The sequence below is a fragment of the Pseudotabrizicola sediminis genome (genome assembly GCF_004745575.1).
GTDB lineage: Bacteria > Pseudomonadota > Alphaproteobacteria > Rhodobacterales > Rhodobacteraceae > Pseudotabrizicola > Pseudotabrizicola sediminis.
Map to the genome: position 1 here is coordinate 1 of NZ_RPEM01000003.1, position 57,671 is coordinate 57,671.

Genomic DNA, 57,671 nt, shown 5'->3' on the forward strand with positions numbered 1-57,671 from the left:
GTCATGTTCTGGCTATGACGATCAATGAGTCTGGAGCCTAGATAATATGATGGTTAAAGTAATTAGGAGTCTGGATGTCATGACTTTCTTATATAAAGATAAGATCGAAATCCCTGATCTTACGCTCAAGCTGGTTTCGTTTTGCTTCATACAACGCGAGGAGCGGTACGGATTCGACAGCCCCCAACAAAGCCGATTTCCGAGGCGCAAGTTCAATACTCGCATGGGTATAACTCGTCCGCACCAGCACACTTGGTTTGGTCCGCGTCATTGGAGCCTCATGTAAAAATCAGACCCCGCCACCGCGCGACAGAACCCCTCATAGCTCAGGTCAATCCGTGCCTGACGCTGCACCAGATGGCGGTGGCCCTCCTCCACAAGGCCGGGGATCGACAATGCCCGATCCGCCTCGGCTTCATCCGTCACATACAGCGGATAATCTGCCCCCAGATATTCCACCACCGCAGGCAGCGGGTTGATCAGGATGGGCGTGGCGCGGGCGATGCATTCGATCACCACATTGTTCGCCGCCGTGCCATAGAGCAGGCACAGCACCACCGAAGATGACAGCAGCTCGTCGTAGCGGTCGTTGGGAATGAATTCCACCATCTCGACGCCCGGGTCGCGCTGATCGCCAAACACCGCAATCTCGCGGTCCAGAAACGCGCGGGTCCAGTGTTTTGTCAGCATGATCCGCCGGTGGCCGGGAGCCCGCAGCCGGTGGATCGCCTGCAGCCGCCGCAGCCAGTCGCCCACCTGCACCACCGCGGGCGCAGCGCGATAGGCCACCGGATCGAACGGGGTGGCGTCATAGCCGGTCGGGTGCTTGACCGCGAGCGTGGGCAGGCCGGGCAGAAACCGGTTCAGATCCGCCTCCAGATCCTGCGCAAGGGTCACGATCCCCCGGCAGGCAGGCAGCGATTGCCGGAACAGCGTAGAAGAAAGAAATGTCTCGGGCCGGGTTGCAGGCTCGAACCAGTCCGGCGCGTCAAACGGGATATGCAGAATGCCAATCCAGGGCCGGGTCAGGGGCCGGACGTCGGGTGACCGTGCCTCGCCCGTCTCCGTGCCCCAGACAAACTGGCGTTCCAGAAAGGGGATGAACAGCACGCCATCGCCAGCTTCGGTTTCCAGTGGGGTCAGCGCGTTGACCAGCGTGTTGAAATTGTTGCGATGCTGACCATAGTCACGGCCCTTTTGCCCCAGACACAGCCTGCGCGGCGCATCTGGCAGCGGCGCATTCTGCATTGGCGGCACCCCGCCGCGCCTTGCCAGAAACGCGGGCAGATACTCCTCTTCCACCACTTTGTGCAGCCGGTCCAGATCGGTGCCGCGACGGTTGTGCGAGGTCGGATTGACGAAATAGAACCCGAGTGGGGCCGGGTTGAGCCAGCCAGACCCGCCGCCCTGCATCACCTTCAGCCAGAACGCCCAATCGGCATAGGTCCCATAGCGCCCTTCATCGAACCAACCGAACCTGGCATGCAGCGCGCGGCGCCAGACCGGCATGCAATGGGGCATGTTGACCGGCACAAGGCCGGGCGGGGTTTGATCCGTCAGGCTGGCCAGATCATGAAACCCGAACGCCCCTGCCCGGTCGGCATACCATGCGTCCCGGTTGTCAGGCAGGGTTCCGTCATCGGGGAAGGTGGTGAACGGGTTCAGGGCACTGGCTGCCACCAGCACCTCGGGCCGGGTTTCCAGATCGGCCACCAGCGTGGCCACATGGGCGGGGTCACGCAGATCATCAACATTGGCGTTTGACACATAGGGCGTCCGCGCCACCCTGATGCCGCTGTTCCAGCAGGCATAAAGCCCGGGGTCTTTGCGATACCACAACAGGGTGGTGGAAGGCTGGGAAGACAGGTGTGTGTCCAGCAGATCGGCCTCGTGTGCGCTCAGGGTCGAGACCAGGAAGACATGCTCGATCTGGCTGCCATAGCCGTCAAGCCGGCTGCAATTGGCCAGAAATCCGCGCATGAAATCTTCGGCCCGGAACACGGAGGTGATCAACGTGCAGCCAAAGTCCACAGGCGCAGGCCGCGGACCTGGAAGCCCCAGGGTCAGAACCACACCCTCAACCTCGGCCAGAAGGGCCGCGTCGATGCGGTCGATTGCGGCGGTAAAGGCAAGGCTTTTCATGCCATGCTGATCACCTGCCAGAAGCGCGCGACGCAGGGCCATGACCCCATGAAGAGGTCTTTGGACGGACGCCGCCGGAAATTCTGCCAGCAAAGCCAGATTGTCCGCAATGATCGGCCCGGGGTCCGCGTCACACAGGATGACCACCTCATGCCCGTGCCGGTCGGATAGGTGATGCAGGTCGGGAAGGACAGCCTCAAGCTGCCGTTCTGTGCCCGACGGCACGCAAACAAGGATCTTGCCTGCGCTGGTGCTGGCAGGCGCGGGCCGATAGCCTGCAGTCAACCAGCCGGTGCGGACCCAAGGATTGCCAAAGTAGTTCCACGGAGACACTGCATTCAGGCTGACATGGCGCTCCCAAAGATCCTGCACCTGCGTTTCATTGTTCTTTGCCCGATAAAAAGCATCATCCTTGCTCGGCTCATGGTGTTGCAGAACGACATCAAGACAGGGGTTGAACACCTTGAAGCCGGACCCGAGCAGATCATGGGTCAGCAGCATGTCGCAATTCATCTGGCCGGGGGAATAGAACAGCTCGCGCGTCAATCTCAACGGCTGGCAGAACGCCCAGGCATCGGCCGAGATTGTGTTGGGAAGACCGTTGCTGTCATACAGCGTGATCGCCGGCCCCCCGGCGTCGATATCATGGCGGGCCAGCGCGAACACCACCGGCGGGCCATCCCCTGTCATCGCTTCCAGTGTTTCGGTCAACCGCAGCGCCGATCCGCTGTCCGCAAGGCTGATATCGGCATTCAGAACGGCCACCACCCGCGCGCCGTGTGCAAGACAACGGTTGGCCGCAGAGAACAGGTCGGCAAATGTGGGGCGCGCAACGGTGTTTTCGATGTGGATGCGCCCGGCCTCGCCCCCGGCGGCGGCGGCAAACCAATCCGGATTGCCCTCGGTCAGGACCACAATCTGCGCCACCGCAGCCAAGGCCAGATTGGACCGCAGCGCAGCCACGACCGGATCGCGCCGGTCGGAGGGCAGATCGCCGATGGTGGTGACAAGGGTGATCAAACGGTACTCATTTCCTGGTCTTGACGAGGAACCATCGGCGGCTCAGGCGGCGCGCCGGTAGGCATGGGCAACGCTGCGGGCGAGAATGGCCTGCGCCTTTGCCCGTTCGGGGTAGCCGGACGCCGCCAGCCGCCTCAGCAACTGATGCGCGCGCGCCGCATTGCCACCGCGCAGGTGCCCCAGCGCCGCCGTCAGCCACAGATCCGGCTGGCAGGGGTCTTTGGCCAGACTGGCTTCCACCTCTGTCACCCCTTGCGCCTCAGGCAAATGCCAGTCGGCCAGCGGATCCTCGGTCCGCACCGGAGCGGTCAGAAGACCCTCTGGCAACGGCAGGCGCAGGTTGATCAGGCGGGCGAAGATCACATACTGACGGCGCAGGGTGCTATCCTGTTCTACACGCGGGCTGCGCTGCAACTGTGCCAGATCGCCGATGATTTTATCCTGCAGGCTGGCATCCATGCGCAGCGACTCAAGGTAAAGCTGGTACATCTGCTGCAAGGGGGATGGCCCGTTTTGGAGGTGATCTGCGCGGTAACTCTCTTTGCGATATCGTTAATTAATTAACAGACTGTTAACCGTCATTAACCCGTAGCGCCTGAAACGCAGAGCCCTGCGCGCAAGGCCGCAGCCTGCCTCAGACCTGCTCAAACCGCTCGCGCGGCGCTGATCACCTTGCCACAACTCTGCGTTGTCTCTATCGTCCGGCGAAGACATGTTTGGGATTGCCTGACCGATGAAAATATATATCGCCGGACATCGGGGCATGGTCGGGTCTGCCATCCTGCGGCTGTTGCAGGCGCGTGTTGCGGCAGGCGAAGCCCTGACGCTCCTGACCCGCACCCATGCCGAGCTTGACCTCACCAATCAGGCAGAGGTGCAGGCCTTTATGCAGGACGCGCGGCCCGATGTGGTGATCTTGGCGGCGGCAAAGGTGGGTGGCATCCATGCCAACAACAGCTCTCCGGCGGATTTCATTTATAAAAATCTGATGATCGAATGCAATGTGATCCATCAGGCCCATGCCGCAGGGGTCGGGCGTCTGTTGCAGCTTGGCTCGTCCTGCATTTATCCCCGCGCGGTCGCCCAGCCAATGCCGGAAGATGCCCTGCTGACCGGTGTGCTGGAGCCAACGAATGAACCCTATGCCATCGCCAAAATTGCCGGGATCAAACTGTGCGAAAGCTACAACCGCCAGCACGGCACCGATTATCGGTCGGTGATGCCGACCAATCTGTATGGCCCCGGCGACAATTTCCACCCGCAGAACAGCCATGTGCTGCCCGCGCTGATCCGACGGTTTCACACCGCCGCCCGGGCCGGTGAAAAGGTGGTAACAATCTGGGGCTCCGGTCAGCCAAGACGCGAATTCCTGCATGTCGATGACATGGCCGAGGCCAGCCTGTTTGTGCTGGATCTGCCCAAGGATGTCTATGACGCCAACACCCAGCCCATGCTCAGCCACATCAACGTGGGCACCGGAAGGGATATCACCATCCTTGATCTGGCGCGCACCGTCGCTGCCGTCACGGGCTTTGACGGGCAGATCGTGACCGATCCGTCAAAACCCGATGGCACGATGCAAAAGCTGATGGATGTCACCCGGCTGGCCCGCATGGGATGGCAGGCACGGATAGGCCTGCGCGACGGCATCCAAAGCACCTATGACTGGTTTCTGGCAACCGGCCCTGATGCGCTGCGCGCGTCCTGACCCTTTTGCGGCGCGCCCCGCGCCGGGGCACGCTTGATGGCGGCACTCTCGCATCTGTTCATTGATGCCCAGCATGGGTTGTGCAACCGGTTGCGCGCCATGGCCTCTGCCGCCGTGATCGCCAGGGCGACAGGCCGCCAGCTGGTTGTGGTCTGGCGCCCCGATCATCATTGTCAGGCGCGGCTGGCGGACCTGCTCGACTACCCCGGCCCCGTCATCGAAGATGACAGTGCCGACCGTTTCCGCGCTCGTGCCACGCGGGTCTATAATTACATGGAGATCGAGCCGGGATCGGCGTATGGCGCGGCGGTATTGGGGGGCACCGATCCGGGGGGTGATGTCTACATCCGGTCCGCCTATTCCCTGACCAGCCATCTGACCAGCATGGCGCAAGAGCAGCTTTTTCTACGCCGTCTGGTGCCATCGCAACCGGTCTGGGATCTGGTGCAATCTGTGCCGCACCCATCGGATGTGGCCGCGCATATCCGCATGGCCACCGGTCCGGATTTCGAGCATCTGTCCTTTGAATCCTCGGCCAACTGGCCCGCCGAACGGCATCGCGAGCTGACCGAATGGCGCCAGAAAAGCGATGTGTCCCGTTTTGTTGACAGGCTGAGCCGCGCGTTCGATCAGGGGGCCAGGCATGCCTTTGTCGCCGCCGATCTGGCCGCCACCTATTCCGCGCTGTCTGACAGGTTCGGCACCAGGCTGCGCTTTCTTCCGCGCGACAGCTATGACCGCTCGGCGCGGCAGCTGCAGTATGCGCTGGCCGACCTGATGCTGCTGACAACAGCACCCCTGCTGCTGGCCAGCCACTGGAGCTCATTTTCCGATGTGGCGCAGCGGTTGTCGCGCCCCTTCCACCGGGTGGAACGCAGTGGCATCGATTTCTGACGCGTCAGCACGCCACCGATGTGAGGGTTCTTTGCCCAGGCATCGCCACATCTTCAGCGCCAAGGTGAACCAGCCGCAAGTCGCGCAGATCAAACCGGAGGTTTTGCTTGGGCAAGGGAAGGATCAGCGTGTGAAACCCGCCAGTCCAGACCAAAGGGTCGCTGGCCGCAAGGCTGTGCAGCACCACGCAAGCCCGCCCTGCAGGGGACAACGCAATTTCGTCCGCAAGGGTGGTGTCAAACCCCTCGCCCTCCTTGCTGGACCTCACAAAGGGTTGGCACGCAAACGGCACGCTGCTTTGTGCGTCGATCACCAGACCAAAGCTGTCCCCGGCGGCAAAGGCCCCGGTGCCCAAACCGATGTTCAGCGCAAACCAGCGCGGGGTGCCTTGCAGCGCAATCTCTGCCGTCAACAGCTGGCCGGGGGCGGAGTGCACCGTGACCGAAACGTCGGCCTGCGCGCTGTCCCAGGAAAAATAGACGTTGTCGGTGAGGGGAACGCATTCTGTCGCCGCGGTGGCAAGGGTGGCCTGCCGCAGCTGGTGCAGCGTGATGGCGGCGTTTTCGACACAAGGATGGGGCACAAGAAACACTCCTGATCAGGAAAAACAGTCAAACCAGTGGAATCAGCATGCCAGTTTCAACGGCCCTGCACCAGCGGCCCTGTCACCGTCACACTTGCCGCAAAAACCGATGCGTGACGGGGCTACAGATCTTTCATGTTTGCTTTCATTGACATGCAAATGGGATCGGGCAAGAAGTTATGCAGAAACGGCTGGACCGGATGGGTCTTGCGGGACTGGTCGCTGCGACAGGGAGCCTTGGTGCCATGCATCGCACGCCCGGCATCACAAGACAGAACCGGGACGATGATTTTGGCCAGCCGAGCCATTTGTATCAGTAAGAGGTAGCGTCGCGACCATGACACCCAGCATTCATCCGGTTCTTCTGTGCGGCGGCTCGGGCACGCGGCTGTGGCCTTTGTCGCGGCAGTCCTTTCCCAAGCAGTTCTCAAAGCTGACCGGCACCGAGAGCCTGTTTCAGGGTGCCGCACGGCGGTTGCGGGGGGATGGGTTTACGGCCCCCGTTGTGATCACCGGCAATGATTTCCGCTTCATCGTGGTTGAACAGCTGGCCGGGATCGAGACCGCCCCGCAGGCCATCTTGATCGAGCCTGCGGGGCGCAACACCGCCCCCGCTGTTCTGGCCGCCGCCCTGCATCTGCAGGCCCTTGATCCGGATGCCCTGATGCTGGTGGCCCCATCCGATCATGTGGTGCCAGATGATGCGGCCTTCCGCGCGGCAGTGCAGGCCGCCACCGCGCGGGCGCTCGCGGGTGATATCATCACCTTCGGCATCACACCCACCCGGGCCGAAACCGGCTATGGCTATCTGGAGCTGGCCGCCGGGGCTGACGCGCAGGCCGCAATCCCGCAATCTCTGGCGCGCTTTGTCGAAAAGCCGGATGCGGCAACCGCCACCAACATGTTGAACGCTGGCAATTTCCTGTGGAACGCAGGCATTTTCCTGTTTACCGCCGCCACGCTGATCAAGGCATTTCAGGCTCATGCCCCGCAGGTGCTTGGCCCGGTTCAGGCGGCGGTGGAAAACGCCCGGCCCGATCTGGCCTTTACCCGGCTTGATCCTGCGGCCTGGGAAGGTGTGCCCGACATCTCTATCGACTATGCCATCATGGAAAAGGCGGCCAATCTGGCGGTCATGCCGTTTTCCGCTGGCTGGTCGGATCTGGGCGGCTGGGATGCGGTCTGGCAAGAGTCCGGGCCAGATGCCTCGGGCAACGTTTCCTCGGCCAACGCCACGGCAATTGACTGCGAAGATACGCTGTTGCGGTCGGAATCGCCGCGGATCGAACTGGTCGGCATCGGCCTCTCGGACATCATCGCCATCGCCACCACCGATGCGGTTCTGGTCGCGCACAAGTCGCAAAGCCAGCGGGTGAAAGAGGCGGTCGCCATCCTCAAGGCGCGCGGAGCCACGCAGGCCACCACCTTCCCCACCGACCACCGCCCCTGGGGCATGTTCGAAAGTCTGGTCATTGGCTCGCGGTTCCAGGTCAAGCGGATCGTGGTCAACCCCGGGGCAGCGCTGAGCCTGCAATCGCATCACCACAGGTCCGAGCACTGGATCGTGGTGCAGGGCACCGCCCGCGTAACGGTGGACGGCGAGGTCAGATTGCTGACCGAAAACCAGTCAGTCTACATTCCGCTGGGCGCGGTGCACCGCATGGAAAACCCCGGCAAACTGCCGATGGTGCTGATCGAAGTCCAGACCGGCAGCTATCTGGGCGAGGATGACATCATTCGCTATGAGGATGTTTATTCACGCGGTCAGGGCCCAAAAGGCTGACGCTGCAGGGAAACCGGCGGCGCGCAAAGCCGCCACGCCCCCCGGTCGCTGCCCCCTGCCCTAAGCCTTTGCGCGCAGGGCGCGCATAGGGCCTGTCACGCGCCAGGATTTCGACGCGTAAACGCTGTGCAGTTCCTGCTCCAGCCCCTCGGCTCGCGCTTGGGTCGCGGCACCGGCCAGCAGGTCTTGCTGATCCTTCAGCAAGATCGCGGCCAGAACCGCCTCACGCCGGGCTGCCTGCTCTGACGCCCGGTCAAGCTGGTGTTGCAACGCCTGCACCTTGGCGGTCTGCAGGGTCAGATCGGCGATGGTATCAAGCGTGCCAGCGGGCTTGCGGATCGACAGGTCCGCCAGCGTGTCGCGCGACTCATCTGCCGTGCGCCGGTCGGCAATCTGCAGGGCCAGACTCTCGCGCAGCAGGCCCACCTCGGTTTCCAGCAGGACGGCCCTTGCTTCCAGTGCAGCCCCCTCAACTTGCAGTAGGGCGGCGGTCTGCTGTGCCGCGTTCGCCTGTCGATAGGCGTCCAGCGCCGCCTGACAGTCCTCGGCAGAGATCCCGCCGCCTTCATCGCCGCGACGCAGGGCCGCGATTTCATCGGCCAGACGCAGCGCGTCAGGGTCGCGCATCAAGGCCGCCTCGGCGATCACGAGCAGTACGGCATCCGGGGGCGGCGGCGTGTCTGCCGCCACAGCGGTTCTGCCCGCCGGGGCCAGTTGTGACAGCGCCTGCGCCTCACCACGCGCCAACGCGCGCGCGTCCACCAGACGCAACCTGCGGCGCACCCGGCGGGCGGTGCCCAGCATGGGCCCTGCCTCTGCCTTCCAGACGGCAAGCGCATGATCAACACTGCCGGTCGCTGCAAGGTGCCGGGCAATTGCCTCGGCCGGATGCGTCACGGGAAGGATGATGGCAGCCTCGCCCCCGGTGCCGACCGCCGCCTGCAGATCCGCAAAGCGGGCCAAAGCCTGCCCCGGAAACAGCTCCGCGAGTTGTCTGCCGATCTGCGGTGCCAAAGGGTCATCGGGGGCCACCACCAGCAGGGGGCACAGGTCCGGATCGGTGGGGCTTGGCATCGCGGTTCCTTGACTCGTGTGTGCACAACTCTGCGGCGACTGTGCCGGGACCGACAGCAAAAATCAACTGCCGGCCCCGGCTTCCTGTCCCCCCCTGCTGGGTCAGATCCAGCGGCCAATGGCGGTATAGCCCCAGCGGAACTCTTCGGTCAGTGCCAGCGCCGCATAGACCCGCAACGCACCGTTGGTCAGCGCGGTGGTTGTGGGGCTGCCGTTCATCGTCAGCCAACCATCGGCAGAGGCCGCAAAGCCCCCCCGCAGCGTCACGGACGGGGCCGCCACAAAGGCCAGCGGAAAGTTGGGCGCGGTCAGGGTGGTGTTGGTGAACAGCGCACCCCGCGCTGTTGTCACTGCCAGCGCCGGGGCCACGAGATCGCGCCAGCAGATCTGCGTTCCGTCGGCAAAGCGTATGTAATTCCCGTTTGCGTTGCTGCCACGCTCGATGATCGCGCCCGTGGTCAAACCCGCCGTCTGCGCAACCGTGCCGACCACCCGGCCCTGATGCAGCAGTTCAGTCCACAGCACGGGCCCGGTGGCAGCGGTGCGGTGGCCATGCCAGACCCGGATATCTGCCCCAGCGGCCAGCCGCGCCGCGATGATCACGCAGCCGCCGCCAGTGGTCTTGCTGACGATTGCGCTGCCGGAAAAAGCGGCCCCGCTGCCCGGCGCGCCGACCGCTGTTGCTTCCTGATAGGTGTAAATCCCCGGCGCAATATCCTGGCTGAAGTCCGCCAACAGCAGGCTGGCCCCGATGCCGAAATCCCCCACCTTCAGCAAGCGCCCGGGTGTCGCATCACTGGCGCTTTGGGTCACCGCAGTCCCGGTCACCGGCACCAATAGTTGCAGCGCCGTGTCGGTGACCACCGCCCGCGCCGCGCCCCCGGTGCACAACCCGATCTGATGGGCAGCGGGGCGGAACAGCCCGGTGCCGCTGTCGCCGTCAAACCCCAGCGCAGGGTCGCCTGCCGTGCCCCCCGGCAACAGCGCACCGGCGGGAAAACGCAGTTGCCCGGTCGCTGGCACGGTATTCAGCGCCTCGGACCAGACCGCGCCATCGGCGCTGACCTTGATGGCAAAGGCGTCATTTCCCGCCAGCCCCATCTCGGCCCGGCCCGACCAGCCGGTCTGGAACAGCAGGCTCGCCGTGTCGACCGGGGCCGCCTTGTTGATCTTGAGCTGGTGGCCCGATCCGTCATGACTGAACAGCGAGGCCTGCGACGCCACTGCCAGCCGGTTGACCGCATCAAAGGCGGTGCCGATCCCCAGCCCCGGCAACTGGTCCATCGGCAAAGGTGCCCAGACCCCGTTCTGACGCACTTGCAAGGTGGCACTGGCCCGGTCCCATGCCCGCCACCCTTCCTGCACCGGCACAAACAGCCAGCCATTCCCGGCATGGACCGCCAGTTGCCCCGCCCGCCCGGTCCAGACCCCGGTCGGTGCGGTGCCAATGGCCCAGACCTGACCGTTCTGCGCGGTTTCGGGCGGTGTGTTCTGGTTCATTGCCTCGACACACAGCTGGGCGGCGGCATCTATGATCTGCAGCGCCTCATTGTGCGTGACATGCTTTTGCGCCTGTGCCGGAAGGATATAGGGCATGGCAAGATTGGGCGTTGTGTCCGGCATCTCTGCGGGCTCCTGGGTAAGGTCTGTGCAAGACCGTACCGTAGTCGCAAATTGGCTGACGCCGTTTTACCGCTGCGACGGGACCGCTAGGGTTTGGTTAACCAATATCGCGTGTCATTGGCCGGGGTCCATCTTCCCCGGTGGCAAGCCGCATCACTGCCGCATGATCCAGTGACGTGTCACGCAGAACAGCGTCGCGGAACGCCCGCCAGATCAGCCGGCGAAAGGCCGGCCGGTCGGCGGGGGCATAGTGCCGCGCCAGCCGTGGCCAGCCAAAAAGCCACAATGGCAACAGCAGCCAGAACGCAGGCCCGGCGGCCAGCCGGTACAGAAACAGCCGGTTGCGGTGGTAATAATACACCTTCCACACCGGCATCACCATGCCACCCGGCGACAGCGAACTGGTGTCATGCTCGAACCGGATCTGCGGCGCAAACACCAGCCTGCCGCCCCGCCGGGTCAGCGTCATCGTATAGATCGCATCCTCGGCATAGAGAAACAGGCGCGCGTCTGGCCCCCCAGCCCGCGCCAGCGCCTGCCGCGACAGGAACAGCCCCACGAACGAGGCCCCGTCAATCGGCACGATCTTCGCGGCGCTAAACGCGGCGTCGTCCAGATGAAACGCCGCCCTGCCCCCGCCAAGTAAGGTGCGCAAGAACACCGGCAGGTGCCAGAACGGGTTCACCGTGGGCCGGTTCATCCGGCAGATCTGCCCGTCCGGATGGCGCACGGCGGCGGCCACCCCTTCGACACCGGCAAAGGTGCCCCGCTGCAGCATGCTGTGAAACTGCTGCAACGCACCCGGCTGCGGCCGCGCGTCATCATCCATCACCACAATCCAGTCTGGATCATCTTCGGCGCGCACGATTTCAATGCCATGGGCAAAACCGCCTGCACCCCCCCGGTTTTCCGGCAACCGCTCCACCCGCAAACGGCGGTCGGTCTGCGCCGCCAGCCAGCCTGCCGTGCCGTCAGTGCTGCAATTGTCCACTACGACGACCGCGTGCAGCAAGTCGTCCGGGCAGGCCAGCAAAGCGGCGACCGTGCGTTGCAACTGCGCCAGACGGTTAAAGGTCACCACCAGGGCCACGATGTTGACATGTTCCTGCATCCCGGGTCGCCCGATCCCCTTATCCGGCCAACAGCCGGCACCTGATGCGGTATGGGCCAGCGGCAAATCAGGCTCAAGCCCATTTGGCCTTTCGGCGCGGAACGTGAGGCATGATTCGGGGGTTGTCGGAACAGGTGCCACATGCCACCACCAAAGCTGCACATCAGGGAGACTGTCTATTGGATCATGTTCTGGTGACAGGGGGCGCGGGCTATGTCGGCTCGCATGCGTGCAAGGCGCTGGCCGCGGCGGGGTTCATCCCGGTCACCTTTGACAATCTGACGACAGGCTGGCGTGAGGCGGTCAGATACGGCCCGCTGGTCGAGGGCGATCTGCTGGATCGCGTCGCCCTTGATGCCGCCTTTGCGCAATATAAACCAGTCGCGGTGCTGCATTTTGCAGCGCTGTCGCTGGTGGGCGAAAGCATGTCCAATCCGGCCCATTACTGGCGCGTCAATCTGGGCGGCGCGCTCAACCTGGCCGAGGCGGCGGTTGCGGCAGGCTGCCTCAAGTTCATCTTTTCCTCGACCTGCGCCACCTATGGCGATCAGGACGGCGTGGTGCTGCACGAGGGCACCGAGCAGCGTCCGATCAACGCCTACGGTGCATCAAAACGCGCCATCGAAGATGTGCTGGCGAATTTCGACGCTGCATTCGGCCTGCACCACGTGATCTTCCGCTATTTCAACGTCGCAGGTGCCGACCCCGACGGCGAGCTTGGCGAACAACACAGGCCCGAAACCCATCTGATTCCCCTGATGCTGGACGCCATCGCTGGTCGGCGGGACAAACTGGTACTGCATGGCACAGATTATCCGACCGCTGATGGCACCTGCATCCGCGATTATCTGCACGTGACCGATCTGGCCAATGCTCATGTGCTTGGCCTGCAGTGGTTGCTGGCCGGCAAGGGGTCGCGGGCGTTCAACCTTGGCAGCGGCACGGGATTTTCGGTGCGTGATGTCATCCGCCAGGCCGGTCGGGTCACCAACCAGAGCGTGCCCATCACCGAAGGCCCGCGCCGGCCCGGAGATGCCGCCATTCTGGTCTCGGGCAGCGACCGCGCCGAAACTGATCTGGGCTGGACCCGCACCCATTCGACGATGGATCAGATGATCCGCGATGCCTGGCACTGGTCCCGCAAGCCGGGCTACACATCTTGATGCGTCAGGCCAATTCAGTTCCGGTTCAGCAAGTCCTTGTGATAGCGCCGCAACAGCAACAGCCCGAAGCAAAGCGGCAGCAGCGACCACAGCAGCACGTACAGGACTGACACATATTCCGGCCGGTAAGTCGGGTAAAACCCCGCCCGCGTCAGACCCGAAATGTGCATCCATGGCAGATAATACAGCACCTCCTGCGCTGCCGCAGGCACACCTTCATAAATGAAGAACACCCCCGACACGATGAACAACGGACGGCTCAGGATCGACCAGGCGATATCCCAGACCTCGATCCGGGCCCCAAGGTAGCAATTCATCGTCCCCAACCCCAGACCCAGCAGCGCCGACAGCCCCATCGCCAGGGCAATAGTGGGCAGGTCCAGGATTGTCGTGGTATCCGAAACCGCCAGAATCCCCCAGAAGATGATGATGGTCACCAGAACCCCGGTCAGCGCGTTCAGGATGAACCGCGCCAACAGCGCATCCATCCAGGTCACCGCCGGATACATCAACAGGGGCCTGGAAAACGACAGCGAGCGGGCAGTGGTGTTGGCGACCGACTGATACAGCGAAAACGGCATGTAGCCGGTGGCATAGAACAGCAGAAAGTCCGACCCCAAGGGCGGCCCGCTGAACATCAGCCCGAATCCTACCGCCATCACGATGATGGCCCCCACCGGCTCCAGCAAAGCCCAGGAATACCCGCCGGGGGACCGGCCATAGCGGGTCGACATCTCTCGCAGCATCAGGGCCGATACGGTGCGGAATGTGGCCCAGGACCGCCTTGGCCTTGGGCGATCCATGGGCAAAAATGGTGGCTCTGCCCGCTGCGCTGTGCTGACCTCTGCCAAGGTAAATGATCCTTGTCTGATGAAACCGCCTTCAGATATGCTGGATACGTGTAACGAGTGCAAATTATTCAGGACGGCCCGCCTTGACCGAACCGGCAAAACCGCAAGACGCATCCGGCGATGCGCTTCGAACCACGGTCCCGGCGCCGCCGCCAAGACCAATGGCTGTTGTTCCCCCGGCCCCCGCAGTGCCCAAACCCACCCCCGCGGCGCCTGCACCAGGCGTTCAGATGCGGTCTGTCGCCGGCCCCGCCACGTTGAAACGGCGGCACTACGGGCTGATGCTGTCCTTCCTGGCCATGGTCATCCTGCCGGTCGTGCTCAGCGCGATGTATCTGTTCGCGCTGGCCAATGATCAATATGCCTCGCGTGCCGGGTTCACGATCCGACAAGAAGACGGCAACAGCGCCAGCGCCATCTTGGGCGGGTTGTCTTTTCTGACCGGGGGATCGCAAGGCGTGAATGCCGGGGTGTTGCACGAATTCATGCAAAGCCAGACCATGATGGAAAAGGTCGATGCCCGTGTCGATCTGCGCGGGCATTATGCGCAGGGCTGGCCCTCTGACCCGGTCTATTCGATCTGGCCCGATGCCACGACGGAAGAACTTTTCCGCTTCTGGAAGCGGGTGCTGCGCCTGTCCTACGATTCCTCCTCGGGTCTGATCGACCTGACGGTGCAGGCGCTTGACCCGGATACTGCGCAAAAGATTGCAATGGTCATCCTTGAGGAAAGCCAGACCATGATCAACCAGCTGAACGACACCGCCCGGCGCGATGCGCTGGTCAATGCGGACCGGGAACTGGCGGATGCGGTCGAAGGCCTGCGCGTGGCGCGCGGCGCGTTGACGGTGTTCCGCGCCGAAACCCGGATCGTCGATCCGATTGCCGACATTCAGGGACGGCTTGGCGTGGTGTCCAACCTGCAACAGCAGCTTGCGCAGGCGCTGGTCGAGCTTGACCTGCTGGACCCGTCCACCCGCGTGGACGATCCGCGCCGCGCACAGCTTGACCGCCGGATCACCGTGATCCGTGACCGGATTGATCAGGAACGCAACTTCTTTGGCACCAGCACCGGCGTCGCGTCAGACAGCTCCTATCCAGAAATGATTGCGCAATTCGAAGGGCTTAGTGTTGATGTTGAATTTGCGCAGCGCAATTACACTGCCGCGCTTGCAGCCCGGCAGGCGGCGATTTCGAATGCAAATCGCCAGTCGTTGTATTTGGCCGCCTACATTCCGCCCACCAAGGCACAGGATGCCGAATTTCCGCGCCGGTTCATCCTGCTGTCGATGATTCTGGGCTTCCTGCTGATGGCATGGGCCACCGCCGCGCTGATCTATTACAGCCTGCGGGACAGAGGCTGATGTTGCAGTCTGATCAACGGCGATGATGGTATTTGAAAGCCTGTCAAAAGGCTTCTGGGTCAAGGGAGAATGGCATCAGGTGCTGGACGACCTGAACCTTGTGCTGCCGACCGGCAAATCGCTGGCGCTGCTGGGCCGCAACGGGGCGGGCAAGTCGACATTGCTCAAAATCATCGCGGGCACGATGCCACCGACGACTGGCCGTGTGCTGGTGCAAGGCAGCGTGTCCTGGCCGGTTGGGTTTGCGGGCAGCTTTCACCGCGATCTGACCGGGGCGCAAAACACCAAGTTCCTTGCCCGCGTCTACGGTGTCGATACCGAAACGCTGACCAGCTTTGTCGAAGACTTTGCCGAGCTTGGCAAACACTTCCACATGCCGATGAGCACCTATTCCTCGGGCATGTATTCGCGCCTTGCCTTTGGCGTCTCGATGGGCATCGCTTTTGATACCTATCTGGTGGACGAGGTTACGGCCGTGGGCGATGCCCGCTTCCGCGAGAAAAGTGCAGCGGTCTTTGCCGAACGCATGAAAACCTCCAGCGCTGTGCTGGTCAGCCACAACACCTCGGATATCCTCAAGTTCTGCGATGCGGCCATCCTGCTGGACAATGGCAAGCTCAGCTATTTCGACGATGTCAAAGCCGCCCTCGCCGCCCATGCCGCGCTGATGAAGTGACCTGCAGGCACGGGCCCGCGCCGCACATCAGATGATGACGATGGACTGGTCCAGCCCACCCAGATCGACCACGCCAACCAGGGAAATCATCGTGTTTGCGGTCTCAAAGTTCAGCACCACAAATCCATCGCCGTCCAGCCGGCCAAACGTCATCTCAACCTGTTGTGCCGTCAGCACGCCGAACTGCCCCTGCCACAGCCAGACAGACAGGTGCAGCAGGTCACCGTCGCTGGCCAGAAAGTCGGTGATCCGCGTCGTACCGTTGTTGGTGTAGAACACGAACACATCGGCACCGGTGCCCCCGGTCACCACATCGTCGCCGCCCCCCGGGGCAATGGTGTCATTGCCGTCGCCACCATAAACCGTGTCATTGCCCTGACCAGCCCAGATCAGATCATCGCCCGCCTCGCCAAAAATCAGATCATCGGCCATGGCCCCAAAGACAGTATCATGGCCGTCACCGCCATAAATCGTGTCATTCCCGGCTCCACCGGCCAGTTCATCCGCGCCGCTGCCACCATACAAAAGGTCGCGTCCCGCCCCGCCCCACAGCGTATCATCGCCAGCGTCCCCAAAAAGCTGGTCATTGCCACCCGCCCCGCCCATGGTGTCATTCCCGTCGCCGCCGCTCAGCGTGTCATTGCCGGGGCCGCCCCAGACCTCATCGTTTCCCGGCCCCGCATCCACATAGTCATTCCCGCGCGACGCCCAGATGATGTCATCGCCCGCGCCGCCAAAGATGGTGTCATGTCCGGCATTCCCGATGATGAAATCCGCGCCCTCGTGGCCCCGGATCAGGTTATCGGCGTCATTGCCGTGGATGGTGTCAGCTCCCTGCCCGCCATGGGCCTCTTCGATCACCGTGCCCAACGCGACCAGAACGGTGCCCCGCGCGCCGTACACATCCGACACCCCGCCCTGCCGCATGTCGATCAGTTACGTGGCATTGGTCGCGCTGAAATCCATCCGGTCCCAGCCGCCGTCATCGACGATGGTAAAGCCGAACGTCTCGGCTGGGTCCATCCACCATGGCCGGGCCAGACCGTCAAACATCACCGCCATCGCGGTGCCAAGCCGCCCCGGAAGGGTGGAATGCGCGCCCCAGACCGTGTCGCCGGCAAACACGGCCGGCAAGGCCGGGTAAAGGTAGGCAAGGGCCGCAAGATCCGCCACCATTGGCGTGATCGGCTGAAAAGGGGTCGCCTCGACAAAGCCGTTCGCAGCAACATCAAAATACGACATGATCGTCATCTGCGTGCTGTCGTTGCGATAGTGATTGTCGACCCCATAGCTGGCGCTGCCGTTGTAAAAGCCGCCATGGCCCAGACCCAGCGCATGGCCGATTTCATGCAGATAGGTCTGATAGCCATAGCTGCCAAAGGTGGTCCCGTAGGCGTCAAGCCAGCCAGTGCTGACCGTCACCGTGGCGCTTCCGTAGGTTCCGTCAGGATAGATCGCGTTTGGTCCGGCAAAGGCGTAACGACCGTCGCCATAATCCGGATCATGATCGTCGAACAGAATCGTCGCCCTCGCCGAGCCGGTCTCGACAAAGACCACTCCTGTGGTGGCAGACCATGTGTCCAGCGCCATCCGCGCGACATCCTGCCCCTGCGCGGTCAGGGCGGTCAGGTTGACGGTGACCGGCAGGCCAGTCCTGACCCCTTCAAGCGTCAGTGCCGATCTGGCAGCACCCCAGCCGGAATCTGTCAGTTGGCTGGCGATCTGTTCAATGGTGAACACATCCGTTGCCGTGCGCAGCGTGTACTGCCCTTGCGCCCCGCCGGACCCGCCGACATCCAGAAAATAAGTGCCGCTGACCGATGGTGTGAACCGCACCATCGACGTGGTGTTGTCAGCCCCCACATCATCGTTGAACGCGACCCAAGTACCGCTGCCATCACGCAGCGCAAGGTGCGGGTCGCTCAGCCCCGCGCCCCCGCCGGTGCCGTAGGCCGTAAAGACATAGGTTTGCCCGGCGCTCAGCTCGACCGCGACCCAATCCCTGTCGCCCGCGGTCAGACTGCCGGTGAATGTGTCGCCCACCGCAATTCGCGCCGGTGTTGCCGCCGATCCGGGAACATCCCCAAGTTCCACCGCAGCGCGGCGGATGGCCATGCCGGCATCCCGCAGGACCGGCCCCAGAAAGCTGTCTTTCGCCATCAGATATCCGGCCCGTTGTCATGCCCCCTGCAAAAAGCCAAGTAGACTGCAAAGGTGGCCAATGTCCTAACGAGGCCAATCGGGCCGCGTCATTTCAGGCTGGCTTGCAGGACGGGGACGGTCATGCCCGCCGGACGTGTCAAAAACCCACCGGCAACTTCATCAAGCTTTCCAAAATTGCAGTGCAACCGCCCGGATTTGGCCGGATTTGCGCCATGCATGCTGCGCGCCGCAAGTGGACGCTGCCCGACGGGTGTTACGGGTCGGGGGTGGCGCATGCTGCGCATGGTGGACCGCTTTTCAAGCGGGAACGCGTCGGTTGATCTTGGGATCACCGAACTTTCCGTCGTCGACGGACCAGAGGGGCTGCGACTGTTTGCCTATTCCGGGGCCAACGGTGGCCTGTCCACCTATGGCATCGGGACAGACGGCCACCTGACCCCTGTAACGATCAAAACGATGACGACCGGGCACGGGCTTCTGGCGGAAACCGACATGACGGTCGCCCATCTCGGCACATCGACTGCCATTCTGCTTGGCCTTGCCACAGGCGGCGAACTTGTCGGGTGGGTCGCCAACCTGTCGGGGGGCATCGGGCGCCCCTTGGCGCTGACCCTCCCCGACGGGTTCACCGGGCGCATGGTGATTGCAGACCAGCCGGACAGCGCCGCCCCGCTTTATGTTCTGGCACCCGACAGCGGTCGCATCGCGGTCTATGATCCCGGCACCGCCGTGATGACCGAACTGTCGGTCACCGGGGCCATTCCCACCGGCACCCACGGTCTGGTGCAGATCACCGGTCCCGGCCAGCCACTGCTGCTGGCGATCGATGCCGCGCGCAACAGCCTGACGGCCCTGCGTCATGACACGGCCACCAACAGCCTGACCCCCACCGCATCGCTTGCCGCCAGCGACGGGCTGGCCGTGGCGGCCCTGTCCGATCTGGATGTCGTCACCCTGGCAGGCCAGACCTTCGTGATCGCGGCAGCCGCAGGCACCTCCAGCCTCACCGTCATCCGCGTGTCGGATCAGGGGCAGTTGACCATCACCGATCACCTGCTCGATTCCCGCGACACCCGCTTTGCCGCAGTAAGCGCAGTGGACACGGTTACGGTCAACGGACAGGTCTTTGTCGCCACCGGCGGCGGGGATGATGGCGTCACGCTGTTCAGGTTGCTGCCGGACGGCACGCTGCAAACCCTCGCAACGCTGGAAAACAGCCTTGCGGGCGGGCTGGCGAATGTCACAGCGGTCAAGATCATCCACAGCGGCGAGCGGCTGTTCATCGTTGTCGGGGGCGAGACGGAAACCGGGCTGGCGGTGCTGGAATGGCCACTTGGGGCCATCGGTGCCGTGATCACCGGGGCGGGCATTGGGGCAACGCTGACCGGCACCGGCGGGGCAGACATCATTACCAGCGGCGCGCCAGATCAGGTCTTGTCAGGCGGCAGCGGTGATGATGTGCTGATCGCCGACACCTCCGGCACCCGCCTGACGGGGGGCGCAGGCCGCGATGCCTTCGTGCTGCGAGAAACAGCAACCCTGACCACGATCACCGATTTCCAACGGGGTGCCGACACGCTTGACCTGACCGGATGGCCCATGCTGCGCGATACGGGGCAGCTGACCATCACACTGCGCAGCGATGGCATCACCCTGTCATTCAATTGCCGGACGGTCACGGTTCACGCCTCAGACAGCCACCCGCTGACCCTGGCCGAGGTGTTTCCTGCCGGGCTCGGACCGGCGCGCATTCCGGTGGCCACCCTGACCGCCAGTTCCGACGGCGGCTCGGCCCACGGGGAAGGCGACGGGGCCCTCAGCCCCGCTGACCCGGATGAACCGGGCGACACTGGGGGCGACGCCAGCATCCCTCCCCCCACACCCCTGCCCGCCACCCGTCTCATCGGCAGCAGCACCATTGACCCCGCCACCGGGCCGACCGAAATCACCCGTCTGCCGGACTGGGCCACCGATCCCGGCTGGCAAAACCTGTCCACAACCCCCCTGACCCAAACCGGCACCTCTGGCGATGACACCTTGATCGGGGCCTCAGGCGCCGATTCGCTGAACGGCGGCGCGGGCAATGATCTGATCTATACCGGCTTCGGCAACGATACCGTCTTCGGTCTGGCAGGCGACGACTTCATCTTCGCCGCCGGGGGCAACAACGAACTTTGGGGCGGGCTCGGCAATGACGTGATCCGCGCCCGCGACGGCGATGACCTGATCGGCGGTGGGGCCGGGCATGACCTGCTGGATGGCGGCAACGGCCAGAACACCATCTGGGGCGGGTCGGGAAATGACACGATTTTCGGCGGCGACCACTCTGACACCATCGGCGGTGGCCCCGGCAATGACCTGATCTTTGGCTATGACGGCGATGACGATCTGTTCGGCGCCTCGAATCATGACACCATCCACGGCGGGGCCGGCAATGACACCATCTGGGGCGGTCCGGGCAATGATGTGATCTCCGGGGGGCCGGGCGATGACCTGATCGCCGCCGGGGCGGGCACCGATCATGTCTGGGGCAATGAGGGCGCAGATACCTTCCTGTTCTACCGCTATTACAACGACACCTTTGTCCATGATTTCAGCCTGGCCGAAGGTGACCAGATCCAGCTGACGCAATGGATGTTTCGCGGCACTTTCCCTTCGGGCGACCACATCGCACAGCAGTATGGACGTGTGACCGCCGATGGCATTGTGCTGGATTTCGGCGTGTCCGACACGATCATCCACCTGCTTGGGGTGTATGATCTGCAGGCACTGGCAGACCATATCACGGTGATCTGACCCCGCCGTCGCAACCGACCCTGCCCGGGCAGCGCTGCCCCCCATTTCGGCGTGCGCATGTTTTTGATGGAACTCCGGCGCGATTTTGTGTTGGCTGCACGCATGACACACCTGCCCGCGCCACGTCGCCCTTGCGGCTTCGCATTGCCCTCTCTTCGCGACGGCAACCGCCCGTGAGCCTGCAAGACCCCCCCCGGATCAGCGTCATCGTGCCGGCCTACAACGTGGGCCCCTATATCGGTGCCGCGATTGCCTCGCTCCGCTGCCAGACCTTTCCCGGTTTCGAGGCGCTGGTGATCGACGACGGCTCTGCCGACGACACCCGCCAGCAGGCGCTGGCCGCCATCGGCGGCGACGGGCGGTTCCGGCTGATCCATCAGGAAAACCGGGGCCTGTCCGGCGCGCGCAACGCAGGGCTTGATCTTGCCCGCGCCCCGGTCATCGCCTTTCTGGACGGGGACGACCGCTTTGCCCCCACCTTCCTGCAGCGCCTGCACGACACCTTGCACAGCACCGGCGCTGACTGGGTGGCCTGCGGCCTGGCCTTCTGCACGCCCGATGGCGTCCGGCATCCGCATTCCGCCATCCACGGCCAACCAGAGCCACGCACCAGCGCGCAGGCTGTGCCCTTTGCGCTGGACGATTGGGCGCAGGTGATCTGCCATTTTCCCTCTGCATGGAACAAGCTTTACCGGCGTGCCTTCATCGGCGATCTGCGCTTCGACGAGGGCACCTGGTATGAGGATCATACCTTCTTTCACCGCCTCGCCGCAAAAAGCAGGGTGCTGCACCATCTCTCTGATCCGCTGTACCTCTACACGCTTGACCGCGACGGGCAGATCACCCGCGCCGACAGCGACCGCGTGTTTGACCAGATTCCGGTGCTGGAAACCTCTGCTGCCATTTTCCACGGCGCTGACAAATCCGGCGCAGACACCGGGCTGGCCCGCCTTGCCACCCGGCTGTTCTGCGAACGACTGGAGGTGATCCGCTCCCCCCAGCGCGCCGCGCGGTTCCGGCAGGCCGCAGCCGGGTTCCTTGCCCGCCATCGGCTTGCCCCCGAATGGACATGGGACCGGCACCTCGATGCGCTGCAAGCCTGCAGCCTGTCAGGCCATCCCCCGGTGACGATCCGCCATGATGCGGCAGATGGGGAGGACATCACCCCTGATCTTCTGCCCGATCCTACTACACCATTGGCCCCGTTCTTCCAGCTTTCCGCTACCGATCACCCCATCGGTCCGCACGGGCTGGTGATCGACCTGCCCGGGTTTGGGCAGGTCGACCCTACCGCCCTTGCCGACATCGCCGGGCAGCTGCTGCATAGCGATCTGGCGGCGGTTCTGATCACGCAGCCTTCGACGCCGCAGCCCCATGCCAACCCGCTGTCGCAGCCCCGCATCCTGTCGCCCGACACGGCGCTTGACCTGACCCCGGACCGGCATGCCCTTCTGGTCAAAGCCGCCTTTGCCTGCCAGCCCGTCAGTCCCGTCCCGCAGCTGCGCCTTGCGGAACAGGCCCTGCGGCTGTGCGCGGCGCAGGCCCCGGTTGCCTGCGCGCAAATTGCGGTCGCCGCGCCCCGGCCCATCACACCGCCGCGCCTGCCCACAACCCTGCCCACAACCCTCAACGCGCTTGACCGCTGGTGCGCAGCCGTTGCCCCGCTTTTGCCACCGGGGGGTGCGCGGCGTCTGTTCCTGCGCCACGCCACCCTCTGGCTGGCGCAAAACCAGCCGCGCGGCACGCTGCACCGCCTGCGCCTTGCCCTGACGCGGCTGCGCATCTGGCGGATCGGGAAAGCGCGTGGCTGGATCGGCGCGCCGGGCACCATCGACGCCGATACTCTGCCGGTGCTGCAGCAAATCTTCCGCTTGCCCCCCGCCGGGTGATTGCATCACCCTGACCGCCGCCGCATAACCGATCTGAACCCGGCACCGCAAAAGGGCCCCCGATGATCCCGTTCCGCACAGCAAATGGTGCCACCTTCCGCTGCCAGATCGACCCGGACTGGACCTCCTATGCCAACCTGAACTTCTACACGGCAGAACAGGGGCAGATCCCCTTCCATCTGTCCTTGCGCCTTGCCGACAGCCTTGCCGTGATCAACCAAAAGGATGCCAGGGGCTGGCACCGCGAAGACCACATCGCCCTGACCTTTCCCCCACGCCGCTTTCCCGTAACACTGTCCTTTGACGCCCATGCCGTGACCGTAGATGTTGACGGGGTGCAGCTTGGCCGCTTTCCCCGCCTGCCCCGGTTTGACCGGACCGCGCGCTTTCTGCTCCGGCGCGGCTACCCCCGGCTGCGCCAGATCACCCTGTGCACCGCCGAAGGCGCTGTGCCCTGGGAAACCGTTGAGACCCGCGACCATACGTTTGACCGGCTGTGGAACGATGTGCGCCCCGGTGCCGGTCTGGTGCTGACCGACCGGATGGAACTGGCAGAACGGCTGCCACGCGGGCAGACCGATCCGCGCCATGCCGTGATCCTGCCCGGATCAGCCGCGCCGGTCGCCCTGCGCCCTGCCACGCAGGCCCCGTCATCGGTGCCCAACACCTTCGCCCTGCCCGAAGGCGTCGCCGCCGTGCTGGTGCCGGGCCGGATCTGGCTGACCACCGGCCCCGATGCCGCCGCCGAACTGCCTGTGATCGACCTGCTGACCGGCCACGCCCGCCCGCCCCTGCGCATCGACCGCACCGCCCTTGCCCAGCGGCTGCTGCGCCAGACCCGCAGCGGCGGTATCGCCAACGATGACATCGCCGCGTTGCAGGCGATCGAGCATGTCTGCCATTCCGGCATCTGGCCAACGCTGGACCCGCAGGTTCACTCCACCCTTGTTGCGGCGGCGGCCCGGCTTGGGCTGTCGGGCTTTCTGACCAAAGCCATCGGCACTACGCCCCCCGCAATGGTACCGCAAACGGCACCCTCTGCATCACCGCTTGCGGGCCTGACAGCCGATCTGTCGCGCCTGCTGGCCACCTCGCCCGACCGTGCTGCCCTTGCCGACTGGTTGGCTACCGCCCTGCCGCCGCATGCGGCGACTGAGGCCGAAGACCTCGCCCTGACCCTCTGTCCCAGCTTTTGCGAACATGACGCCTTTGACCTGCTGCACGCGGCCCTGTCCGCGCGCGGCCTGCCCCCGGTCCGGCCCAGCGATGATGTGGGCTATGTCTCGCTCCGCCTGCCGTTTCAGCTGCTGGATGGCGATTATGATCAGGTCATCAGCCGGCTGTACCTTCTGGCCAGCCGCGATGGCGGCTGGCTGGCGAGTGCGGCTGTGGGATGGATCGCACGCACCATAGCCTCCCCCGGCTCCCTGCCCATCCCTGAACGCCAGCGTCTGGCCATCATCAATGCCTTCTGCACCCTGCTGACCGCACAGGCAAAAGACCCCTGGGGCCGCACGCCCTGCCACGGGTTGATGGACGGCCTGCTTGCCCTGCTGCGCCAATTGGCCCGCCTGCCACCCGATCTGCGCGGTACGCTGGAACAGACAGCGCTCACCGCCTATGGCCTGTCGCCCCGGTTCTGGTCGCGGCTTCCCTCCGCCGTAGATCATGCCACGCTGTCGGCCTTCGCCCCCGGCCTGCTCACCGCCGGGAGAGCTTTTGTCCGCCTGACCGATCCGGCTGACGCCGCAGCAGCCCTGTCGGCGCTGCATACCCTGAAGGCTGAGGGCGTCGCCGCCGCCGCGCTGTGCCTGCATCCTGCAGCTGGGCTGCGCCAGACCGCGCCATGGCACCCGGACCTGCTGCTGCGCGATCTGTTCCGGCCCGGTGCGACCGATGACCCGGATTTCGATGTCCGCTCTGCCATTGCCCGCAGCCAACCCACCATTGGCCGCGCCCCCCGCCCGGCCCCGTTCGAGGCTCTGGAACGCAAGCTCGGCCAGACCGCCTTTGACCTGATCACCCATTGGCACACCACAGCCCCGCCCCAGCGTCTGGCGCGGCTGGACGCCGTGCTCACCGATGCTCTTGCCTTGTCGGGCAGCGCCGCCGGGCATGTGGGGCTGGCGGTCAGCCTTGGCCTGATCCGCGCCCTGCGCGATGATCAGGCGGCCGTCAGCCTTGGGCTGGCCGGGCTGCGCCAGATGGTGACCGCGGCGCAGGTCACGCCCGATGCGCTGGCCTCTGCCGCTGCGACACCGGCCCTGCAAGCGGTGCGGGCCGACCCGCATCTGGGCCCGCTTGTGCACGCAGCGCTCGGCCTTTCGGCTCCGCCGCCGGTGCAGAGCCCCCATGCCTCCCCGCCCACGGGTGCTGCGAGTGCCCTGTTCAACACCGTCGTCGTGGTCATGTCCTGCCACCCCAACTTTGCCACCCGCATTGCCGCACTGCGCCGGGGCTGGCTGGCCGACCTCACGCGGCTTGGCATTCCTTATATCGTCGTGGTCGGCGGTTCCACGGACCCGCAGCCAGCCGCAGACGTCATCTGCCTCAACGCCCCCGATGATTACGAAGGCCTGCCGCAGAAATCCCTCGCTGCCATCGCCCATGTCCACCAACACTTCCCCGGCCGCCGGATGCTGAAGGTCGATGACGACTGCTTTCTGGATGTCGATGAGTATTTCTTCAGCCTGTCCAGCCTGAAAGCCGATTACTACGGCCGCCCGCTGGCCCGCGCGCGCGGCCAGATGGACCGCAGCTGGCATATGGGCAAATCATCCTCGCTGCGCGGCCGGCACGATCTGGACAAATCGCCCGAGCCGTCAACCTATGCCGATGGCGGATCGGGCTATCTGCTCAGCCCCGCAGCCATCAACGCGCTGCTGACCCGTGCCGCCACCGCCGAAGGCCAGCGGCTGATCGACGCTTCGTTCATGGAAGACAAGCTGGTCGGCGATCTGCTGGCCCTGTCCGGCATCCGCGTCACCGGCGACGATTACCGCGTCCATGTGCTGCGCCGCGCGCGCGCCGGTGGCCTGCTGGTGCCGAAATGGGAGAACACCTGCCTGCCCTTCGCCGGGTCTGGCGTCAAACTCGCGCATCTGGACGGGCATGACCTGCAGAATCTGGCCGTCCGCACCGCAAAAACCCGCCGCCCCGCGACGGAAAAGATCTGGCCTACGCTGATCCCGGCGCGGCTTGGCGCGCAATCCCACGCGCTGGACCTGATCTCGCCCCCGGCGCGGTTTGACCGTGCCCGCAAGGCCCCGTTGGCCGTGGTGGCCTGCCTGCGCAATGAAATCGCGATGCTGCCGCATTTTCTGGCCCATTACCGCGCGCTTGGCGTTGACAGCTTTCTGATCGCCGACAACGGGTCCGATGATGGCACGCTGGAACACCTTGCCGTACAACCCGATGTGGCGCTGTTCACCGTCGATTCCGACTATAGTCAGTCGCATTACGGCGTGCTCTGGCAACAGGCGCTGCTGGCCCAACGCACGGGCCTCTGGTCCGTCGTGGCGGATGCCGACGAGCTGATGACATGGACCGCCGATGCCACCGGCGATCTGCACGGCCTGCTGTCCGGCCCAGACTTCACCGACCATGATGCCGCCCGCGTCTTCATGCTCGACATGTATCCGCAAGGCCCGCTGTCGGGCACCGACTTCACCGATCAGCCCCCCTTCACCGCCGCCCCTTTCATCGATCGTGACCCGTTCCTGACCACCGCGCTGGGGCGTGGCCCGTTTTCCGACGCGCACACCTTTACTTCCGCCACCCGCCACCGCCTGCTGCCCGGCTCGCGCCCCGAACTGTTTGTCGCGCAGAAAATCGCCCTGCTGCGCTATCAGCCGTGGATGCGCCTGTCAGACGGGCTGCACTACGTCGCCGAAACCCGGCTTTCCCCCCGCGCGCTGCTGTTTGGCCATTTCAAATACACCGCCGCCTTCCGCGCAAAAGCGGTGGCCGAGGTGGCGCGGGGCCAGCATTTCAACAATGCCGAGGAATACCGCAAGTACCTGACCCTGATCTCCGAGGGGCGCGAGACGATCTACGATCCCACCCTCTCGGTCCGCTGGACCGACAGCCCCTTTGTGCAGTCGGTGCTTTCCACCGGCAAACCGCCCGCGCCCTGACCCCGATACAGCGCCAGCAGCCTGTCGAGATGCGGCCCCATCGTCTCTGGCACCATCGCATTCTGCCAATAGTCCTGCGGCCCCACCACGCCTGACAGGATCGCCCCGATCCGATCCGCAAACGCCGCCACATCGCCCGCGCGGAACACGAACTCCGGGCTGTTGCCCAATTCCTGCGCACCGCCCATGTCGCTGCACAGCAAGGGAATGCGCCGCGCGTGCATCTCGATTGCCACCTGTGGCAGGTTGTCCTCCCACATCACCGGCAACAGGCCGAGGCCAACATCGGCCAGCAGCCGGTCCAGATCGGCATGACCATAGCCATCCTGATGCTGAAACCCCCCCAGCCTGGGGGCCAGTGCCGCCAGCCGCGCCATCACATCCGCCTCGCCGCGCCGCGCGGCCACCACCAGATGCAGGCGGTTCAGCACTCCATCCGGCAGCGCCTCCAGCGCATTGAGCAGAAAGTAAAACCCCTTGTCACGGCGCATATAGCCGAAATAGGCCAGCTTCACCGTGCCATCGGGCCGCAGGATCGGCCCGCGCGCGGGCGCGCTGGCAAAGCCCTGCGCCTCGACCGTGCCGATATAGCTGGTGACGGCCTTGTCAGGTAAAATGCCCTGCCGCAGCGCAATCTGGCGCACCCGGTCTGACACACACAGCACCAGATCGCACTGCGCGTTGATCTGGCGCACCATGGCCGCCCGCCGCTGCACAAAGCCCGGCCCCGCACCGGCCCCGGCCGCTGGGTCCACAGCCCGCCGCTGCCGCGCCCCCTGCAACCGCCCCAGCCGCCGGCCCAGACCGAAGATCACCCGGAAGGTCTGCCGGAAAAACCAGCTGTCAGGCGATACGCCCGCCACCTTCAACCGGTAGGCAAGCCCATGCCCGGCCCGGATCTGCCCCGCGTTCCAGCGGTGCGGCAGGCAGGTGACACAGCGCGCGCCCGATTGGTCATCGGTGCAATGGCGCGCTTCGTCCTGCCAGAAGTTCACCTGCGGGCAGAACGGATAATAGTTGTGCAAGGACAACACCAGCCTTGTGGCCGGAAACCTTTCCTTCAGGCGCAACACATCTGCAGGGACGCCTTCCAGATTGTTGAAATGCACCACATCATAGGGGCCGGTCCGCGCCAGAAAGTCGAAAAACACCGCCTCGGTTGCCGGATGGCTGATCTGCGCCGCTTGCCCGAAAGACGCATGCCCCGGGGCCAATGTGCCGGAATTGACCAGATCATACCGCCGCGCATCGCGCGGACCATGCCGCATCCGCTCCCATCGGGGGCGCGGGCGCAGCGGATCATAAGATGTGCCGCAGGCGATGAAACTGGCCTCCACCCCCGGTACCGTCGCGAGCGCCAGCATCAGGTTGCGCTGATAGAGCGACACACCGCCGCCCCTGCCTTCCGGGTCCAGATAATCGACCCAATTCACATACAGGATTTTCATTCAGACCAGTTCATCCTCCAACCAGTTGGCGCGGCCAAGGTATCGCATATAGGATTCAATCGGGTCTGGCGTGGCAAACCGGTCAAGCACCCGGTTGCTGCCCTGCTTGATCAGCGGGGATTTCATGCCCGAGTCATGTTGCAGCCCCAAAAACGCGCAGATCCGCGCATTGAACTCGGGTCTGAACAGCTCGCAATACTCCAGCGTCAGGCTCGGATTGGGCAGGCTGCCAAGCCATTGGGCAAACAGAAAGTCCATCGTTGCATATTCATGCCACTGATGGCTGATCTCCTCCGGGCTCGCAACGATCTTCCGCGCCATGTCGCGTGATCGCCGGGTCTGTGCCCAATTTTTGGTCTGCATCGCTTTCAGATAGGACGCGACCTGCGCCAGCCGGTTTTCGCGGTGAATATAGATGATCCGGGTCTGCGCCAGATCCGGCAACTGGCTCAGCACCCTTATGTTGTGCCCCAGCATCAGCTTGAACCCGATCTGCTGCCACGGCTCTGCCTCATGCCGCTCAAAGAACTGCCGCATGAAATAGCGCGGCCCCCAGTCGCGCTTGTAGCGCAGGTCGGGGTCATAGTCCGGCTCTCCAGTTTCGATCACGCTGTAGGGGTTGAACAACTCGCCTGAACAGGTCACGTCGCGGTGCGAATTCAGCAGGGTCATCAGATAGGTGGTGCCACTGCGCGGCAGGCCCAGGATGATGAACCGCCGGTGCTGCGCCTGATCTGCCTCGCTCATCCTGCCCCTGCCCGATTGTGCGCGCCTGCCGCACGCGGTTTCCCCCAAGTTTCACCATCGCGCCGCACAGGGCAAGGGGGGCTGCAGCACAACACCGCAGGTTGTGCCAAATCGTCCCGCCGTCTAGACAGGAACCAAAGCAACGCGGGGGCAACGTATGGCCAGTCTGATTGTCGGGGCCGGGTTTTCCGGCGCAGTGATCGCGCGGGAACTGGCCGAGGCGGGCCTGCCCAGCACCGTGATCGACAGCCGCGACCACATCGCCGGAAACTGCCATACCGAACGCTGCGCCGAGACCGGCGTCATGGTCCACCGTTATGGCCCGCATATCTTTCACACCGATGATGCCGAGGTGTGGGATTATGTCACCAGCCGCGCAACCTTCATGCCCTACCGCAATCAGGTAAAATCCACGGCGCGCGGCGCGGTCTATTCGATGCCGATCAACCTGCACACCATCAACCAGTTCTTCGGCCGGACGATGCGCCCGGGCGAGGCGCAGGCCTTCATCGCCAGCCGCGCGACGCCCCCCGCCACCACCCCCGCCGCCAATTTCGAGGAACAGGCGCTGCAGATGGTAGGCCCCGAGATCTACGAGGCCTTCTTCAAAGGCTACACCGAAAAGCAATGGGGCCTGTCGCCCCGCGCGTTGCCTGCATCGATCCTGAAACGCCTGCCGATGCGGTTCAACTACGATGACAACTATTTCAGCCACCGCTTTCAGGGCATTCCGGAGCAGGGCTACACCGATCTGGTCGCCCGCCTGCTGGATCATCCAGCGATCACCACCCAGCTGAACACGCCCTATGACCCCGGCATGGCGGCCGGTGCCGACCACATCTTCTGGTCCGGTGCGCTGGACGGCTATTTCGGGTTCTGCCTTGGGCGGCTGGGCTACCGCACGCTGGACTTTGAGCGCTTCACCGACACCGGCGACCATCAGGGGTGTGCCGTGATGAACTACCCCGATCCGGATGTGCCCTATACCCGGATCACCGAGCACAAGCATTTCGCCCCATGGGAAAGCCATGAGCGCACCGTGTGCTACCGCGAATACGCCCGCGCCGCCGGGCCGGGTGACATCCCCTATTACCCGATCCGGCTCAGCGCCGAGCAGACCCTGCTGGCCGAATACGAAGCCCTTGCCCGCGCCGAGCCCAACGTCACCTTTGTCGGCCGGCTTGGCACCTATCGCTATCTTGAGATGGATGTCACCATCCGCGAAGCCCTGAACACCGCCCGCGCCTTTCTGGCGGGCCGCGCCCGATAGTCTACCGCCCGCACGCCCCAAAGGTGAAGCCAAAGCGCGGAGCCTGTGCGCAACGGGTCCGCCTAGAGCACCTCGGGCATCACGACGCGCCGTCGCTGCCGCGCTTCGGCCCAGGTGATATAGCTGACCGATCCCACAATCACCGCACCCCCCAGCAGCACGAAGACATCCACCGCCTCGCCAAAGGCGACCCAGCCCAGCAGCGCGGCCCAGATCAGTTGCAGGAAGACCACCGGCTGCGACACGGCGATCGGGGCGGCGGCAAAGGCACGGCTCATGCAATAATGCCCACCCGTCGCGCAAGCCGCCACCACCGCCAACCACGCGATCTGTTCTGCGCTGACCGGCACCCAGACCCAAGCCGCGAGCGGAGCAAGCGCCAGTGTCACCACCAAGGACAGCATGGCCACGATCTGCCCGGCACTGGCGATCCCCGACAGCCGCTTGGCAAACAGGTAGGATCCGGCGAAAAACACCGCCGCGAAGATCTGGGCGATATGGCCATCCGTCACCTCGCGCAGGCCGGGCCTCAGCACGATCAGCGCCCCGGTCAGGGCCACGCCAATTGCCAGCACGCGCCGCAGCGACAGACGCTCGCCAAAGAACACCACCGTGCCCAAGGTCAGCAGCACCGGGTTCAGGTAGCCGATCGCCGTCACCTCGGCCACCGGGATGCGCGCCATGGCATAAAACCAGCACACCACCGCCGCCACATGCACCACGCCCCGGCCCAGATGCAGTCGCAGGTGCAGGCCCGGCATCCCGCTGCGCAGCACCCCGATCAGCGCTGGCAGCAGAAACACCACCCCCCAGGCAAAGCGCAGGAAAGCGGATTGCACCGCAGGCAGTTCGGTTCCCAAATAGCGTACGATCCCGGTCACCCCCACGAAACACAGGCCAGAGGCAAACATCCACAGGATGGCCTGCACGGGGTTGGTCTGATCGGGGGCTGTGGCATTCATGGCGGCACCCTGTGGCGCGCTGCGGCCAAGGACAAGCGGGTTATTGTAACCGTAACATCTGCGCGGCCGCCGCCCGCATCGCCAGCGTCAGTGGTCTGATCGCCGCCGCCGTCAGCCGGGCAAACTGCCAGTGCAGCGCCACGTCCAGCGCCGCCCCCGGCACCAGTTCCACCAGCCGCCCTGCCGCCAGATGCGGGGCGACCAGCGGTTCGGGGTTCAGCCCCCAGCCAAGGCCATGCAGGCAGGCGTCGACAAAACCCTGCGTCGACGCGATCCGGTGACTGGGAAACCCCGACCGCAGCCCCAGCCCGCGCGCCGCCACCCATTGCGCCTGCAACTGGTCCTTGTCGGAAAACGTCAGGGCCGGGGCGCGGGCCAGCGTCTGCGCCGTCACCCCTTCGGCAAACCAGCGCGCCACATAGCCGGGGCTGGCGGTCGCGACATAGCGCAACGCACCCAGCGGCAGCGTGTCACAACCCTGCAGTGGCCCGGCATGCGACGTGACCGCCGCCACCACCTCACCGCGCCGCAGCCAGTCCTGGCTGAAGTCCTGATCATCAATCACCAGATCGAACAGCACATCGGGCACCTGCACCAGCGCCGGCATCACCCAGGTGGCCAGAGAATCGGCATTCACCGCAATGCGCAGGGTCACCGCACCGGTCTGCACGCCCGGCAGATCTGCTGCCGCCTGACGTTCCAACAACACCACCTCGTCGAAATGGCGGATCAAGCGCAGCCCTGCCGCGGTCGCCACGCTGGGGCTGCTGCGCCGGATCAGCAGAACCCCGGCGCGGTCCTCCAGCGCCTTTATCCGCTGCGACACCGCCGGTTGCGTGATGCCCAGATCGGCGGCAGCAAGGTCGAACGACCCGCGCCGGTGCACAGCCGTCAGCGCCGCCAGTTGCAAGGGATCAAAGATCAGCACAGCTTATCCAGCATCAGAAAGATGAACTGGATTGATCACCGCAGGCCACGCTAAGTCAAGCGGCACGCATTACCCGAAAGGCCCCCATCGCATGACCGCCGCCCTTGCCGGATTTCTGACGGCCCTGTCGCTGATTGCCGCCATCGGCGCGCAGAACGCCTTTGTGCTGCGGCAGGGGCTGCGACGCGAACATGTGTTGCCCGTGGTGCTGGCCTGTGCGCTGTCGGATGCGCTGTTGATCGCCGCCGGGGTGGCGGGGTTCGGCACGATTGCAGCGCTTGTGCCATGGATCACCACCGCCATGCTCTACGCCGGGGCCGCGTTTCTGATGGTTTATGGCGCGTTGCGCTTCAAGGCGGCGCTGCGCGGCGGCGAGGCGCTGCGCCCGGCAGCGGGCACGGGCGCGACACTGGGGCGCACCGTCGGCACGGTGCTGGTGCTGACATGGGCGAACCCGCATGTGTATCTGGATACGGTTGTTCTGCTGGGCGCGATTTCTGCCCAATACGCGCCACAGCATTGGACCTTTGGTGCCGGGGCCATCGCGGGCAGCTTTGCCTTCTTCACTGCGCTGGGCTTTGGTGCGCGCCTGCTGGCCCCGCTGTTTGCCAACCCAAAGGCATGGGTCTGGCTGGAGGTGATCATTGGCGTCGTCATGTGGCTGATTGCCGTCGCGCTGATCACGGGGGCCTGACGGGCCTGGGGCAAAATGCGAAACGGGGGCAGCTTGCGCCACCCCCGTTCCAAATGTCTGACCGATGGATCAGACCTGATAAATCAGGCCAGAGCCAGGTTGGTCGCCGATTCGCGACCGTTGCGGTCACGTTCCAGATCGAAGGTCACAGCCTGACCGTCGTTCAGGGCACGGATACCAGCGCGTTCCAGCGCGGTGATGTGCACGAACACGTCTTTCTGGCCGCCTTCTGGCGCGATAAAGCCGAAACCTTTGGTTGCGTTAAACCATTTCACGGTGCCATTGGCCATCGTGAGATCTCCTGTAGTGTCTGCCATCCACAGCATGCGATGGCCCGGCCGAGACTCGTCTAGATCGTGTGACTGTGGGCCGAAGCAGACAGAAGACCGAAAGAGAAGATACTTTGCCTTTCTAAAATGTGCCAATTCCCCTCAAATTGCAAGAGGCGGCATAAAAGAAAGGCGGAAACGCGCTGCACAACAGTCTGGCCCGGTCAACAGTAACGCCAGATGCTGGCAATGAAATCGGCCCCGAAGCGCCGCTTGCACGCCTCATAGACCTCATCATAAAACGCACGAACCGATTGCAGCGCGCCTTCGTCCAGATCGCCGTCGCGGGGCGACCAGTTGACCCGCCGGTCAAAATTGGGATGCGCGCGGTCGATGCCCAGAAAAGCGCAAGCGCGGCCGAGTTCATCCAGTGTCAGAAAGGTCTCGTAGAAGCCGTAGAAAATCTCTTCCGGTTGAAACACAGCTTCCAGCGCCGCCATCGTCCGGTCATAGCGGGTGTACATCTGGCACCAGTCGCTTTTGGCCGCAGTGTCAAACCGCTCATGCGCCGGGTGGCCGACGGTATTTCCCGCCTCTGCCGCATTGCGGTCGGCCATGCGCAACATTGAAAAACAGCGCTCGATCGGGTCGCGCATCAAAAACACCACGCGCGGCGCGTAACCTTCGGCAAGCATGCGTGCGCGGATGTCCTGAAAGTTCTCTGCCGTCAGCCCCGAATACTCCGGCGTGATATCCCCCAGCAGTCGCGCCTGCGGATGGTCCGCCCGCAGCCGGCGATACGACGCCCAATAACGGTCGATGTCATGGTTCATCGCCAGATTGTCCATCAGCGACAAGAGCTCGGCGGGGTCAGCGGCGGCCTCGCCCTTGTGAAACCCCCGGACGGATGCCGCCAGATGATCGCGCAACCGCTCCATCTTCACCACCTCGGACAGGCGAAAGCGGTCGGGCTGGTAGACCGACTGGAACACCGACTGTTCCTTGATCGGCCCCATCGCGCATTGCGGATGATCGCGCAGATAGCGATAAAGCCAGGTGGTCGCCGCCTTCTGCGCGCCGACGCCCAGCAGAAAGACCGGCCTTGGGGGGATGATCGGCTTTTTGAAAAACGAAAGACGCATCGACCACCTTTTACACATCACCCTGCCGCCATCCGGGCAGGCAAAGCCCGGTTACAGCTGCGCCGCCACATCCTCGGGGATGTCAAAGTTATGCGTCACCGTCTGCACATCGTCATCTTCTTCCAGCAGATCAATCAGCCGCATCAGCTTTTGCGCGGTGTCCAGATCCACCTCGGTCAGGCTTTGCGGCTTCCAGATCAGCTTGGACTCGGTCGATTCCCCCAGAGATTTCTCCAGCGCGTCCGACACTTCGTTCAGCGCTTCGACCGAGCAATAGATCCAGTGGCCATCCTCGTCAGAGTCGACATCATCGGCTCCGGCTTCCAGTGCCGCCATCATCACTGTATCGGCGTCGCCCACCGACGCCTGATAGGAAATCTCGCCCACCCGGTCAAAGCTGTGCGCCACCGACCCCGTGGTGCCCAGATTGCCGCCGGCCTTGCTGAAATACGACCGCACGTTGCTGGCGGTGCGGTTCACGTTGTCGGTCATCGTCTCGACGATGATCGCAATGCCGTTGACGCCGTAGCCTTCATAGCGGATTTCCGTGTAATCCGCGCCATCGCCCATCTGCGATTTCTTGATCGCGCGGTCGATCACATCCTTTGGCATCGACACCGATTTCGCGGCCTTGACGGCCAGCCGCAAGCGCGGGTTCATCTCGGGGTCAGGCATGCCCATCTTGGCGGCAACGGTGATTTCCTTTGCCAGCTTGGAAAACATCTTGGAGCGCAGCTTGTCCTGCTTGCCCTTGCGATGCTGGATGTTCGCCCATTTCGAATGGCCTGCCATGACCCGTACTCCTGCCCGTCTGATCGGTGATGGGTTCCCTTACACCAGCGCCCCAGCCGCCTGCAACCCTCAGGCCAGCGCGTCCTGCACCTGCGCAAAGGCCCGCGCCATCAGCTCTTGCGCCGCCTGCCGCGTGCCCGCCTCGGCATAGACCCGAAATTCCGGCGCATTGCCCGATGGGCGCAGATGCACGACGCCGCCGCCCTCCAATGTGGCGCGCAGCCCGTCAGTGCGGTCCACCGCCATGACCTGACCCAAAGGCGCAAGAAACGCCGCCAGCTCCCCCGCCCCCAGCCGCGCCAGCAGCGCAGCCGAGGCCTCAGGGGCAATCCCCTCCAGCCGGTCGGTCACGGTAAAGCGGGCGGGTTCCATCGCCACGCGCGCGGCCAGCGAGCCGGCGCGCTTGGCCTCGATCAACGCGGCCACAATGGGCAGCAGGCTGTCGCGTGTCATCAGGCGGGGCAGCGGCCCCGCTGGCCCCGCCGCGTCAAAGCCAAGAAGAAAGCCACCATTTGGCTCATAGCCCACCACGCGGCCCCCGGCCTCTTCCATCGCGGCGATAACAAAGGGCGAGCCGATGCGCGTGCGCACCACCCGCCCGAACCGGCCCGACAGATCGACGCCCGTGTTGGCCGATACCGTGGTCACGACCACATCGGCCCCGATCAGCGCCGCCGTGATCTGGCCCAGCACATCGCCCGGCACGATCTGGCCCGTGGCATCCGCCACCAAGGGCCGGTCGCCATCGCCATCGGTTGACACGATGGCATCCAACCCCTCGGCCCATTCCACGAAATGCGCCCGAACCGCATCGGGCACGGCCTCGGTATCCACCGGAATGAAAACGTCCGACTGGCCCAGCACCGCCACCCGTGCGCCCAGCGCCTCCAGACAGGCGACCAGCCCATCGCGGCTGACCGCAGAATGGGCCCAGACGCCGACCTTCATGCCGTCCAGACAGGGCCCGAACGCGCCGCGATACCGCGCCGCCCAGTCGCCGCTGATCTCGAACGAACTGCGGCGCGGGGCGGTCAGGTCAGCCGACGCGCGGCCAAGACCCGCAAGGATCGCCGCCTCCTCGGCCTTGGTGATCTCGCCGCCCGGCACGTAGTACTTCAGCCCGTTGCGATCCGCCGGAATGTGGCTGCCGGTCACCATCACCGCCGCCGCCCCCGCCGCCATCGACGCCATCGCCAGCGCAGGTGTCGGCACAGCGCCACAATCGGTCACCGCAACGCCGTCGGCCCGCGCCGCCGCGATCACCACCTCGGCCAGGTGCGGCGAGCTGTCGCGCAGATCGCGCCCCACCCACAGCCCGGTGCCAACAGGGCACGCCGCCAAAAAGCTGCGGGTGTAGTCGGCCACCAGATCGGGCGTCAGCTCTGTCACCAGCCCGCGCAACCCGCTTGTGCCAAACTTTGGTGCCATCGCGTCAGTCCCCCATCTCCACCGGCGGGGGGGATGAAAACACCCGGTCAATGCCCGCCGGATCGGTGATCACCACTTCGGCGAGCGGGGCCACAGCCCCCTCGGCCCCCAGCGCCGTTGTCAACTCGGTCCAGATCTGGCGCAGGATATTGGGATTATCGATCACCCGCACCGCATAGCCGTACCCCGGCCCGCAAGTGTCCATCCGGCCCACCGGCACCTGCGCCCACGCCGCCCGGCACACCGTGCCATCCGACAGGGTCAGCGTCAGCACATCCGCAGACAGCCGCGCCGCTTGCGGCACCGGCGTGCCGGGCATCGCAGACACGCAACCCGCAAGGGCAAGGCACAGCAGAAATTTACGCATAGGGTTTCCCTTCAGAACGGAAAGAACAACGGGATCAGGGCAGAGATTGCCACCATCATCACCAGATTAAGCGGCACACCGATCCGGAGAAAATCACTGAACCTATAGCCGCCCGGACCATAAACCAGCGTGTTGGTCTGATACCCGATCGGCGTGGCAAAGGACGCAGAGGCCCCGAACATCACTGCCACCACAAAGGGCCGCGGATCAACCCCGATCTGCGCTGCAAGGCCGATCACAATCGGCGTCAAGATCACCGCCACCGCATTGTTCGACACAATTTCCGTCAGGACCGAGGTCAGCGCATAGACCACAAAGATCAACATGAACGGCGGCAAGCCTTGCATGAACGGGGCCACCGCATCGACAATCAGCTGCACCGCGCCGGAATGCTCCAGCCCCGCGCCCACCGCCAGCATGGCAAAGATCAGGGCCATCAGCCGGCCATCGACAAAGCTGAACGCCTCATCCGCATCAATGCAGCGGGTAACCAGCACCACACCCACACCGATCATCGCCAGCACCAGAATGGGTGCCACGTTCAGCGCCGACAACCCGACCACCGCCGCCAGCACCAAGACCACAATCGGGGCCTTGGTGCGCCGGTAAGCCCGGTCTGACGGTTCCGAGATATTGACCACATCCATATCCGCCGCCAGCCGCTGAATATCGGCGGGCGCGCCTTCCAGCAGCAGCGTATCGCCGACCTGCACCACCAGATCATCCAGCTGCCGCCCGATGTTCTGGTTCTTGCGATGCACCGCCAGCGGATAGACCCCATAGCGCCGCCGCAAGCGCAGGCTGCCCAAAGACCGCCCCACCATCGCGCAGCCCGGAGTGATCAGCACCTCAACGGTCGAGGTCTGGACCGAGGACAGCTTGTCCACCATCCGCAGCTCTTTCGACTCCTGCAGGGCCAGCACTTCTGACATCGGGGTGCGCAGCACCACCCGGTCACCGACCTCCAGCTCCACCTCGGCCAGTTGACGGCGCAAGGACGCGTCGCCGCGCAGCACATCGACCACCCGCATGTTGTCGCGCTTGAACAGGCCAACCGCGTCCACCTTCTGCCCGATGATCGGGCTGTCTTCCGGCACCGCCACCTCGGTGAAAAACTTCATCCGGCTGCGGTCAGTCAGCATCATCGCCATGCTGTCGCGGTCCGGCAGCAGCCGCTTGGTGAACAGCGCCAGATAGGTCAGCCCCACCAACGATGCCGCAATGCCCAAGGGCGTGATCTCGAAAATCCCGAACGGCTCCAGCCCCCGCTCGCGCGCGACACCATCCACCACGATATTGGTCGAGGTGCCAATCAGCGTGATCGTCCCCCCCATGATCGCCAGATAAGACAGCGGAATCATAAGCTTGGATGGCGACAGCGCCAGCTGCCGCGCGATCTGCATGAACACCGGAATCATCACCACCACAATCGGCGTGTTGTTCATGAACGCCGACATGCCGATCACGCCCAGCGCGATCACCACCAGCGCGGTTTTCGGATGCGTCTTCACATAGCGCAGCGCATATTGCGTGGCGGTGTCCAACGCGCCCGTGCGCACCAGCCCGCCCGCAATGATGAACATCGCCGCAATCGTCCAGGGCGCCGCGTTCGACAGGGCGCGGGCGGCTTCCGCCTGCGGCAGAATGCCCAACGCCAGCATCAGGCAGGCCCCGCCAATCCCTGTCACCTCGACCGGATAGGTCTCACGCACGAACAGCACCAGCATGCCCGCCAGAATCGCCAGCGCCACAATGGCCTGCATCGTCTGATCCATCTCGATGCCCAGCATCATTCCCCCTGTGCGTGCGGCGTAGCCCTTGGCCGTACCAATGCCACGCCCGACAGCATCACCACAAGCGCCGCCCATGCCAAAGGCGGCAACCGTTCCCCCAGCAGCAGCATCGCCCAGACAACCCCTGCCCCGGTGACCAGATACGAGCATTGTGCCGTAAAAACCGCCCCCGCGCGCGCGGCCAGCCAGACATAGCCCGCATAACACAGCGCATGCACAAAGCTGGACCCGATCAGCCCCCATTCCGCCACGCCCCAAACGCCGCGCGGATCAATCCACTGACCCGTCGCCAGCGTCACCGGCAGGCACAGGATCATTCCGACCAAAGACGCCATGAACATCGCCTGCACCGCATCCATGCCGCCAGTGCCGGTGCGGGCGACATAATTCGCCTCCATCGCGTAGAACAGCGGGCCCACCAGCGCCAGCGGCAGGAACACCAGCAGATGCCCCGGCAACCCCGCCCCCGGTGCCGCAATCATCGCCACCCCGATCAACCCCAACCCCAGCCCGGCAATCCGCCGCAGCGAAACCCGGTCCATCCCAAGCGCCAGCGCAATCGGAAATGACAGTATCGGCACCGCTGAAATCAAAATCGACATGATCCCCGACGGCAGATGCTGAATGCTGGTGTAAAACGTCGCATTCGGCACCAGTGTGCCCAGCACCGCCACCACCAGCGCAAAAATCAGCGCCTGCCGGGAAAAGACCAGCCCCTTGCCCCGCGCCAAAGACAGTGCCCCCAGCACAACCGTGCAGATCACCAGCTGCCAGAAAATCAGCCCGAACGGCTGATACCCGGTGCTGGTCGCCAGTTTCCCCAATGGCTGCGTCAGCCCCCAGCCAAGGCCCAACGCCATCAGCACAAGGGCAAACAGCCGGTGCTCGCTCAAGGCAGCGCCTGTTCCAGCCGCCCGCCCAGACGGATCATCCGCACCTTGAGTGCCTTGCCGGTGCGGTCATCGGTCTCCACGTAAACCCCCGACAGCGTGGCAGGCCCGCCCGCAGGCTCGAACCGCGCCTTGGGCATGCCGGTGATAAAGCGCCGCAGCGGCTCCAGTTTCTCCATCCCGATCACCGAGTTGTAGTCGCCACACATTCCGGCATCGGTCAGGTACCCGGTGCCCCCGGTCAGGATCTGCGCATCCCCCGTCGGCACATGAGTATGGGTGCCGACGACAAGGCTTGCCTGCCCGTCACACCAATGCCCCATCGCCATCTTCTCGGATGTGGCCTCGGCATGCACATCGACAATGGCCGCCTGCACCAGCCCGCCCATGGGGTGCGATTTCAGCACCTGCTCAATCGCGGAAAACGGGTCGTCGAACGGGCGCTTCATGAACACCTGCCCCAGCACCTGCGCCACCAGAACCTTGCGTCCTTGCGTCGCGGTAAACACCCGCCAGCCCTTGCCCGGTGCCACCTTGCTGAAATTAATCGGCCGGATGATCCGCGGTTCCTGCTCGATGAAACTCAGCATGTCCTTCTGGTCAAAGGCATGGTCGCCCAGCGTCAGGCAATCCGCCCCCGCGCCCAGCAAGATCTTGGCATGGTCCGGCGTCAGACCCGCGCCGGATGACGCATTCTCGCCGTTCACCACGACGAAATCGAGGTTCCAGTCCGCCCGCAGCCCCGGCAACCGCTCGGCAATCGCCGCGCGCCCAGTCCGCCCCATCACATCGCCAAGGAAAAGCATTCGCATGCCCCTCGGGTTAAGCCCCGCCGCTGCGCCCTTCAAGCAAAATCGCAGCGGCCCCTGCGCCCGGTTGACGCGGCACCCCATGCGGCTAGTTTGCAGGCATGAACACCCTCCCCCCAGCGCTGTCAGACTGGTTCACCGCAAAGGGCTGGACCCTGCACCCGCATCAGTGGGACATGCTGGCCCGAGCAGGCGACCCCGCCACCCTGCTGATCGCCCCCACAGGCGGGGGCAAGACCCTGGCGGGTTTCCTGCCCACCCTTGCCGAACTGACCGACAGCCCCACCAAAGGCCTGCATACCCTCTACATCTCGCCGCTCAAGGCGCTCGCCGCCGACATCCGCCGCAATCTGCGCACCCCCATCGAGGGGGCAGGCCTGCCCATAAGGGTCGAAGACCGCACCGGCGACACCACCTATACCCAGCGCCGCCGCCAGCGCGCCGATCCGCCGCATATCCTGCTGACCACGCCGGAATCGCTGGCGCTTCTGCTGTCTTACGAAGATGCCCCGCGCATTTTCGCCGGGCTGCAACGGGTGATCCTCGATGAGCTGCACGCGCTGGCCGAATCCAAACGCGGCGACCAGATGACGCTGCTGCTCGCCCGCCTGCAAAGCCTGTCGCCCGGTCTGCGCCGCGTCGGCCTGTCTGCCACGGTCGAAGACCCGCCGGCCCTTGCCCGCTTTCTCGCCCCCGATACCGGCATCTTGCTGGCAGACCCCGGCCCGGCCCCCGACATTCAGATGCTGGAAACCGACACCGCCCCGCCATGGGCAGGGGGTGGCGGGCGCTATGCCATGGCCGCCATTCTGGACCAGGTGAAACAGCACCGCACCACCCTGATCTTTCACAACACCCGCGCGCAGGCCGAACTGTTCTTCCGCGACCTGTGGCTGGCCAATACCGAAGACCTGCCCATCGGCATCCACCACGGCAGCCTGTCGCGCGAACAGCGCGAGCGGGTGGAAGGTGCCATGGTCGCAGGCGCCCTGCGCGCCATCGTCTGCACCGGATCGCTCGACCTTGGCATCGATTGGGGCGATGTCGATCTGGTGATCCAGGTGGGCGCCCCCAAAAACGTCAAACGCCTTGTCCAGCGCATCGGCCGCGCCAACCACCGCTACAACGCGCCGTCCAAGGCACTGCTGCTGCCCGCCAACCGCTTCGAGGTGGTGGAGTGCAAGGCAGCCCTCGATGCGGTGCGCGACGGCACGCTGGATGGCGAGCCGCGCGGCCCCGGCCCCCGCGATGTGCTGTGCCAGCACATCCTGCTGACCGCCTGCTCCGGGCCGTTCGACGCCGATGCGCTCTACGCCGAGACCCTCACCGCAGGCCCCTACCGCGCCCTCACCCGTGAGGGTTTCGACGCCACCCTCGATTTCGTCGCCACCGGCGGATACGCCTTGCGCGCCTATGACCGCTGGCAGCGCCTGAAACTCACAGGCGGACAGTGGCACCTGCGCGACCCGCGCGCGGCGGCGGTGATCCGCCAGAACCTTGGCACCATCATCGACACAGAAACCCTGAAGGTCCGGCTGAAAAACCGCTCTGGCGGCACGCCCTTGGGCGAGGTGGAAGAAGCCTTCGCCGCCACCCTCACCCCCGGCGACACCTTCCTGATCGGCGGGCAGGTCGTGCGCTATGAAGGCCTGCGGGAAATGACGGTCGAGGTGACGAACCAACCGGGCCGCGACCCAAAGGTTGCTGTGTTCAATGGCACAAAATTCGCCACATCCACCCTGCTGACCCAGCGGATTCTTGACATATTCCAACAACCGCGCTGGCCCGACCTGCCTGCCCACACCGCCGAATGGCTGTCCCTTCAGCGCGAGGTATCGCGCCTGCCCGATGCCGAGACCCTGCTCTGCGAAAGCTTCCCGCATGACGGGCGCGAACATCTGGTAGTCTACGGCTTTGCCGGCCGCAACGCCCAGCAAACCCTTGGCCTTCTGCTGACCAAAGCAATGGAAGAAGCGGGCCTTGCCCCCTTGGGCTTTGTCGCCACCGATTACGCCACCCTGATCTGGGGCATCGACGCCGTGCAGGATGCAAGGCCCCTGTTCGACCTGCACGCCCTGCAAGAGGGGCTGGAGACATGGCTCGCCGGCAATGCGGTCATGAAACGCACCTTCCGCGCCAGCGCCATCATCGCCGGCCTGATCGAACGCAGCCATCAGGGCCGCCGCAAATCGGGGCGGCAGGCGACGTTTTCGTCGGACATCCTCTATGACACCTTGCGCAAATACGACCCCGACCACCTTCTGTTGCAGATCACCCGCGAAGAGGCGATGCGCGGCCTGATCGACTTTTCCCGCATCGAAGACCTGTTGACCCGCGTCGCGGGCCGGATCGAAACCCGCCGCCTGCCCCGGCTGTCACCCTTGTCTGCACCCTTGTTTCTGGAACCCGGCCGCATCCCGGTGCAGGGCACAGGCCGCGAACGACTGGCCGAAGACGCAGCAAGACGGCTGATGGAGGCGGCGGGGTTGGCGTAATGGGTTGCATTGATCCTGTCGCCGGGGCACTCGAAGGCCATGAGCTATCCCTTTCGCCTCGCCGCTGAACCCCTGATCGCCCGCCCCTCGGGCGCGCTGTTCTGGCCGGACCGGCAGCTGCTCTGCGTGTCGGACCTGCATCTTGGAAAATCGGGGCGCATGGCACGGCGTGCGGGCGCGCTGTTGCCGCCCTATGAGACGCGCGAAACGCTGCTGCGGCTGGAAGCCGAGATCGAGGCCACCGGGGCGCGCACGGTGATCTGTCTGGGCGACAGTTTCGATGACAGCGCCGCCCTTGACGGGCTGGACGCGGATGACCGGCTCTGGCTCACCCGACTGATCGCCGGGCGCGACTGGATCTGGATTGCGGGCAACCATGACGCTGGCCCCTTGGACATCGCAGGCAGCCACCGGGCCGAGGTGCATCTGGGTGCGCTCACCTTCCGCCACATCGCTGAACCCGGCGCGCAGGCCGAGGTGTCTGGCCACTACCACCCCAAGGCGCGGCTGGCGGGCAAGGTCTGGCGCTGCTTTCTGGCCGACAGCACCCGGCTGATCCTGCCTGCCTTTGGCACCTACACCGGCGGACTGTGGACCCATGATCCGGCGCTAATCGGCCTGATGCAGCCCGGCGCGCTGGCGGTGCTGTGCGGCGGCACGGTGGCCCGCGCGATTCCGATGCCGCGCAAAGCCTAAACGGTCAGCCCCTCCGGCTCTGGCAGACCATGCGCGCGGCAGCAGGCGGTCAGCGTATTGGCCAGCAGGCAGGCTATGGTCATCGGCCCCACACCACCCGGCACCGGCGTGATCGCCCCCGCCACCTTTGACGCACTGGCGAAATCGACATCGCCCACCAGCCGGGCCTTGCCGTCACGCGCCACCCGGTTGATCCCCACGTCAATCACCGTCGCCCCAGGCTTCACCATATCGCCGGTGATCATCTCGGCCCGCCCCACCGCCGCCACAAGGATATCCGCCCCCCGGCACACCGCCGCCAGATCACGCGTGCGGCTGTGCGCAATCGTCACCGTGCAGCTGTCACCCAACAGCAACTGCGCCATCGGCTTGCCCACGATGTTGGACCTACCCACCACCACCGCACTCATCCCGGCCAATGACCCGTGATGCGCGCGCAGCATCATCAGGCAGCCCAAAGGCGTGCAGGGCACCATCGCCTTCTGCCCGGTGCCGAGGAGTCCCACGTTCGAGATGTGAAACCCGTCCACATCCTTGGCCGGATCAATGCTGTTGATGATCAGGTCTGCATTCAGATGCCCCGGCAGCGGCAGCTGCACCAGAATGCCATGCACCGCCCGGTCCGCATTCAACTGCCCGATCAGCGCCAGCAGATCCACCTCGGACGTGTCCGCCGCCAGCTTGTGCTCATAGCTGGCCATCCCGGCCTCCAGCGTCTGCACGCCCTTGTTGCGCACATAGACCTCGGATGCCGGGTCTTGCCCCACCAGCACCACGGCCAGCCCCGGTTGCACCCCATGTTCCTCGCGCAGCCGCGCCACATGGGCCGCCACGCGGGCGCGCACGCCCGCCGCAAACGCCTTGCCGTCGATCACCACCGCCGTCATGTCAGTCTTCCTTCCGCATCGAATCCGGGCCAAGCCGGTTTTCCTCGCGCGCAATCGACCAGTCGATCAGACGCCGCCACAGCTTTTCCACCAGATCGGGGGGCAGACCATAGGCCACCGCATGGCGGCGCACATTGGCCACCACCTCCTCGACGCGAGACCCGATCCGCGCCGGCAGATCCACCTCAGCCTTGATCTCGGCGGCGCGGTCGATATAGCCCGCGCGCTCGGCCAGCAGCCGGACCAGATCATCGTCCAGCCGGTCAATCTCGGCCCGGATATGGACCATGGTTTCACAGTCGGCAGGTGTGCGCATCGCAAGGTATCCTGTTCAGATCAGCCAGATGGCCTCGACATAAAGCGCGGCCTCGCAAAGGGCAACGCGGGGTTTTGCCTCAACCCCCATCAGAACAACCCTTCCACATCGCCATCCGCATTCAGCCGGATCACCTCGGCACTCGGGCTGCGCGGCAGGCCGGGCATCGTCATGATCTCGCCGCAGATCGCAACCACAAACCCCGCCCCCGCCGACAACCGCACCTCGCGCAGCGGGATGCTGTGCCCGACCGGAGCCCCCCGCACCGTGGGATCGGTGGTAAAGCTGTACTGGGTCTTGGCAATGCAGACCGGCAGATGCCCGTGGCCCGCATCCTCCCACGCCTTCAGCTGATCGCGCACCCCCGCATCCGCCACCACGCCCTCGGCATGATATATCCGGCGGGCCACGGTTTCGATCTTGTCGAACAGCCCCATCGCATCGGGATACAAGGGCGCGAAATCGGCCACACCGCTTTCGGCCAGCGCCACCACCTTGCGCGCCAGTTCCTCGATCCCCGCCGAACCTTCGGCCCAGTGCTTGCACAGCACCGCCTCGGCCCCCAGCCCGGCCACATAATCCTTCACCGCCTGCACCTCGGCAGGCGTATCGCTGGTGAAATGGTTGATCGCCACCACCACCGGCACGCCAAAGCTCTGCACATTGCCGATATGGCGGCCAAGGTTCGGGCACCCTGCCCGCACCGCCGCGACATTCTCGGCCCCAAGATCCGCCTTGGCCACCCCGCCGTTCATCTTCATCGCCCGCACCGTGGCCACAATCACCGCCGCCGCCGGGCGCAGCCCCGCCTTGCGGCACTTGATGTCAAAGAACTTCTCGGCCCCAAGGTCCGCCCCGAACCCGGCCTCGGTCACCACATACTCGCCCAGCTTCAGCGCCGTGGTGGTGGCGATCACCGAATTGCAGCCATGTGCTATGTTGGCAAACGGCCCGCCATGCACAAAGGCCGGAGTATTCTCCAGCGTCTGCACAAGGTTGGGTTGCATCGCATCTTTCAACAGCACCGTCATCGCGCCATCGGCCTTGATATCGCGGCACGTCACCGGCACCTTCGCGCGGGTATACGCCACCACGATATCGCCCAGCCTCCGCTCCAGATCGGCCAGATCGCGGGCCAGACACAAGATCGCCATCACCTCGGAGGCCACAGTGATGTCAAACCCGGTCTGGCGCGGAAAGCCATTGGACACGCCACCAAGGCTGGTGACCACATCGCGCAGGGCGCGGTCGTTCATGTCCATCACCCGGCGCCAGACAATCCGGCGCTGGTCGATATCCAGCGTGTTGCCCCAGTAGATGTGGTTGTCGATCATCGCGGCCAGCAGATTGTGGGCAGATGTGATCGCGTGGAAATCGCCGGTGAAGTGCAGGTTCATCTCTTCCATCGGCACCACCTGCGCCATCCCGCCACCCGCAGCGCCGCCCTTCATCCCGAAGTTCGGCCCAAGGCTCGCCTCGCGGATGCACACCACCGCCCGCTTGCCGATCCGGTTCAGCCCATCGCCAAGGCCCACAGTCGTCGTGGTCTTGCCCTCGCCTGCCGGGGTCGGGTTGATCGCCGTGACCAGAATCAGCTTGCCATCGGGGCGCCCCTGCACCGACGCAATGAACCCCTGCCCGACCTTGGCCTTGTCATGGCCATAGGGCAGCAGATCGGCCTCGGGTATGCCCAGCTTTGCCCCGATTGCCTGTATCGGCAGTTTCTTCGCCGCGCGGGCGATCTCGATGTCGGAACCCAAGGCCATGTCTCTCTCCCAAAGGCAAGGATGCGCCTTTTCGCGGCGCTTGGCCCAGTGTTAGCCGCCCAAACGCTCAAGACACAGGCATTTCCGACCTTACACCCGCAAAAATCGGCGCAGACAGACCTCGGCGCATCACGCGCGCCGCGCCTCTTTCAGATGCGCCCAGACCGGCTGATCGGGAATGTGCAGCGTGATCGCCTCACCCAACGTGAACACACCCTCCCGCTCCACCCAGGCCGTCACCCCGCGCCGGCCCTTGGCCGCCGCCTTGAACTTTGCCCCAAACCCGGGATGCACCGCGTTGATCGGCTTGCCGGGCAGCACGCAGGGGCGGTTTTCCATATCCACCACCAGCGTCGCCCCCTCCGCCCCCTGCAGCCGCGATGCAGGCGGCAGATGGGTGAAGTCCGGCAACCCCGCGATCACCATCGTCGCCCCCACCAGCGCGGGGTCCAGCACGTCGATCCCCATGCGCTCGGCAATCTCGGCCAGATCCTCGGCCCCCAGCAGGGAAAACTGCCGCGTGTTACGGATCACCGTATCACGCGGATATTGCGCCTTGACCCGGCTGCACGCGGGCCGCGTCAACCCGCCATGCGCCTCGCCCACCGGGCCGTCAAACAGCGCCTGCACCTGCGTGGCAGGCTCCGCCTCCAACTGCCGGTCACGGTCGGGCACCACGCCCAGCCAGGTGATCCGGCCCACAAATCCGGTTGGTTTCAAAGCTGGCATCGCAGATCCTCACGCATGTTCGACAAAGAAAAACCCCCGGAGCCTTTGCAGGTTCCGGGGGTCAGATCAAATCACGCCGCTCTCAAACCGAAGGCTCCGGCTCCAGCCCGCCAGTTGCCTTCGGCTTCAGCTTCGGAATCGACGGGATGGATGCCAACCCGCCGCCCGAGGCCGGTTTGTCGGCATCATCATCGCCGCCCAGCTTTTCGCCCGCGACAACTTTCTTGATCTCGTCACCGGTCAGCGTCTCATATTCCAGCAGACCCTGCGCCAGCCGCTCGAACTGGGTGTTCTGTTCCAGCAGGATACGGCGCGCGGTTTCATAGCCTTCGTCGATCAGGCGTTTCACTTCCTGCTCGATCAGCCGCTTGGTCTCGGCCGAGACCGAGAAGCCGCCGGTGTTGCCGGAATAGCCTTCAGCCGCTTCGGCATAATCGACGTTGCCGACCACATCCGACATGCCCCAGCGCAGCACCATCGCGCGGGCGAGGGCCGATGCCTGCTGAATGTCACCCGAAGGCCCGTTCGACACCGAATCCTCACCCCATTTGATGATCTCGGCAGCTTTCCCGGCCATGGTCATCGCGATGCGCTGTTCGCACTGGTCGCGGTGCCAATTCAGACGGTCCATTTCCGGCAGGCTCATCACCATGCCAAGCGCACCGCCACGCGGGATGATCGTGGCTTTGTAAACCGGGTCACATTTCGGCAGAGCCATGCCCACAACGGCGTGGCCAGCCTCGTGGTACGCGGTCATTTCCTTCTGGTCCTGCGTCAGCACCATCGACCGGCGCTCCGCCCCCATCATCACCTTGTCTTTGGCATTCTCGAAATCATCCATCGCGACAAAACGACGTCCGATCCGCGCAGCCATCAGCGCCGCCTCGTTGACAAGGTTCATCAGATCGGCCCCTGAAAAACCCGGCGTGCCACGTGCGATGGTGCGCAGGTCAACATCTGGCCCCAGCGGAGTTTTGCGCGCATGCACGCCCAAAATCTTCTCGCGCCCCTTGATGTCGGGGTTGGGCACGTGGATTTGGCGGTCGAACCGGCCCGGACGCAGCAGCGCGGGGTCCAGCACATCCTTGCGGTTGGTGGCGGCGACGATGATCACACCCTCGTTCGCCTCGAACCCGTCCATCTCGACCAGAAGCTGGTTCAAGGTCTGTTCGCGTTCATCGTTTCCACCGCCCATGCCCACGCCACGGGCACGGCCCACGGCATCGATCTCGTCGATGAACACGATGCAGGGCGCGTTCTTTTTCGCCTGTTCGAACATGTCGCGCACGCGGCTTGCACCCACACCCACGAACATCTCCACGAAGTCAGAGCCAGAGATGGTAAAGAACGGCACCCCCGCCTCACCCGCAATCGCGCGGGCCAGCAGGGTTTTACCTGTACCGGGCGGGCCAACCAGCAGCGCACCCTTGGGGATCTTGCCGCCCAGACGGCTGAATTTCTGCGGGTTGCGCAGGAATTCCACGATCTCCTCAAGCTCTTCCTTGGCCTCATCAATCCCGGCCACGTCGTCGAACGTCACCCGGCCGTGCTTTTCGGTCAGCAGCTTGGCGCGCGATTTGCCAAAGCCCATCGCCCCGCCTTTGCCACCGCCCTGCATCCGGTTCATGAAGAAGATCCAGACGCCGATCAGCAACAGGAACGGCAGGAAGGTCATCAGGATCGAGACAAAGCCCGACTGCTGCTGTGCCTCGGCCCGCACCTCCACACCTGCGGCCACCAGCCGGTCGGTCACATCGGTGCCCTGCGGCACGATAGCACCGTAGGTGTTGCCGTCGCTGCCACGCACCTGCAGCCGTTCGCCGTCGATCACCACACTGGAAACCTGACCGGCATCGACGCGCTGCACAAATTCCGAATAGGAAATCTGGCGCGCAGATGTGGCGGTCTGGTTGCCGCCAAAAAGATTGAACAGCGCAAGGATCAGAAAGAACAGAACGACCCAGAACGCGATATTTCGTGCATTGCCCACGAAGTTTCTCCCCACATGTCCACCGCCCGGAACGGGGCGGCGGTCTTGCTCACTAAGATAGACAGAACCGCGCGGGGTTCAATGCGATAACAGGAATAAGCCGAAACCTGCCGTGAATGTCGCACAATAGTCTTCATCGGGTGCTAAGACGGGTGCCGCAATCAGCCGCGCATCGTGCCACACCCCCGGCGTGACCAGCGCCGCCGCCCGCGCAATACCCGCTGCGCGCCAGTCCGGCAGCTGCGCCAAGCCCTCGGCCCCCACCGCCCGCACCTGCCCCGGCCCCGGCCCCGTCACCCGCCAACGCCTGTCCCAAACCGCACCCAAAGCCACCTCTGGCCCAAGGCTACGCGGCTCGCGCAGCAGCAGCGCACCGCCCGCGCGCGGCACCAGCCGACAGCCCCACAGCGTCGCCGCCCGCCCCTCGCGCAGCGCCTGCACCATCCGCGCCAGCGCATCGGCGCGCGGCGGGTACGTCGCCCCCGACAGCCACAGCAATGCGCCCTGCATCAGCCGCCGCGCCACCTCATCGGGCAGTGCTGCAAAGCCCGCGCGGTCAATCTGCAGCGCCCCTGCCCGCTCTACCACCACCGACGCCGCCGCCTGTGCCACCAGCCCGCGCACATCCGCCTGCACCGCCGCCAGATTGCGCGCAACCAAGGCCAACCCCTCGGCGGTGATTCCCACCTCGCCCAGCCCCGCCAATGCCCGGCGCATCTTCACCCGGTCAAAGCCCTCGTCGTCGTTGCTGGGATCATCGACAAACCACAGCCCCCGGCTTTGCACAAACCCGCGCAACGCCGCCCGCGTCACCCCCAGAAAGGGCCGATGAAACCACACGCCCCCCTGCTGCCACCGGGGCCGCATGCCCGACAACCCGTCCAGACCCGCCGCCCGCGCCAGCCCCAAGAGCAGCGTTTCCGCCTGATCATCCGCCGTATGCGCCACCAGCACCGCCCCGATGCCCCGCGCCTGCGCCCACTCGGCCAGCAACCCATAGCGCGCGCGCCGCGCCGCATCCATCAGGTTGCCCGCCACCACGCCATGCTGCCAGTGCAGCACCTCATGCGGCAGACCCAGCCCGGCACAAACCTGCCCCACCTGCGCCGCCTCGCCTGCCGAGGCCGCCCGCAAGCCATGGTCCACCGTCGCCACACACAGCGGCCGTCCCTCAGCGACCGCCGCCACCAAGTGCAGCATCGCCATCGAATCGCCGCCGCCCGACACAGCCAGCCCGACACAGCCCTGCCCCGGAATCGACGAAAGCGCCCGACGGGCGCTTTCGATCAGGTCAAGGTCGGGCAAAACAGGATCGCCCAAAGGCCGGTCCGGCGCGCTCACTGGCACTGAAACCCTTGCATCGCCACCTGCGCCTGCGTCGCCGCCATGCTGCCGGGATAGCGCGTGCCCACCTCGGCCAGCGTGACGCAAGCCTCGGGCGTCTGCCCCAGCACCCCCAACTGCTCGCCCAGCTTCAGCAGGCTGTCGGCGGCAAATGGCCCGTCCGGGTTCACCGAAAACGACTCCAGATACGCCCGCGCCGCATTCGAGGTTTCCCCCAGTTGCACCAGCGCCTCGCCCCGGCTGAATTGCGCCTCCTGGCTTAACGGCGAGCCAGGATAGGATTGGGCAAAGGTCGCAAAGAGGTCCGCGGCGGTGCGAAAGTCACCTTGACCGAGCACCGCCCGGGCCCGGTCAAAATCCGCCTGCTCGCCAATCGCCAGCTCTGCCCCGCCCGAAAACGGTGCCGAAGGTTCCTCAATCACCACCGCATTGGGCGCTTGCGCAGGGGCCGCAGCCCCGCCGCCCGCAGCAGCCGTATCACCACCCAACAGCGGCGTGGTGCCAACCGTGGCGATGTCACAGCCCGGTGTCACTTCGCACAGCCGGAATTCCAGATCGCCGATCCGGTTCGTGCCATCGCTGACCACCCGGTTCAGCCGCAGCTCGATCTCTTCGGCCCGCGCGGTCAGCCGTGACAGCTCGGACTCGATGGTGTCCATCCGCTGCAACGCCGACCCACCGGCCAGCGCCCCGCCAGACGCGCCGGTCTGCACCAACTCCGTCTTAAGCTGGGTGAACTCCGCCGAAAGCGAGCCAAGCTCGGCCCGTATATCAGCCAGCGTCTGGGTATTGGCCTGCGCGAACGCAGGCCCCCCCATCACCACCAGCGCCGTCAAGGCAGCACGCAGCATCCGCTTACGCCCCCGCGCCTACCGACAGAACCGTCACCGACCGGCGGTTCTGCGAATAGCAGGCCTCGCTCGAACACACCTCAATGGGGCGCTCCTTGCCATAAGGCACTGTTCTCATCCGATTCGCCGGAACACCTTGAGAAATCAAAAGTTGATGAACAGATGCTGCCCGGCGCGCACTGAGCCCGATGTTGTATTCCTTGGTGCCCTGCTCATCTGCATGGCCTTCAACAATTACAGCGTATGACGGGTTTGCCATCAACCACTGTGCCTGCCCCACTACAATCTGACGCGCCTCAGGTGTCAGCGTGTGCTGGTCCACCGGGAACAGAACCCGGTCACCGACGCGCTGGTTGAAATAGGCGACAGAGGCCGGGTTGTTCGGATCACCCAGACCCGTGGTGTCGACAAAACCGCCACCCGCGCCACCGGCACCGCCTGCGCCCCCACCGGCACCACCGGCACCGAAACGGTCGGGGTTGTTACAGGCTGCCAGCCCAAAGGCAGCGACAAGGAGAAGGGCCTTGGGAAGAAGCGTCATCATCAGTTTCCTTTTGTTCTCTGGCGCGATTGGCCAGCATACTATCAGATGTGCCGCGCCCTGTGAATCGGGCGCGGCGGAATGGGTCAGGGCAACAGCGGCGACCATGCAGGGTCAGATGCGGCCCCATCGGTCGAAATCTGGCGCAGGTTGCGGCCCGAGATATCCACCGAATACAGCGCAGCCTCGCCGCCCGCACCGCTGGTTTCGCGGGTGAACATGATCACCCGGCCATTGGGGGCCCAGGTCGGACCTTCATCCAGGAAGGACGCAGTCAGCAAACGCTCCTCACTGCCGTCGGTGCGCATCACGCCGATGTGGAACCGGCCCTGATGCTGCTTGGTAAAGGCGATCATATCGCCGCGCGGGCTCCAGACCGGGGTGCCATAGCGCCCCTGCCCGCCCGACACGCGCCGCCCCTCGCCGCCACTGGCGGGCATGATATACAGCTGCTGCGTGCCCGAACGGTCGCTTTCAAACACGATCTGGCTGCCATCGGGCGAAAAGCTGGGGGCCGTTTCAATCGACGGCGCATTGGTCAGCTGCTGCAACCCGCCCGACCCGATGTCGAGCATGTAGAGGTCCGAGTTCCCGCCACGTTCCAGCGAAAACACCACCCGCCCGCCATCGGGCGAAAAGCGCGGGGCGAATGTCATGGTGCCGTCCTGTTCGGCAAGGCTTTGCGTGCGCAACGACCCCACATCCATCAGCGTGATGCGCGGAAAGCCCGAGGCATAGCTGGTATAAAGAATGCGGTCGCCGGTGGGCGAAAAGCGCGGGGCCAGCACGATGGAACTGCTGTCGGTCAGATACTGCACATTCGCGCCATCGTAATCCATCACCGCCAGCCGCTTCAGCCGCTGGTTCTTCGGCCCGCTCTCGCTTACGAACACCACGCGGGTGTCGAAATACCCGCCTTCGCCGGTGATGCGGCTATAGGCGGCATCGGCCACCTTATGCGCCATCCGCCGCCAGGTCTGGGTGGTGCCGGCAAACTGCAACCCCTCGCCCAGTTGCTGGCCGGAAAACACGTCGAACAGCCGGAACTTCACCACGATCCGGTCGCCCGACACCGTCACCGCCCCGGTGATCACCGCCTGCGCGTTGATCGCCTTCCAGTCCTCATAACCGATCGAGCTGTCAAAGCTGCTGACCCGCGCGATATGCGCCTCGCGCGGGATCTCGCGGAACAGCCCGGTGCCCTGCAAGTCACTGGCGATCACCCGGGCGATGTTGCGCGCGTATTCGCCCGCCCCGCCCTCATCGACGAAATCAGGCACCGCAAAGGGCAGCGGTTCGATCACGCCTTCGGTGATCTCGATGCGCAACGGCCCCGACTGCGCCTGCGCGGGGGTCTGGGCCCCGAACAGCGCCAGCAGGGCAATTGCCACGGCGGATATTGAAAAGCGGTTCACTGTCATCATGGCCTCGGGTTGTCCTCGGTCTGTCGCGGGCAGCATAACGCAGCCATCGCCGGGGAAAGGGGGAAAAGGAACCGCAAAGGCTCCGTTTCGGCGTGTTTTGGCGCAAACGTGATCATCGCATCCGCATTCCATCAGGGTTGAACACCAGTTCCATCTCGCGCCACTGGTCATATTTCTCGGGCGGCAACGGGAAACCGCGCGCGCCACAGCGGATGATCGCCCGCCGCGCCGCCTCGAACGCACCGCGCGCGCCCGCATCGGTACCGCCGCTCGCGTCGATCAGCCGGATCGAGCCTGCGTCCGGCACCCCGTCCTGCCCCACCGAAACGAACACCACCACCGTGGTGTTGAGCGCATCCGACGACAGGCTGCCGACGTTCCAGCACTGCTGCACCGCCACCCGCATGGCATCGCGCTCGCCGCCGGTCATCGGCGGGCCCTGCGGCGCGTTGGTGGCCCCGGTCGGCGCCGGGGTTTCCGCCGCCATCGCTTCGGCCAAAGCCGCCGCCACAGCATCTGCATCGGTGTCGGTCGCGGGGGCCGGTGTCGGTTCTGGCGCCGGGTCCGGCGTAGCCGCCGCCGCCGTCTCTGTCGGCGGGGCCTCGCTGCGCACCGGGCGGCCGCGCGGGCGCGGGCTGCTGGGCGGCGCACCAGAGGCTATGATCTCCTCATCCCGGTTGGCCTCGGTCTCCAGCACGGTGCCCGCCTCTTCGGGGGCGGCCTCCGGCTCTTCCGGCTCCACGATTTCCGGGGCCTCCACCGGGTCCGGCGTCACCGCTTCGACCGGGGCTTCCGCCACCTCCACCACAGGGTCGGGCGCGTCCACCGGCACCGGGGCCACACGCGGCGCGGGCTTTGGCCGCGGGCTGGCGGTCGGCGGCAAGGGCACTTCGGGAATGGGGTCAGGGTTCACCGGCAGGGGCAAGGCATCGGCCACACCGTTGTTTTCCGGCAATGGCTCGGGCTCCGGCACCGGCGCGGGGGCCGCCTCCGGCTCGGGCAGATCTGCCACCACCGGCGGCGGCGGTTGCACCGGCGCAGGCGTGTCTGCTGGCGCAGGTTCGGGCGCGTCCTCTGCCACTGGTTCGGGCGCAGGCGCGGGTGTCGAAGGCACCGCCGCCACCATCGCGTCAAACTCCGCCGAAGATATCAGCGACACCTCCGCCACCTCGACCGGCGGCGCATCCTTGCGCTGAAACAGCCAATCCCCCAGAATCACCCAGAGGATCAAAGCCGCATGGCCCGCGCCGGAAATGAGGGTGCCCGTCTGCATACCGCCTGCGTGTTCCCAATCGGCCTTAGTTGCCGGTGCCGTTCATCGCAGGCCCGTCCGTATCGGTCACCAGACCGATGGAATTGAACCCGCCCGCATTCAGCGCGCCCATGACCTCCGCCACCCGCTGATAGGGGATCGCCCCATCGGCGCGCAAAAACACCTTGTTCGTCGTCCGCTCTGCCGCAATTGCCGTCAGCCGCAGGATCAGCTCGTTCACCGGCACATCGGTGGTCTGAATCAGCGTCCGCCCGTCCGCCGTCAGCGTAATGGTCAGCGGCTCTTCCTGTTCGGTCGGCAAGGCACTCGCGGCTGACCGGGGCAGTTCCACCGGAACCCCCACCGTCAGCATCGGCGCCGCCACCATGAAGATGATCAAAAGCACCAGCATCACATCGACAAACGGCGTGATGTTGATCTCGTTCATCGCCGCCGATTTGCCGCGACGCCGCCGCCCCGTCCCGCCGCCCGACCTTTGCTGAACCCCGCCCCCCATGGCTCAGGCGTCCAGCTGGCGCGACAGGATGGTCGCGAATTCATCGGCAAAGCTCTCATAGCCGCCAAGAATGCGCTCACTGTCGGAATTCAGCTTGTTGTAGAATACCACCGCCGGAATGGCCGCGACCAGACCGATACCGGTGGCCAGCAGCGCCTCGGCAATGCCGGGGGCCACGACGGCAAGGTTGGTGTTCTGGCTGATGGCAATCTGCTCAAAGGCGTGCTTGATGCCCCAGACCGTGCCGAACAGCCCGATGAAGGGCGCCGTCGCCCCGGTGGTCGCCAGAAACGACAACCCGTTGTTCAGCCGCTCACTCTCGCGCGCGATGGCCACATTCATCGCCCGGTCGATCCGCGCCTGCGCGCCCGCAATCAGGGCGCCATCCTGCCGATGGCTGCGCCGCCATTCCAGCATGCCGGCGGCGAAAATCTTTTCGCTCGCGCCCTCGGGCGTCGGCCCGATCTTCTCGAACAGCTCGTCCAGCGGCTCGCCCGACCAGAAAGCGCGGTCAAACACCTCGGCCTCGCGCCGCGCCAGACGGTACAGGATGTGCCGCTGCACAATCGTCGCCCATGACCAGAAGGACATGACCATCAGCATGATCATGACGACCTTCACCGTCAGCGTCGCGCGTGCAAAAAGGGCGATCAAAGAGAAATCAATCTCCTGCGCCATCGCAAGGGTTTCCGTTTCCATTACGCCTGCTCTTGTTATCGGGGCCTTGGTGACCGCCTGTTGCCCTGATTCTATCCGGATTTGAAGCGGATTGCCAACACAACTGCGTCACATGGCAGCGGAGCGCTGAAACCTGCTGTAACAGGCTGGGGAGAGGGTGAAGGTCCGACTCTGGCCGCCATCAAGCCAATGCGCGAACCGGGCGTCTTGCGGTCACACTGCGCCAGCGCTCCGCGCCCGCCCCCCCTCCAGCAAACCCCTCACCCCCTCTGGTATCCGAACCGGGCCCATTGCCGCGCCCACGCACACCAGCACCACCCGCGCCGCAAACAGCCGCTCTTCCCCGCGCCAGACCACCTGATCCAGCACGATCCGCGCGCCGCCCAGTTCCACCAGCCCGGTTTCCACCACCAGCACATCATCGAACACCGCCGGCCGCAGGTAATCCGCCTCCACCCGCCGCACGGCAAAGACAATCCCCTGCTCGGCCCGCAGCCGCGCCTGATCCACGCCAAGCGCGCGCACCCATTCGCTGCGCCCCCGTTCGATGAACCGCAGATAATTGGCGTAATAGACGATGCCCGCCAGATCGGTATCCTCATAATAGACCCGAAGCTCAAACCGATGCGCCACACCCGTCCCCTTTTTCACACGCCACGGAACCTCTCGCCCCGCGCTGCGTTCCCCAGCCAACTAACCGGAGTCCCCTATGCACCGCGCCGCCCTTATTCTTGCCCTGACCCTCGCCACCCCCGCAACCGCCGAAGAGGTTGGCCGCGTCGGCGTCGACTGGGTCGGCAATGACATCATCATCGAAAGCGTGGCCGACCCCAAGGTGCAAGGCGTCACCTGCCACATTGCCTATTTCGACCGGTCCTTGATCGACCGGCTGTCGAACGGCAACTGGTTCGAAGACCCGTCCTATTCCGCGGTCGACTGCGTGCAGACCGGCCCGATCACTGTGGGCAACATCAGTCAGGGCCGCAAAGGCGAGACGGTGTTTTCGCAGCGTCAGTCGCTGATCCTGAAATCCGTGCGCGTCACCCGCATCCATGACACCGCCAACAACGCGCTGATCTATCTGGCCCATGCCAATGAACTGACCCAAGGCTCGGGCAAGATGTCGATCTCGGTCATCCCCCTCGCCGCGCCCTAACCACTGATCCGCGCCGCCAGCCGCAACGCGTGGCTGGCGTCCCGCCCCACCACCGGCAGCACCGGGTGATAGGCCGCGCGGATCACCGCCGCCACTTCGGGGCGCAGCACCGCCCGGCCCTCCACCTGCCCCAGCGGCGACGCCCCCGCAAATGCACCCTCACTCCATGTCAGCATCATCTGCGCCGCCTGCGACAGTGCCAGCGTCTCGGCGGGCAGGTCCGACAGATGGCCGTCCATCCGAACCAGCACGAAACAGGCCTTGATCGCGTCGCCCGGCTCAAAACGGAACACCCGGTACTGGTTGGCCCCCGCCGCCTCCAACCGGTCCAGCAGCGGCATCAACCCGGGAATCAGCTGGTCAAGCTTGGGCACCCCGCGCAGCTCATCCCAGTCGCGCACGAAAAACAGCATCAGGTTGGCACCCAGTTCGGTGTCGGTCTCGGCCATGCTGTGGCCCGCCAGCGCCACAACGGCCTCGACCGCACCCTTGATCACCCCAAGGGTCGCATCCT

General features: G+C 64.9%; 49 protein-coding genes (1 of these 49 running past the window's edge). 14 read left to right on the forward strand and 35 right to left on the reverse strand.

What is annotated here, in order from left to right; genetic code table 11:
- Window positions 1-267: 267 nt before the first annotated feature.
- Window positions 268-3,162 carry a glycosyltransferase family protein gene (locus EEB11_RS04855; protein ID WP_135429310.1) on the reverse strand — a complete coding sequence of 965 codons (2,895 nt, stop codon included), beginning with the start codon at window positions 3,160-3,162 and terminating at the stop codon, window positions 268-270.
- A 42-nt stretch (window positions 3,163-3,204) separates the two neighbouring features.
- On the reverse strand, window positions 3,205-3,660 hold the full coding sequence (locus EEB11_RS04860; RefSeq protein ID WP_135429311.1) for a hypothetical protein: 456 nt from the start codon (window positions 3,658-3,660) through the stop codon (window positions 3,205-3,207).
- 235 nt (window positions 3,661-3,895) lie between these two features.
- Here EEB11_RS04860 and EEB11_RS04865 point away from each other — a divergent pair, with 235 nt between their 5' ends.
- A complete protein-coding gene (locus tag EEB11_RS04865) occupies window positions 3,896-4,870 on the forward strand; it encodes a GDP-L-fucose synthase family protein (protein ID WP_135429312.1) in 975 nt (324 codons plus the stop codon).
- 36 nt (window positions 4,871-4,906) lie between these two features.
- Window positions 4,907-5,764, forward strand: a complete 858-nt coding sequence (locus tag EEB11_RS04870) for an O-fucosyltransferase family protein (protein WP_135429313.1) — start codon at window positions 4,907-4,909, stop codon at window positions 5,762-5,764.
- 4 nt (window positions 5,765-5,768) lie between these two features.
- Here EEB11_RS04870 and EEB11_RS04875 read toward each other — a convergent pair whose 3' ends face one another.
- Window positions 5,769-6,347, reverse strand: a complete 579-nt coding sequence (locus tag EEB11_RS04875; RefSeq protein WP_135429314.1) for a hypothetical protein — start codon at window positions 6,345-6,347, stop codon at window positions 5,769-5,771.
- A gap of 337 nt (window positions 6,348-6,684) precedes the next feature.
- On the opposite strand from EEB11_RS04875, the gene EEB11_RS04880 reads away from it, so the two are divergent.
- Window positions 6,685-8,130 carry a mannose-1-phosphate guanylyltransferase/mannose-6-phosphate isomerase gene (locus tag EEB11_RS04880; protein WP_135429315.1) on the forward strand — a complete coding sequence of 482 codons (1,446 nt, stop codon included), beginning with the start codon at window positions 6,685-6,687 and terminating at the stop codon, window positions 8,128-8,130.
- A 60-nt stretch (window positions 8,131-8,190) separates the two neighbouring features.
- Here the strand turns inward: EEB11_RS04880 and EEB11_RS04885 are convergent, their stop codons facing one another.
- The 3 genes from EEB11_RS04885 to EEB11_RS04895 all read right to left on the reverse strand — a co-directional run bounded on the left by EEB11_RS04885 (window position 8,191) and on the right by EEB11_RS04895 (window position 11,938).
- Window positions 8,191-9,204 (reverse strand): hypothetical protein, encoded by a 1,014-nt coding sequence (locus tag EEB11_RS04885; RefSeq protein ID WP_135429316.1) that lies wholly within the window; start codon window positions 9,202-9,204, stop codon window positions 8,191-8,193.
- 102 nt (window positions 9,205-9,306) lie between these two features.
- Window positions 9,307-10,827 (reverse strand): DUF2793 domain-containing protein, encoded by a 1,521-nt coding sequence (locus tag EEB11_RS04890; protein WP_135429317.1) that lies wholly within the window; start codon window positions 10,825-10,827, stop codon window positions 9,307-9,309.
- Window positions 10,828-10,924: 97 nt separating this feature from the next.
- On the reverse strand, window positions 10,925-11,938 hold the full coding sequence (locus tag EEB11_RS04895) for a glycosyltransferase (protein ID WP_135429318.1): 1,014 nt from the start codon (window positions 11,936-11,938) through the stop codon (window positions 10,925-10,927).
- Between the two features lie 179 nt (window positions 11,939-12,117).
- On the opposite strand from EEB11_RS04895, the gene galE reads away from it, so the two are divergent.
- Entirely contained in the window at window positions 12,118-13,101 is a 984-nt protein-coding gene (gene galE / locus EEB11_RS04900) for a UDP-glucose 4-epimerase GalE (RefSeq protein WP_135429685.1), read from the forward strand.
- A gap of 14 nt (window positions 13,102-13,115) precedes the next feature.
- Here the strand turns inward: galE and EEB11_RS04905 are convergent, their stop codons facing one another.
- The gene (locus tag EEB11_RS04905) at window positions 13,116-13,952 is read right to left on the reverse strand and encodes an ABC transporter permease (protein WP_245298775.1); all 837 of its coding nucleotides are present in this window, start codon (window positions 13,950-13,952) and stop codon (window positions 13,116-13,118) included.
- A gap of 230 nt (window positions 13,953-14,182) precedes the next feature.
- Here EEB11_RS04905 and EEB11_RS04910 point away from each other — a divergent pair, with 230 nt between their 5' ends.
- Together EEB11_RS04910 and EEB11_RS04915 are read left to right on the forward strand one after the other, a co-directional pair.
- Window positions 14,183-15,316, forward strand: coding sequence for a KpsE/RkpR family capsule polysaccharide export protein (locus tag EEB11_RS04910; RefSeq protein ID WP_167852655.1), 1,134 nt, complete (start codon window positions 14,183-14,185; stop codon window positions 15,314-15,316).
- A 22-nt stretch (window positions 15,317-15,338) separates the two neighbouring features.
- Complete coding sequence (locus EEB11_RS04915; RefSeq protein ID WP_135429320.1) at window positions 15,339-15,992, forward strand: ABC transporter ATP-binding protein; 654 nt, start codon at window positions 15,339-15,341, stop codon at window positions 15,990-15,992.
- Between the two features lie 27 nt (window positions 15,993-16,019).
- Here the strand turns inward: EEB11_RS04915 and EEB11_RS04920 are convergent, their stop codons facing one another.
- Window positions 16,020-16,904: a calcium-binding protein gene (locus EEB11_RS04920; protein WP_210134377.1), complete on the reverse strand. Its 885-nt coding sequence runs from the start codon at window positions 16,902-16,904 to the stop codon at window positions 16,020-16,022.
- Window positions 16,905-16,928: 24 nt separating this feature from the next.
- The gene (locus tag EEB11_RS04925) at window positions 16,929-18,152 is read right to left on the reverse strand and encodes a pre-peptidase C-terminal domain-containing protein (RefSeq protein WP_135429322.1); all 1,224 of its coding nucleotides are present in this window, start codon (window positions 18,150-18,152) and stop codon (window positions 16,929-16,931) included.
- Between the two features lie 276 nt (window positions 18,153-18,428).
- On the opposite strand from EEB11_RS04925, the gene EEB11_RS04930 reads away from it, so the two are divergent.
- From EEB11_RS04930 to EEB11_RS04940, 3 genes are all read left to right on the forward strand, one after another.
- Entirely contained in the window at window positions 18,429-20,951 is a 2,523-nt protein-coding gene (locus EEB11_RS04930) for a calcium-binding protein (RefSeq protein ID WP_167852656.1), read from the forward strand.
- A 173-nt stretch (window positions 20,952-21,124) separates the two neighbouring features.
- Complete coding sequence (locus EEB11_RS04935; protein ID WP_167852657.1) at window positions 21,125-22,840, forward strand: glycosyltransferase family 2 protein; 1,716 nt, start codon at window positions 21,125-21,127, stop codon at window positions 22,838-22,840.
- Window positions 22,841-22,902: 62 nt separating this feature from the next.
- Window positions 22,903-26,976, forward strand: a complete 4,074-nt coding sequence (locus tag EEB11_RS04940; RefSeq protein ID WP_135429325.1) for a glycosyltransferase family 2 protein — start codon at window positions 22,903-22,905, stop codon at window positions 26,974-26,976.
- On the opposite strand, the gene EEB11_RS04945 is transcribed toward EEB11_RS04940, so the two are convergent.
- Both EEB11_RS04945 and EEB11_RS04950 read right to left on the reverse strand, forming a co-directional pair.
- Window positions 26,892-28,424 carry a glycosyltransferase gene (locus EEB11_RS04945; protein WP_135429326.1) on the reverse strand — a complete coding sequence of 511 codons (1,533 nt, stop codon included), beginning with the start codon at window positions 28,422-28,424 and terminating at the stop codon, window positions 26,892-26,894. The two genes, EEB11_RS04940 and EEB11_RS04945, sit on opposite strands and share 85 nt — an antisense overlap.
- Window positions 28,425-29,171: a sulfotransferase family protein gene (locus EEB11_RS04950; protein ID WP_135429327.1), complete on the reverse strand. Its 747-nt coding sequence runs from the start codon at window positions 29,169-29,171 to the stop codon at window positions 28,425-28,427. It abuts the gene before it with no gap.
- 157 nt (window positions 29,172-29,328) lie between these two features.
- Here EEB11_RS04950 and glf point away from each other — a divergent pair, with 157 nt between their 5' ends.
- Complete coding sequence (gene glf / locus EEB11_RS04955) at window positions 29,329-30,441, forward strand: UDP-galactopyranose mutase (protein ID WP_135429328.1); 1,113 nt, start codon at window positions 29,329-29,331, stop codon at window positions 30,439-30,441.
- Between the two features lie 62 nt (window positions 30,442-30,503).
- On the opposite strand, the gene EEB11_RS04960 is transcribed toward glf, so the two are convergent.
- Together EEB11_RS04960 and EEB11_RS04965 are read right to left on the reverse strand one after the other, a co-directional pair.
- Window positions 30,504-31,403, reverse strand: coding sequence for a DMT family transporter (locus tag EEB11_RS04960; protein WP_245298776.1), 900 nt, complete (start codon window positions 31,401-31,403; stop codon window positions 30,504-30,506).
- Window positions 31,404-31,443: 40 nt separating this feature from the next.
- On the reverse strand, window positions 31,444-32,331 hold the full coding sequence (locus tag EEB11_RS04965) for a LysR family transcriptional regulator ArgP (protein WP_321187546.1): 888 nt from the start codon (window positions 32,329-32,331) through the stop codon (window positions 31,444-31,446).
- A 91-nt stretch (window positions 32,332-32,422) separates the two neighbouring features.
- Here EEB11_RS04965 and EEB11_RS04970 point away from each other — a divergent pair, with 91 nt between their 5' ends.
- A complete protein-coding gene (locus EEB11_RS04970) occupies window positions 32,423-33,025 on the forward strand; it encodes a LysE/ArgO family amino acid transporter (protein WP_135429329.1) in 603 nt (200 codons plus the stop codon).
- An 83-nt stretch (window positions 33,026-33,108) separates the two neighbouring features.
- Here EEB11_RS04970 and EEB11_RS04975 read toward each other — a convergent pair whose 3' ends face one another.
- From EEB11_RS04975 to EEB11_RS05010, 8 genes are all read right to left on the reverse strand, one after another.
- Entirely contained in the window at window positions 33,109-33,315 is a 207-nt protein-coding gene (locus tag EEB11_RS04975; RefSeq protein ID WP_101922075.1) for a cold-shock protein, read from the reverse strand.
- Between the two features lie 203 nt (window positions 33,316-33,518).
- Window positions 33,519-34,436 (reverse strand): sulfotransferase, encoded by a 918-nt coding sequence (locus EEB11_RS04980; RefSeq protein ID WP_167852658.1) that lies wholly within the window; start codon window positions 34,434-34,436, stop codon window positions 33,519-33,521.
- Window positions 34,437-34,487: 51 nt separating this feature from the next.
- Window positions 34,488-35,228 carry a YebC/PmpR family DNA-binding transcriptional regulator gene (locus EEB11_RS04985; protein WP_135429331.1) on the reverse strand — a complete coding sequence of 247 codons (741 nt, stop codon included), beginning with the start codon at window positions 35,226-35,228 and terminating at the stop codon, window positions 34,488-34,490.
- 69 nt (window positions 35,229-35,297) lie between these two features.
- The gene (locus tag EEB11_RS04990; RefSeq protein ID WP_135429332.1) at window positions 35,298-36,656 is read right to left on the reverse strand and encodes a phosphohexomutase domain-containing protein; all 1,359 of its coding nucleotides are present in this window, start codon (window positions 36,654-36,656) and stop codon (window positions 35,298-35,300) included.
- 4 nt (window positions 36,657-36,660) lie between these two features.
- Window positions 36,661-37,023 (reverse strand): hypothetical protein, encoded by a 363-nt coding sequence (locus EEB11_RS04995; RefSeq protein WP_135429333.1) that lies wholly within the window; start codon window positions 37,021-37,023, stop codon window positions 36,661-36,663.
- A gap of 11 nt (window positions 37,024-37,034) precedes the next feature.
- Window positions 37,035-38,813 carry an SLC13 family permease gene (locus EEB11_RS05000; RefSeq protein ID WP_167852659.1) on the reverse strand — a complete coding sequence of 593 codons (1,779 nt, stop codon included), beginning with the start codon at window positions 38,811-38,813 and terminating at the stop codon, window positions 37,035-37,037.
- Entirely contained in the window at window positions 38,813-39,709 is an 897-nt protein-coding gene (locus tag EEB11_RS05005) for a DMT family transporter (RefSeq protein WP_245298777.1), read from the reverse strand. The genes EEB11_RS05000 and EEB11_RS05005 overlap by 1 nt, the downstream gene beginning before the upstream one ends.
- Entirely contained in the window at window positions 39,706-40,518 is an 813-nt protein-coding gene (locus EEB11_RS05010; RefSeq protein ID WP_135429335.1) for a TIGR00282 family metallophosphoesterase, read from the reverse strand. The genes EEB11_RS05005 and EEB11_RS05010 overlap by 4 nt, the downstream gene beginning before the upstream one ends.
- Window positions 40,519-40,616: 98 nt before the next feature.
- Between EEB11_RS05010 and EEB11_RS05015 the strand changes: the two genes are divergently transcribed.
- Entirely contained in the window at window positions 40,617-43,010 is a 2,394-nt protein-coding gene (locus tag EEB11_RS05015) for a ligase-associated DNA damage response DEXH box helicase (protein ID WP_135429336.1), read from the forward strand.
- A 39-nt stretch (window positions 43,011-43,049) separates the two neighbouring features.
- Window positions 43,050-43,706 carry a ligase-associated DNA damage response endonuclease PdeM gene (gene pdeM, locus EEB11_RS05020; RefSeq protein WP_135429337.1) on the forward strand — a complete coding sequence of 219 codons (657 nt, stop codon included), beginning with the start codon at window positions 43,050-43,052 and terminating at the stop codon, window positions 43,704-43,706.
- Here pdeM and folD read toward each other — a convergent pair.
- From folD to ybgC, 13 genes are all read right to left on the reverse strand, one after another.
- Window positions 43,703-44,593, reverse strand: a complete 891-nt coding sequence (gene folD, locus EEB11_RS05025) for a bifunctional methylenetetrahydrofolate dehydrogenase/methenyltetrahydrofolate cyclohydrolase FolD (RefSeq protein WP_135429338.1) — start codon at window positions 44,591-44,593, stop codon at window positions 43,703-43,705. The two genes, pdeM and folD, sit on opposite strands and share 4 nt — an antisense overlap.
- Window position 44,594: 1 nt before the next feature.
- Window positions 44,595-44,909, reverse strand: coding sequence for a chorismate mutase (locus tag EEB11_RS05030; protein ID WP_135429339.1), 315 nt, complete (start codon window positions 44,907-44,909; stop codon window positions 44,595-44,597).
- Window positions 44,910-44,998: 89 nt separating this feature from the next.
- Window positions 44,999-46,675 carry a formate--tetrahydrofolate ligase gene (locus EEB11_RS05035; protein ID WP_135429340.1) on the reverse strand — a complete coding sequence of 559 codons (1,677 nt, stop codon included), beginning with the start codon at window positions 46,673-46,675 and terminating at the stop codon, window positions 44,999-45,001.
- Window positions 46,676-46,804: 129 nt separating this feature from the next.
- The gene (locus tag EEB11_RS05040) at window positions 46,805-47,404 is read right to left on the reverse strand and encodes an MOSC domain-containing protein (RefSeq protein ID WP_135429341.1); all 600 of its coding nucleotides are present in this window, start codon (window positions 47,402-47,404) and stop codon (window positions 46,805-46,807) included.
- Between the two features lie 82 nt (window positions 47,405-47,486).
- On the reverse strand, window positions 47,487-49,394 hold the full coding sequence (gene ftsH, locus EEB11_RS05045) for an ATP-dependent zinc metalloprotease FtsH (RefSeq protein ID WP_135429342.1): 1,908 nt from the start codon (window positions 49,392-49,394) through the stop codon (window positions 47,487-47,489).
- Between the two features lie 78 nt (window positions 49,395-49,472).
- Window positions 49,473-50,735, reverse strand: coding sequence for a tRNA lysidine(34) synthetase TilS (gene tilS, locus EEB11_RS05050; RefSeq protein WP_135429343.1), 1,263 nt, complete (start codon window positions 50,733-50,735; stop codon window positions 49,473-49,475).
- Window positions 50,732-51,589 carry a tol-pal system protein YbgF gene (ybgF, locus tag EEB11_RS05055; protein WP_135429344.1) on the reverse strand — a complete coding sequence of 286 codons (858 nt, stop codon included), beginning with the start codon at window positions 51,587-51,589 and terminating at the stop codon, window positions 50,732-50,734. Before ybgF ends, tilS begins: the two co-directional genes overlap by 4 nt.
- Before the next feature lie 4 nt (window positions 51,590-51,593).
- Window positions 51,594-52,130, reverse strand: a complete 537-nt coding sequence (pal, locus tag EEB11_RS05060) for a peptidoglycan-associated lipoprotein Pal (protein ID WP_135429690.1) — start codon at window positions 52,128-52,130, stop codon at window positions 51,594-51,596.
- Window positions 52,131-52,216: 86 nt separating this feature from the next.
- On the reverse strand, window positions 52,217-53,551 hold the full coding sequence (gene tolB, locus EEB11_RS05065; protein ID WP_135429691.1) for a Tol-Pal system beta propeller repeat protein TolB: 1,335 nt from the start codon (window positions 53,549-53,551) through the stop codon (window positions 52,217-52,219).
- Window positions 53,552-53,666: 115 nt separating this feature from the next.
- Entirely contained in the window at window positions 53,667-54,827 is a 1,161-nt protein-coding gene (locus tag EEB11_RS05070) for a cell envelope biogenesis protein TolA (RefSeq protein ID WP_135429345.1), read from the reverse strand.
- Window positions 54,828-54,852: 25 nt separating this feature from the next.
- Window positions 54,853-55,323, reverse strand: coding sequence for a protein TolR (gene tolR / locus EEB11_RS05075; protein WP_135429346.1), 471 nt, complete (start codon window positions 55,321-55,323; stop codon window positions 54,853-54,855).
- A 3-nt stretch (window positions 55,324-55,326) separates the two neighbouring features.
- Entirely contained in the window at window positions 55,327-56,022 is a 696-nt protein-coding gene (gene tolQ / locus EEB11_RS05080; RefSeq protein ID WP_135429347.1) for a protein TolQ, read from the reverse strand.
- Between the two features lie 192 nt (window positions 56,023-56,214).
- Window positions 56,215-56,634 carry a tol-pal system-associated acyl-CoA thioesterase gene (gene ybgC / locus EEB11_RS05085; RefSeq protein WP_135429348.1) on the reverse strand — a complete coding sequence of 140 codons (420 nt, stop codon included), beginning with the start codon at window positions 56,632-56,634 and terminating at the stop codon, window positions 56,215-56,217.
- Between the two features lie 76 nt (window positions 56,635-56,710).
- On the opposite strand from ybgC, the gene EEB11_RS05090 reads away from it, so the two are divergent.
- Window positions 56,711-57,157: a CreA family protein gene (locus EEB11_RS05090; RefSeq protein ID WP_135429349.1), complete on the forward strand. Its 447-nt coding sequence runs from the start codon at window positions 56,711-56,713 to the stop codon at window positions 57,155-57,157.
- Here the strand turns inward: EEB11_RS05090 and EEB11_RS05095 are convergent.
- Window positions 57,154-57,671, reverse strand: partial view of a hypothetical protein gene (locus EEB11_RS05095; RefSeq protein WP_135429350.1) — the 3' portion only. 100 nt of this gene lie beyond the right edge of the window; 518 of the gene's 618 nt are visible here — the last part of the coding sequence; the start codon falls outside the window, past its right edge; it ends in the stop codon at window positions 57,154-57,156. The two genes, EEB11_RS05090 and EEB11_RS05095, sit on opposite strands and share 4 nt — an antisense overlap.

Bases quoted from the DNA above. Each gene is read 5' to 3' on its own strand.
- pdeM (WP_135429337.1), top strand. From the start codon at position 43,050: ATGAGCTATCCCTTTCGCCTCGCCGCTGAACCCCTGATCGCCCGCCCC.
- EEB11_RS05040 (WP_135429341.1), bottom strand. From the start codon at position 47,404: ATGCCAGCTTTGAAACCAACCGGATTTGTGGGCCGGATCACCTGGCTG.
- EEB11_RS04960 (WP_245298776.1), bottom strand. From the start codon at position 31,403: ATGAATGCCACAGCCCCCGATCAGACCAACCCCGTGCAGGCCATCCTG.
- pal (WP_135429690.1), bottom strand. From the start codon at position 52,130: ATGACGCTTCTTCCCAAGGCCCTTCTCCTTGTCGCTGCCTTTGGGCTG.
- ybgF (WP_135429344.1), bottom strand. From the start codon at position 51,589: ATGCTGCGTGCTGCCTTGACGGCGCTGGTGGTGATGGGGGGGCCTGCG.
- EEB11_RS04985 (WP_135429331.1), bottom strand. From the start codon at position 35,228: ATGGCAGGCCATTCGAAATGGGCGAACATCCAGCATCGCAAGGGCAAG.
- EEB11_RS04915 (WP_135429320.1), top strand. From the start codon at position 15,339: ATGATGGTATTTGAAAGCCTGTCAAAAGGCTTCTGGGTCAAGGGAGAA.
- EEB11_RS04975 (WP_101922075.1), bottom strand. From the start codon at position 33,315: ATGGCCAATGGCACCGTGAAATGGTTTAACGCAACCAAAGGTTTCGGC.
- EEB11_RS04910 (WP_167852655.1), top strand. From the start codon at position 14,183: ATGCGGTCTGTCGCCGGCCCCGCCACGTTGAAACGGCGGCACTACGGG.
- folD (WP_135429338.1), bottom strand. From the start codon at position 44,593: ATGACGGCGGTGGTGATCGACGGCAAGGCGTTTGCGGCGGGCGTGCGC.
- EEB11_RS04925 (WP_135429322.1), bottom strand. From the start codon at position 18,152: ATGGCGAAAGACAGCTTTCTGGGGCCGGTCCTGCGGGATGCCGGCATG.
- EEB11_RS04945 (WP_135429326.1), bottom strand. From the start codon at position 28,424: ATGAAAATCCTGTATGTGAATTGGGTCGATTATCTGGACCCGGAAGGC.
- tolB (WP_135429691.1), bottom strand. From the start codon at position 53,551: ATGACAGTGAACCGCTTTTCAATATCCGCCGTGGCAATTGCCCTGCTG.
- EEB11_RS04885 (WP_135429316.1), bottom strand. From the start codon at position 9,204: ATGCCAAGCCCCACCGATCCGGACCTGTGCCCCCTGCTGGTGGTGGCC.
- EEB11_RS04950 (WP_135429327.1), bottom strand. From the start codon at position 29,171: ATGAGCGAGGCAGATCAGGCGCAGCACCGGCGGTTCATCATCCTGGGC.
- EEB11_RS05015 (WP_135429336.1), top strand. From the start codon at position 40,617: ATGAACACCCTCCCCCCAGCGCTGTCAGACTGGTTCACCGCAAAGGGC.
- EEB11_RS05070 (WP_135429345.1), bottom strand. From the start codon at position 54,827: ATGCAGACGGGCACCCTCATTTCCGGCGCGGGCCATGCGGCTTTGATC.
- tolR (WP_135429346.1), bottom strand. From the start codon at position 55,323: ATGGGGGGCGGGGTTCAGCAAAGGTCGGGCGGCGGGACGGGGCGGCGG.
- EEB11_RS04990 (WP_135429332.1), bottom strand. From the start codon at position 36,656: ATGGCACCAAAGTTTGGCACAAGCGGGTTGCGCGGGCTGGTGACAGAG.
- EEB11_RS05090 (WP_135429349.1), top strand. From the start codon at position 56,711: ATGCACCGCGCCGCCCTTATTCTTGCCCTGACCCTCGCCACCCCCGCA.
- glf (WP_135429328.1), top strand. From the start codon at position 29,329: ATGGCCAGTCTGATTGTCGGGGCCGGGTTTTCCGGCGCAGTGATCGCG.
- EEB11_RS04930 (WP_167852656.1), top strand. From the start codon at position 18,429: ATGCTGCGCATGGTGGACCGCTTTTCAAGCGGGAACGCGTCGGTTGAT.
- EEB11_RS04870 (WP_135429313.1), top strand. From the start codon at position 4,907: ATGGCGGCACTCTCGCATCTGTTCATTGATGCCCAGCATGGGTTGTGC.
- EEB11_RS04980 (WP_167852658.1), bottom strand. From the start codon at position 34,436: ATGCGTCTTTCGTTTTTCAAAAAGCCGATCATCCCCCCAAGGCCGGTC.
- EEB11_RS04890 (WP_135429317.1), bottom strand. From the start codon at position 10,827: ATGCCGGACACAACGCCCAATCTTGCCATGCCCTATATCCTTCCGGCA.
- EEB11_RS05030 (WP_135429339.1), bottom strand. From the start codon at position 44,909: ATGCGCACACCTGCCGACTGTGAAACCATGGTCCATATCCGGGCCGAG.
- EEB11_RS05035 (WP_135429340.1), bottom strand. From the start codon at position 46,675: ATGGCCTTGGGTTCCGACATCGAGATCGCCCGCGCGGCGAAGAAACTG.
- EEB11_RS04970 (WP_135429329.1), top strand. From the start codon at position 32,423: ATGACCGCCGCCCTTGCCGGATTTCTGACGGCCCTGTCGCTGATTGCC.
- EEB11_RS04880 (WP_135429315.1), top strand. From the start codon at position 6,685: ATGACACCCAGCATTCATCCGGTTCTTCTGTGCGGCGGCTCGGGCACG.
- EEB11_RS04995 (WP_135429333.1), bottom strand. From the start codon at position 37,023: ATGCGTAAATTTCTGCTGTGCCTTGCCCTTGCGGGTTGCGTGTCTGCG.
- EEB11_RS04940 (WP_135429325.1), top strand. From the start codon at position 22,903: ATGATCCCGTTCCGCACAGCAAATGGTGCCACCTTCCGCTGCCAGATC.
- EEB11_RS04895 (WP_135429318.1), bottom strand. From the start codon at position 11,938: ATGCAGGAACATGTCAACATCGTGGCCCTGGTGGTGACCTTTAACCGT.
- tolQ (WP_135429347.1), bottom strand. From the start codon at position 56,022: ATGGAAACGGAAACCCTTGCGATGGCGCAGGAGATTGATTTCTCTTTG.
- EEB11_RS04865 (WP_135429312.1), top strand. From the start codon at position 3,896: ATGAAAATATATATCGCCGGACATCGGGGCATGGTCGGGTCTGCCATC.
- EEB11_RS05000 (WP_167852659.1), bottom strand. From the start codon at position 38,813: ATGCTGGGCATCGAGATGGATCAGACGATGCAGGCCATTGTGGCGCTG.
- EEB11_RS05010 (WP_135429335.1), bottom strand. From the start codon at position 40,518: ATGCGAATGCTTTTCCTTGGCGATGTGATGGGGCGGACTGGGCGCGCG.